50 protein-coding genes and 3 tRNA genes (1 of these 53 cut by a window edge) are annotated in these 51,037 nt (G+C 42.5%); 40 read left to right on the plus strand and 13 right to left on the minus strand.

The genetic code is table 11. The features are described from left to right. Nucleotides 1-465: the 5' portion of a glutathione peroxidase gene (locus tag N483_RS16635; protein ID WP_023399895.1), read on the minus strand. It extends 69 nt beyond the left edge of the window; only the first 465 of its 534 coding nucleotides appear in the window; its start codon is at nucleotides 463-465; its stop codon lies off the left edge, out of view. 345 nt (nucleotides 466-810) lie between these two features. On the opposite strand from N483_RS16635, the gene N483_RS16640 reads away from it, so the two are divergent. Together N483_RS16640 and N483_RS16645 are read left to right on the plus strand one after the other, a co-directional pair. Continuing rightward, a complete protein-coding gene (locus N483_RS16640) occupies nucleotides 811-2,763 on the plus strand; it encodes an ATP-binding protein (RefSeq protein ID WP_023399896.1) in 1,953 nt (650 codons plus the stop codon). Nucleotides 2,764-2,819: 56 nt separating this feature from the next. Next, entirely contained in the window at nucleotides 2,820-3,953 is a 1,134-nt protein-coding gene (locus N483_RS16645; RefSeq protein ID WP_023399897.1) for a response regulator, read from the plus strand. 18 nt (nucleotides 3,954-3,971) lie between these two features. Here N483_RS16645 and queG read toward each other — a convergent pair whose 3' ends face one another. Then, nucleotides 3,972-5,141, minus strand: a complete 1,170-nt coding sequence (gene queG, locus N483_RS16650; RefSeq protein WP_052027387.1) for a tRNA epoxyqueuosine(34) reductase QueG — start codon at nucleotides 5,139-5,141, stop codon at nucleotides 3,972-3,974. Here queG and N483_RS16655 point away from each other — a divergent pair. From N483_RS16655 to N483_RS16705, 11 genes are all read left to right on the plus strand, one after another. Further along, nucleotides 5,121-6,599 carry a bifunctional ADP-dependent NAD(P)H-hydrate dehydratase/NAD(P)H-hydrate epimerase gene (locus tag N483_RS16655; protein WP_023399899.1) on the plus strand — a complete coding sequence of 493 codons (1,479 nt, stop codon included), beginning with the start codon at nucleotides 5,121-5,123 and terminating at the stop codon, nucleotides 6,597-6,599. The genes queG and N483_RS16655 overlap by 21 nt on opposite strands. Beyond that, nucleotides 6,596-7,072: a tRNA (adenosine(37)-N6)-threonylcarbamoyltransferase complex ATPase subunit type 1 TsaE gene (tsaE, locus tag N483_RS16660; RefSeq protein WP_023399900.1), complete on the plus strand. Its 477-nt coding sequence runs from the start codon at nucleotides 6,596-6,598 to the stop codon at nucleotides 7,070-7,072. The genes N483_RS16655 and tsaE overlap by 4 nt, the downstream gene beginning before the upstream one ends. Next, entirely contained in the window at nucleotides 7,065-8,405 is a 1,341-nt protein-coding gene (locus N483_RS16665) for an N-acetylmuramoyl-L-alanine amidase (protein ID WP_023399901.1), read from the plus strand. Before tsaE ends, N483_RS16665 begins: the two co-directional genes overlap by 8 nt. Before the next feature lie 2 nt (nucleotides 8,406-8,407). Next, entirely contained in the window at nucleotides 8,408-10,324 is a 1,917-nt protein-coding gene (gene mutL, locus N483_RS16670) for a DNA mismatch repair endonuclease MutL (protein WP_023399902.1), read from the plus strand. Between the two features lie 28 nt (nucleotides 10,325-10,352). Beyond that, nucleotides 10,353-11,243 (plus strand): tRNA (adenosine(37)-N6)-dimethylallyltransferase MiaA, encoded by an 891-nt coding sequence (gene miaA, locus N483_RS16675; protein WP_023399903.1) that lies wholly within the window; start codon nucleotides 10,353-10,355, stop codon nucleotides 11,241-11,243. A gap of 77 nt (nucleotides 11,244-11,320) precedes the next feature. Then, nucleotides 11,321-11,584: an RNA chaperone Hfq gene (gene hfq / locus N483_RS16680; protein WP_023399904.1), complete on the plus strand. Its 264-nt coding sequence runs from the start codon at nucleotides 11,321-11,323 to the stop codon at nucleotides 11,582-11,584. Between the two features lie 21 nt (nucleotides 11,585-11,605). Then, on the plus strand, nucleotides 11,606-12,895 hold the full coding sequence (gene hflX, locus N483_RS16685; protein WP_023399905.1) for a ribosome rescue GTPase HflX: 1,290 nt from the start codon (nucleotides 11,606-11,608) through the stop codon (nucleotides 12,893-12,895). A gap of 91 nt (nucleotides 12,896-12,986) precedes the next feature. Further along, nucleotides 12,987-14,150 carry an FtsH protease activity modulator HflK gene (gene hflK, locus N483_RS16690; RefSeq protein WP_023399906.1) on the plus strand — a complete coding sequence of 388 codons (1,164 nt, stop codon included), beginning with the start codon at nucleotides 12,987-12,989 and terminating at the stop codon, nucleotides 14,148-14,150. A gap of 5 nt (nucleotides 14,151-14,155) precedes the next feature. Beyond that, nucleotides 14,156-15,034: a protease modulator HflC gene (gene hflC / locus N483_RS16695; protein WP_023399907.1), complete on the plus strand. Its 879-nt coding sequence runs from the start codon at nucleotides 14,156-14,158 to the stop codon at nucleotides 15,032-15,034. A 185-nt stretch (nucleotides 15,035-15,219) separates the two neighbouring features. Beyond that, nucleotides 15,220-16,536, plus strand: a complete 1,317-nt coding sequence (locus tag N483_RS16700; RefSeq protein WP_023399908.1) for an adenylosuccinate synthase — start codon at nucleotides 15,220-15,222, stop codon at nucleotides 16,534-16,536. A 116-nt stretch (nucleotides 16,537-16,652) separates the two neighbouring features. Then, complete coding sequence (locus tag N483_RS16705; protein ID WP_023399909.1) at nucleotides 16,653-17,276, plus strand: tetratricopeptide repeat protein; 624 nt, start codon at nucleotides 16,653-16,655, stop codon at nucleotides 17,274-17,276. Between the two features lies 1 nt (nucleotide 17,277). Here N483_RS16705 and N483_RS16710 read toward each other — a convergent pair whose 3' ends face one another. After that, entirely contained in the window at nucleotides 17,278-19,134 is a 1,857-nt protein-coding gene (locus tag N483_RS16710) for a cation:proton antiporter (protein WP_023399910.1), read from the minus strand. A gap of 269 nt (nucleotides 19,135-19,403) precedes the next feature. Between N483_RS16710 and N483_RS16715 the strand changes: the two genes are divergently transcribed. Continuing rightward, nucleotides 19,404-20,651 (plus strand): glutamate-5-semialdehyde dehydrogenase, encoded by a 1,248-nt coding sequence (locus N483_RS16715; protein WP_023399911.1) that lies wholly within the window; start codon nucleotides 19,404-19,406, stop codon nucleotides 20,649-20,651. Between the two features lie 5 nt (nucleotides 20,652-20,656). Here the strand turns inward: N483_RS16715 and N483_RS16720 are convergent. Beyond that, nucleotides 20,657-20,732: transfer RNA gene (locus N483_RS16720), tRNA-Ala, on the minus strand. Nucleotides 20,733-20,763: 31 nt separating this feature from the next. Then, a tRNA-Ala gene (locus tag N483_RS16725) sits at nucleotides 20,764-20,839 on the minus strand. Nucleotides 20,840-20,948: 109 nt separating this feature from the next. Here N483_RS16725 and N483_RS16730 point away from each other — a divergent pair. Both N483_RS16730 and N483_RS16735 read left to right on the plus strand, forming a co-directional pair. Then, nucleotides 20,949-21,350: a hypothetical protein gene (locus N483_RS16730; RefSeq protein ID WP_052027392.1), complete on the plus strand. Its 402-nt coding sequence runs from the start codon at nucleotides 20,949-20,951 to the stop codon at nucleotides 21,348-21,350. Then, nucleotides 21,347-21,850 (plus strand): prolyl-tRNA synthetase associated domain-containing protein, encoded by a 504-nt coding sequence (locus N483_RS16735; RefSeq protein WP_023399913.1) that lies wholly within the window; start codon nucleotides 21,347-21,349, stop codon nucleotides 21,848-21,850. Before N483_RS16730 ends, N483_RS16735 begins: the two co-directional genes overlap by 4 nt. Here the strand turns inward: N483_RS16735 and N483_RS16740 are convergent. Beyond that, nucleotides 21,814-22,965: an MFS transporter gene (locus tag N483_RS16740; protein ID WP_036976439.1), complete on the minus strand. Its 1,152-nt coding sequence runs from the start codon at nucleotides 22,963-22,965 to the stop codon at nucleotides 21,814-21,816. The two genes, N483_RS16735 and N483_RS16740, sit on opposite strands and share 37 nt — an antisense overlap. Nucleotides 22,966-23,219: 254 nt before the next feature. On the opposite strand from N483_RS16740, the gene N483_RS16745 reads away from it, so the two are divergent. The 4 genes from N483_RS16745 to N483_RS16760 all read left to right on the plus strand — a co-directional run bounded on the left by N483_RS16745 (nucleotide 23,220) and on the right by N483_RS16760 (nucleotide 26,310). Beyond that, nucleotides 23,220-23,762, plus strand: a complete 543-nt coding sequence (locus tag N483_RS16745; RefSeq protein ID WP_023399915.1) for a DUF2058 domain-containing protein — start codon at nucleotides 23,220-23,222, stop codon at nucleotides 23,760-23,762. A gap of 157 nt (nucleotides 23,763-23,919) precedes the next feature. Next, entirely contained in the window at nucleotides 23,920-24,207 is a 288-nt protein-coding gene (locus tag N483_RS16750) for a c-type cytochrome (protein WP_417714874.1), read from the plus strand. A 151-nt stretch (nucleotides 24,208-24,358) separates the two neighbouring features. After that, entirely contained in the window at nucleotides 24,359-25,126 is a 768-nt protein-coding gene (locus N483_RS16755) for a class II aldolase/adducin family protein (RefSeq protein ID WP_023399917.1), read from the plus strand. A gap of 8 nt (nucleotides 25,127-25,134) precedes the next feature. After that, nucleotides 25,135-26,310, plus strand: coding sequence for a mandelate racemase/muconate lactonizing enzyme family protein (locus tag N483_RS16760; RefSeq protein WP_023399918.1), 1,176 nt, complete (start codon nucleotides 25,135-25,137; stop codon nucleotides 26,308-26,310). Between the two features lie 66 nt (nucleotides 26,311-26,376). Here the strand turns inward: N483_RS16760 and suhB are convergent, their stop codons facing one another. Beyond that, nucleotides 26,377-27,180, minus strand: a complete 804-nt coding sequence (suhB, locus tag N483_RS16765; RefSeq protein ID WP_023399919.1) for an inositol-1-monophosphatase — start codon at nucleotides 27,178-27,180, stop codon at nucleotides 26,377-26,379. A 182-nt stretch (nucleotides 27,181-27,362) separates the two neighbouring features. On the opposite strand from suhB, the gene trmJ reads away from it, so the two are divergent. From trmJ to N483_RS16845, 16 genes are all read left to right on the plus strand, one after another. After that, nucleotides 27,363-28,085, plus strand: a complete 723-nt coding sequence (trmJ, locus tag N483_RS16770) for a tRNA (cytosine(32)/uridine(32)-2'-O)-methyltransferase TrmJ (protein WP_023399920.1) — start codon at nucleotides 27,363-27,365, stop codon at nucleotides 28,083-28,085. Nucleotides 28,086-28,317: 232 nt separating this feature from the next. Next, nucleotides 28,318-28,809 carry a Fe-S cluster assembly transcriptional regulator IscR gene (gene iscR / locus N483_RS16775; protein WP_023399921.1) on the plus strand — a complete coding sequence of 164 codons (492 nt, stop codon included), beginning with the start codon at nucleotides 28,318-28,320 and terminating at the stop codon, nucleotides 28,807-28,809. A gap of 22 nt (nucleotides 28,810-28,831) precedes the next feature. Then, nucleotides 28,832-30,046, plus strand: a complete 1,215-nt coding sequence (locus N483_RS16780; RefSeq protein WP_023399922.1) for an IscS subfamily cysteine desulfurase — start codon at nucleotides 28,832-28,834, stop codon at nucleotides 30,044-30,046. 59 nt (nucleotides 30,047-30,105) lie between these two features. After that, the gene (gene iscU, locus N483_RS16785; protein ID WP_023399923.1) at nucleotides 30,106-30,489 is read left to right on the plus strand and encodes a Fe-S cluster assembly scaffold IscU; all 384 of its coding nucleotides are present in this window, start codon (nucleotides 30,106-30,108) and stop codon (nucleotides 30,487-30,489) included. Nucleotides 30,490-30,499: 10 nt separating this feature from the next. Beyond that, a complete protein-coding gene (gene iscA, locus N483_RS16790; RefSeq protein ID WP_023399924.1) occupies nucleotides 30,500-30,823 on the plus strand; it encodes an iron-sulfur cluster assembly protein IscA in 324 nt (107 codons plus the stop codon). Between the two features lie 63 nt (nucleotides 30,824-30,886). After that, nucleotides 30,887-31,411 (plus strand): co-chaperone HscB, encoded by a 525-nt coding sequence (gene hscB / locus N483_RS16795; protein WP_023399925.1) that lies wholly within the window; start codon nucleotides 30,887-30,889, stop codon nucleotides 31,409-31,411. A 32-nt stretch (nucleotides 31,412-31,443) separates the two neighbouring features. After that, nucleotides 31,444-33,306: a Fe-S protein assembly chaperone HscA gene (gene hscA / locus N483_RS16800; protein WP_023399926.1), complete on the plus strand. Its 1,863-nt coding sequence runs from the start codon at nucleotides 31,444-31,446 to the stop codon at nucleotides 33,304-33,306. Nucleotide 33,307: 1 nt separating this feature from the next. Then, entirely contained in the window at nucleotides 33,308-33,646 is a 339-nt protein-coding gene (gene fdx, locus N483_RS16805) for an ISC system 2Fe-2S type ferredoxin (protein WP_023399927.1), read from the plus strand. 66 nt (nucleotides 33,647-33,712) lie between these two features. Then, nucleotides 33,713-35,146 carry an NAD-dependent succinate-semialdehyde dehydrogenase gene (locus N483_RS16810; protein WP_023399928.1) on the plus strand — a complete coding sequence of 478 codons (1,434 nt, stop codon included), beginning with the start codon at nucleotides 33,713-33,715 and terminating at the stop codon, nucleotides 35,144-35,146. Between the two features lie 136 nt (nucleotides 35,147-35,282). Continuing rightward, a complete protein-coding gene (locus N483_RS16815) occupies nucleotides 35,283-36,170 on the plus strand; it encodes a nucleotidyltransferase family protein (protein ID WP_023399929.1) in 888 nt (295 codons plus the stop codon). A gap of 43 nt (nucleotides 36,171-36,213) precedes the next feature. Then, entirely contained in the window at nucleotides 36,214-37,281 is a 1,068-nt protein-coding gene (locus N483_RS16820) for a phosphotransferase enzyme family protein (RefSeq protein ID WP_036976512.1), read from the plus strand. A gap of 371 nt (nucleotides 37,282-37,652) precedes the next feature. After that, nucleotides 37,653-39,026 (plus strand): Gfo/Idh/MocA family protein, encoded by a 1,374-nt coding sequence (locus tag N483_RS16825; RefSeq protein WP_023399931.1) that lies wholly within the window; start codon nucleotides 37,653-37,655, stop codon nucleotides 39,024-39,026. A 68-nt stretch (nucleotides 39,027-39,094) separates the two neighbouring features. Further along, nucleotides 39,095-39,595 carry a YybH family protein gene (locus N483_RS16830; protein ID WP_023399932.1) on the plus strand — a complete coding sequence of 167 codons (501 nt, stop codon included), beginning with the start codon at nucleotides 39,095-39,097 and terminating at the stop codon, nucleotides 39,593-39,595. Between the two features lie 77 nt (nucleotides 39,596-39,672). After that, entirely contained in the window at nucleotides 39,673-39,927 is a 255-nt protein-coding gene (locus N483_RS16835; protein WP_023399933.1) for a YkoF family thiamine/hydroxymethylpyrimidine-binding protein, read from the plus strand. Next, nucleotides 39,927-40,547, plus strand: a complete 621-nt coding sequence (gene pnuC / locus N483_RS16840) for a nicotinamide riboside transporter PnuC (protein ID WP_023399934.1) — start codon at nucleotides 39,927-39,929, stop codon at nucleotides 40,545-40,547. Before N483_RS16835 ends, pnuC begins: the two co-directional genes overlap by 1 nt. Continuing rightward, complete coding sequence (locus N483_RS16845; protein ID WP_023399935.1) at nucleotides 40,534-41,349, plus strand: phosphotransferase; 816 nt, start codon at nucleotides 40,534-40,536, stop codon at nucleotides 41,347-41,349. The genes pnuC and N483_RS16845 overlap by 14 nt, the downstream gene beginning before the upstream one ends. A gap of 28 nt (nucleotides 41,350-41,377) precedes the next feature. On the opposite strand, the gene N483_RS16850 is transcribed toward N483_RS16845, so the two are convergent. Beyond that, a complete protein-coding gene (locus N483_RS16850) occupies nucleotides 41,378-41,560 on the minus strand; it encodes a helix-turn-helix domain-containing protein (protein ID WP_023399936.1) in 183 nt (60 codons plus the stop codon). A gap of 210 nt (nucleotides 41,561-41,770) precedes the next feature. On the opposite strand from N483_RS16850, the gene N483_RS16855 reads away from it, so the two are divergent. After that, a tRNA-Arg gene (locus N483_RS16855) sits at nucleotides 41,771-41,845 on the plus strand. A 32-nt stretch (nucleotides 41,846-41,877) separates the two neighbouring features. Here the strand turns inward: N483_RS16855 and N483_RS16860 are convergent. The 3 genes from N483_RS16860 to recQ form a co-directional block, all read right to left on the minus strand. Next, the gene (locus tag N483_RS16860) at nucleotides 41,878-43,572 is read right to left on the minus strand and encodes a BamA/TamA family outer membrane protein (protein WP_023399937.1); all 1,695 of its coding nucleotides are present in this window, start codon (nucleotides 43,570-43,572) and stop codon (nucleotides 41,878-41,880) included. Between the two features lie 70 nt (nucleotides 43,573-43,642). After that, nucleotides 43,643-43,942 carry a DUF3630 family protein gene (locus N483_RS16865; RefSeq protein ID WP_023399938.1) on the minus strand — a complete coding sequence of 100 codons (300 nt, stop codon included), beginning with the start codon at nucleotides 43,940-43,942 and terminating at the stop codon, nucleotides 43,643-43,645. 12 nt (nucleotides 43,943-43,954) lie between these two features. Next, nucleotides 43,955-45,778: a DNA helicase RecQ gene (gene recQ / locus N483_RS16870; RefSeq protein ID WP_023399939.1), complete on the minus strand. Its 1,824-nt coding sequence runs from the start codon at nucleotides 45,776-45,778 to the stop codon at nucleotides 43,955-43,957. 257 nt (nucleotides 45,779-46,035) lie between these two features. Between recQ and rarD the strand changes: the two genes are divergently transcribed. Next, a complete protein-coding gene (rarD, locus tag N483_RS16875) occupies nucleotides 46,036-46,938 on the plus strand; it encodes an EamA family transporter RarD (protein ID WP_023399940.1) in 903 nt (300 codons plus the stop codon). Nucleotides 46,939-46,982: 44 nt separating this feature from the next. On the opposite strand, the gene N483_RS16880 is transcribed toward rarD, so the two are convergent. After that, nucleotides 46,983-48,218, minus strand: a complete 1,236-nt coding sequence (locus N483_RS16880; protein ID WP_023399941.1) for a response regulator — start codon at nucleotides 48,216-48,218, stop codon at nucleotides 46,983-46,985. A gap of 178 nt (nucleotides 48,219-48,396) precedes the next feature. Then, nucleotides 48,397-48,771 (minus strand): DUF413 domain-containing protein, encoded by a 375-nt coding sequence (gene maoP / locus N483_RS16885; RefSeq protein ID WP_023399942.1) that lies wholly within the window; start codon nucleotides 48,769-48,771, stop codon nucleotides 48,397-48,399. Between the two features lie 84 nt (nucleotides 48,772-48,855). On the opposite strand from maoP, the gene N483_RS16890 reads away from it, so the two are divergent. Both N483_RS16890 and N483_RS16895 read left to right on the plus strand, forming a co-directional pair. Then, nucleotides 48,856-49,704 (plus strand): LysR family transcriptional regulator, encoded by an 849-nt coding sequence (locus tag N483_RS16890; protein WP_023399943.1) that lies wholly within the window; start codon nucleotides 48,856-48,858, stop codon nucleotides 49,702-49,704. Nucleotides 49,705-49,869: 165 nt separating this feature from the next. Then, nucleotides 49,870-50,808, plus strand: a complete 939-nt coding sequence (locus N483_RS16895) for a porin (protein WP_023399944.1) — start codon at nucleotides 49,870-49,872, stop codon at nucleotides 50,806-50,808. Nucleotides 50,809-51,037: the final 229 nt, after the last annotated feature.

Below are 51,037 nucleotides of genomic sequence, written 5' to 3' on the forward strand. Positions count from 1 at the left end.
CTGTATTGTTTTTCTATCTGCAGATACAAGATATTTATAAAAATTCCATTTTGGAGAGCCTGCTTGTTCACCTAAATGTTTAAAAACGGGGTTGGCATCACTGCCTCGAACAGGGCTTGTTGCAAGCATGGTAAAGGTAACGCCGTAGTTTACAAAGCATACCTTAGCCGTGTCTGCTTCATCGTTTTCTTCTTGGAAAAAATCATCAGATGGGAAGCCCAGCACTACAAGACCCTTATCTTTGTACTGTTGATGTAACGCTTCAAGATCTTTAAATTGCCCGGTGAAGCCACAATTACTAGCGGTATTTACAATGAGTAACGGCTTATTTTTAAACTGGCATAAATTGACAGTGTCTTTTGAGCGCAGTTTTCTCAGTTCGACAGCGGTAAAGTCATCGCATTGAGCAAATGCAAGTGGGCTGCTTAGAGCGAATATAAGGCTTAAAATTGTCTTTTTTAACATGGTAAATTCCGTTGTTTATTGTTTTTACGTGTGTCGAAAGAAATAGTTCATCTTGTGTTAGCAATTTAGCGATAGCTAAATAAGAATACAGTTCACTGTACCAACAATTTTGGTGCAATCTAATGGAGCTACACGCCTTTTTACACAATAGAGATTATCACAAATTTGATAAAGAGTGATTGCCCCAAAATCTGCGACAATAAATTGATAGCGCCTGATTGATGTCGACATACAGCTCTTGTACACGATAGTTTTTTTAGCGTAAAAGTCCCTTCTTTTTGATTCGTGCAATGATTGTTATAAATTGAACTACACTAAGCTGTACCATGGAAAAAGGGTATAACTATGACAAATAAAGTATTGATCATAGACAGCAATAGTGTTTTAGCTATGCGTATTAAAGTGCTGTTCGAGTTACTGGGCAGTGAAGTGGAACACATACATTACGAAACACTGGATAATCAAACTTGTTTCGCTCACTTTGATGTTATTGCTATTGCTCACGGGATCCCGCCTGAGTATTTTGAAATTTTAGATGTGCTGAGTCAGCATGAGAAAATCATCTTGTTGGCCCCAAAACCAGAAAACTCTGAACACCTGAGTGCCTTTAGCCAGTTAAACCGTGTACTGTCAAATGCAATTGTGATTTACCCATTTTTTGGCAATAAAGAAATTACAGGTTTGCTAGAACGGGTAATGGAAATTGGTGAGCAGGCACAATTGCTGCTGCCAAAAGTGTTATTGGTTGACCATATTCCTTCACGGCTCAAGCAATTGTCGGTGAGCCTCACTGGCGCGCAATTGGATGTGAAAACTGCGAGTAATGCACATGAAGCGGGGTTGTTAGCGAAAGAGCATAGCTTTGATTTGCTTATCTGTGATTTTAACTTGCAAGAAGAAACGGGACTGGATGTTTTTGAACAAGTTAGAAGTTACCATATTAATTGTCGTTGTTTATTAATGACATCAAGAGAGAGTCAAGTTGATACATTAAAAGCAATCCGACAGGGAGTGGAAGATGTTCTGACAAAGCCCGTTGATGAGAATGCGCTATTGCAATCGTTACATAAACTCTGGCAAACAGAGCTGTTGAGGCGGCACAATCAAGAGCTGGTTGAGCGTTTGCAAGACACAGTCGATGCATTGATCGAGCGTGATAGCTTACTGCGGGTCATTTATAAACACACTCCAGATCCGATTATGCTGTTTAACTTAAAAGGGTTTGTAATTGAAGCGAATGATGCCTGTTTAAATCTGTTTGGCCTCAATGCAGAGCAGCTTGAATCCCACTCTATTTTTAATTTATTTGAGCGTCAGTCTGTAGAGGCTTTAAAAAACCGGATTGAAGCCGGTTTGATGGCAAGGCATTTTGACTGTGACTTGGTTCTGCCTAGGCCCGATGGGCTCTCAATTCCTTTAATGGGTACGTTTATTGAAATTGACCATCACGGAGAAATAGGGCTGGCGGCGATTTTCAAAAACGTCGCGCATCTGAAGCGTAAACAGCAGTTACTAGAAGAAGCCAAAGAAGTGTTAGAGGCGGAAGTTCAAGCAAGAACCGCACAACTTCAATCTGCAAAAGAGGCAGCTGAACGCGCGAATATCAGTAAATCAGAGTTTTTAGCAAATATGTCCCATGAATTGCGCACTCCAATGCATTCTATTTTGAGCTTCGCGCGCTTTGGTCTTGATAAGCTGGCCGCGAATGAAGCGCCAATTGAAAAGCTCACCAAGTATTTATCAAGGATCGAAACCAGTGGTGAAAGGTTGCTTCTACTGCTCAATAATTTACTCGACTTGTCGAAATTAGATGCTGGGCGCTTCCCTTTTAATCCTAGTGTTCATAATTTCACCGCCATTCTCGCGGAGGGAGTGGAGGATGTATCCGGATTAGCGATGAAAAAGTGCATTTCTATTAATTTGCATGCACAAGAAAGTGGGATCGAGATTTTATGCGATAGAGACCAAATGGTACAAGTGGTTAGAAACCTATTGGGTAATGCGCTTAAATTCAGTCCGGAAAACAGTCAGGTGCAGGTTTATCTTTCCAGCACTGTGGATACTTTAAACCTGACGATTTGTGATCAAGGAGTTGGTATTCCTAAAGATGAGTTGGAACACATATTTGATAAATTTGCACAAAGCAGCAAAACCAATAGCGGAGCAGGGGGAACAGGCTTAGGCCTTGCTATTTGCAAAGAGTTTGTTCTGTTACATAAAGGGTGTATTTATGCGCGAAATGGCGATAGTGGTGGCGCTGAGTTCGTCATTGAATTGCCCTACAATCAAGGTAACTAGCGACAAGTTAAATCCCCGACTATAACTATATGGAAAGAGCACAAGGAATTTAAATCATGGCACTACAACGAATTTTAGCAGTGGACGATGAACCATTTAACCTCGAAATCATTGAAGAAATTTTAGAAGATCTAGACTTTGAAATCATGACTGCAACCAGCGGGCAAGAGTGTCTGGAAGTTGTTGAGTCCTTTGACCCCCAAGTGATTCTACTGGATGTTAGCATGCCCCAAATGAGTGGCTATGAAGTGTGCAGAGAAATCAAGGCCAACCCCAAATTACAGCATATTATAGTTATGTTTGTATCGGCGCGAGGGTCTGTTGAAGAGCGTATGGAGGGGTACTCTGTTGGCGCCGAAGACTATATTGTAAAACCGTTTGGTCACAGTGAACTAAAAGCAAAACTGTTGCATTTAGGGCAGATGTTATTAGAAAAAGATATTCTAGAGCAGCAAATAGAAGATGCGACAACCACTGCATTTAGCGCGATGGCGACAAGTAGTGAAATGGGCCAAATTGTCAATTTTGTTGAGCAAGTGGGTAATATTCAAGATGTGTCCGAGCTTGCAAATGCGCTGATCAGCTGTCTCGCCAATTTTGGTTTGAGCTGCAATATTGAAATGCGGGTCAGTGGTGAAAGGCAGCACTTTGCTTCTACCGGCTTGTGTTCACCAATTGTGATGGAGCTGTTTGAAATTTTACATTCAAAGGGGCGACTGCATGAGTTTACAAATAGAATACTGGTTAACTACGAGCTGCTAAGCGTACTCATCCTCAATATGCCGTCCGAAGATCCAGATAAACACGGCCGCATTCGTGATCATATATGTTTTATCGTGAGTGTGACAGAGCAACAGTTGTTATCGATTTTGACCAAAGACACTTTGATAAATCAACAGCGAGAGCTAAACGGGGCAATTAAAACCATCCATAGCAAATTTTCCGGTTTGCTATCTATGCTCAACAACAACCGTTCGCAAAACGAAGCAATATTTAAACGCCTTCAAGAGTTGTTTGAATCACGCATTCCTTCAATGGGGTTAGATGAAGATCAAGAGGTGTTTATTTTTACGCATATTGATGAAGCAATTCAGAGTTCTGTAGCGAGAGAGGAGGCAATCGCTCAAGTGAAGGAAGCGTTTGCTGAAATAGAACATGACCTGTGTACACTCACGCGAGATGAACCTTAACGATAGAATTGAAGCTTACTAAGCATCTCTTGGTAAGCCTTTTTCTACAATCCGTATTAGTCGAGCTTTTTTCCGCTCGTCGTGTTGCTTTTTGTGTTGCTGTGCCAGTGCCCATTGAATGTGCTCTTGCACTAATTCACTAACAAGGTGTCGTTTGTTGTTAAGTGCTTCGACAATCTGCTCGTCATAGTTTGCGTTGCCAAGTCCTACAGCAAGGTTGCGTAGCCATCGCTCGTGACCTATACGTCGAATAGGGCTTCCTTCTGTATTTTTTAAAAATGTACTCTCATCCCACGCAAATAGTTCAAGCAGGTCTCTGTCTTTTAGGGTTTTTCGAGGATGAAAATCAGCTTCTTCGGTTAGCTGGCCGAAGCGATTCCAAGGGCAGACGAGTTGGCAGTCATCGCAGCCATAGATGCGATTGCCCAATAAGGGGCGGAATTCTTCCGGGATCGCACCTTGTAATTCAATGGTGAGGTATGAAATGCAGCGTCTTGCATCGACGACATAGGGTTCAACAATTGCGCCTGTTGGGCACAAACTGATACAGGCGTTGCACTTGCCACACCCTTCCTCAACCTTGTTGTTGTCCGGAGGCAGTGGTAAGTCGACAAAAAGCTCGCCAAGAAAAAACCAAGAACCAGCTTGTTTATGAATGAGTAAACTGTTTTTTCCTCGCCAGCCAAGGCCCGCCTTTTCGGCAATTTGTCGTTCTAACACGGGCGCTGAGTCAACAAATGGACGAAACCCATATTGGCCTACTTCTTGTTCGATCCTTTGACCTAATTTTTTTAACCGGTTTCGCAGCACTTTGTGATAATCACGACCCAAGGCATAGCGGCTTATATAGGCTGTTGTATTATTTTTAAGTGCTCGAGCAAAGCTAGCATCCGGCGGAAGGTAGTTCATTTTTACTGATACGATGCTTTTGGTACCAGGGACCAACTCTGCGGGTCGTGCTCGTTTCATACCGTGTGCAGCCATATACTCCATTTCACCGTGATAGCCTAAATCAAGCCATCGCTGGAGTTGTTTTTCATGTTCACTCAGGTCTATATCGGTGATCCCGACCTCTGCAAATCCTAATTCTTTTCCCCAGCACTTAATTTTTTCGGCAAGTTCAGTATAGTTAATAGTAGGTATGGCTTTATTCACGGACTGTCTATTTTGCAAGGTCAATACACGCATAATTTACCACAAATTGCTTATTGCGCCCAAGAAGTAAAGCTGCATGAAGAACAAGCAGCATTAAATTCGGGTACAACGCTCAGTGAGCTGATGCAGCGAGCTGGTCACGCTTTATTTGAACTTGTACGCAATAAAGCGGTTAAAAATATTTTGATTTTCACCGGTAAAGGGAACAATGCTGGTGACGGGTTTATGCTTGCCAAGCGTTGCTTGCATGCGCAAATTAATGTCACTGTGTGCGCACTGTTTGAACCCTCCTTGCTCAAAGGAGACGCGGGGGAAGCCTATCAACTGTTTTGTCGAAGCGGAGGGCATGTCGTTGCACTGCGCTCATGTATAGGCCGAGACTTTGATGCAATCGTTGATGCCGTATTTGGGACCGGATTTAGAGGGGAGCTACCCGATCCAGTCAAAGAGGCGTTTAACCATTTCAAATCCAGTAAAGCTTGGAAACTGGCTGTCGATATTCCCAGTGGTGTAAATGGCTCGACTGCAGAAGTAGCGCCGGACAGCTTTGATGCGGATTCAACGTTGACTTTTATTGCATTAAAGCAGGGGATGCTCACGGGAAGCGCTGCAAGTTTATGTGGTGAATTACTGTTGGCGGATTTAGGTATAGCTCAAGCATTCGGCGAGTTATCTCATACTAACTGCTGTTACCCGGGGGGGAAGTACCTACACTCTCTAAAGCCAGTACGAAGCGCAGATAGTTATAAAAATCAGTGTGGTCACGTTTTATTGGTCGGCGGAGGAAAAGGGATGGCCGGAGCAATTCGGTTGGCTGCTGAAGCGTGTCTGCGTACCGGTGCTGGATTGGTGAGTGTGGCAACTCACCCTGACAATCAAGCTGCTGTGCTGAATGGGCGATATGAATTAATGGTCCATGGCGTTTCTTTACCTAAAGAGTTAGATACCTTACTTGATAAAGCGGATGTGGTTGTAATTGGTCCAGGACTTGGCCAAGATGCTTGGGCAAAAAAAATGTATGCTGCGGTTAAAAACTTCACGGGGTTGGTGGTTTGTGATGCGGATGGCTTGAACTTACTTGCGCAGTCTCACCTTCCATGGCATCGTGCAATATTAACTCCCCATTTTGGGGAAGCTCGGCGTTTGCTAGGTAATACCACGCTAAATATGTCAAAACGCTTTGACATGGCGGAACAATTGAGCAAGGAATATGCAGCTTGTATTGTTCTCAAAGGGCCTGGAAGTTTAATTGTTGATGGCAAACGAATAAATATTAACCGCTCAGGGTGTTCTGCAATGGCCAGTGCTGGGATGGGTGATGTATTATCTGGTATAATCGCGGGTTTATTAGCACAGGGCCTCAGTCGTTATGAAGCGGCGACGCTTGGTGTGTATATTCATGGCCTTGCAGCAGAGCAAGCCGCTCGCGATGGGCATCTTGGCATGCTTGCGAGTGATTTATTTGACCATATTAGAGGTATTATGGGATGAGCCAAAACAGTACTTTAACGCTTTCTCTTAGTGATGAAGAAGCAACCGTCGATCTTGGGCGCAGGCTTGCCTCTTCGATTATTGAGGGCGCCGTATTTTATATGCACGGTGATTTAGGTGCTGGTAAAACCACGATGACTCGGGGCATTGTGCAAGGGTTAGGGCATGCAGGTAACGTGAAGAGCCCAACTTATACACTGGTGGAACCGTACGAGTTACCTTCAAAATCGGTTTACCATTTTGATTTATATCGACTTGGTGATCCTGAAGAGCTTGAGTTTATGGGGATCCGAGATTACTTTGCTGCAAATGCTGTGTGCATTGTAGAGTGGCCAGAAAAGGGCGAAGGATTTATTCCTAACCCAGACATTGATATTTATCTAGCTTATGAGGGTGATGCAAGAACGGTTACGCTCAAAGCGCATAGTGAACGTGGAATACAAGTATTATTAGCTATCAGTAGTTATGCGTAGCGTACATATCAAATATATTCATTTTATAACTATGTGTGTGCTGCTGATGTTCGCAGCACAAACAGTTGCTAAAAATACCATTAAAAATGTGCGCATTAGCCCATCAGCAGAAAGTACTCGGGTGGTATTCGATCTCACTAAAAAGCCCGATTTTAGTTACTTTGTGCTGCAAAAGCCTTTGCGTTTAGTGGTCGATTTTGAAAATACTAAACGCCTACCCAGATTACCAGCGATCCCCAAAAGCCATCGTGTTATCAATAAAATGCGCTACAGTACACCTAAAAAGCGTACTAGCACTCGGGTCGTTTTCGAATTGAATCGACCTACAAAGCCCGTTATTTTTGCACTGGCTCCGACAGGTAAAAGTTCTGATCGCTTGGTGGTTGATCTCTATGGTCAAAAAAAGCCAGTTGCAACCAAGTCTGCTAGTAAGAAGCGCAATGTAAAGCGTGACCGCGATATTATTATCGCCATAGATGCGGGACATGGCGGTCAAGATCCCGGGTCTATAGGACCAACGGGTACGTACGAGAAGCACATTACACTGCAAATAGCTAAAAGACTTGAACGTTTGATTAATAAGCAGCCGGGAATGAAAGCACAGCTTACACGTTCAGGTGATTATTTTCTTAAGTTAAACACCCGTACCGCAAAGGCGAGAAAAAAGCGTGCAGACTTTTTTGTTTCAATTCATGCTGATGCGTTTTCTAGCCCACGGCCCAGAGGCGCCTCAGTATGGACCTTATCGCTGCGCCGCGCTAACTCTGAAATTGGTAAATGGTTAGAGAACAGAGAAAAGCAATCACAATTATTAGGTGGTGCTGCCGGGGTGCTCAAGGACACTGAAAATGAAAAATATCTAGCAAAAACCCTGTTAGATATGTCTATGGATCATTCCATGAAAACAGGTTTTCAAGTTGCGGAGCAAGTCGTGGGGGAGCTGCAAAAAGTTGCTAAATTACATAAAAAAAGACCACAAGCAGCAAATTTTGGTGTACTGAAATCGCCAGATATTCCCTCCATTCTTGTCGAGACCGGGTTCATTTCTAATCCGCAAGAAGAGAAACAGCTGAAAACTGCGTATCATCAACAGCGATTGGCCAATGCTGTTTTTGTTGCGATTAAGCGGTATTATCAAAAGAATCCGCCTGATGACTCTTTATTCGCACGGTTAAAAGAAAAGAAACCGTTACATCACAAGGTTAGGAGAGGCGAGTCACTAAGTGTGTTGGCTGCCAGATATGGTACAACGGTGTCAGCTTTAAAGCGGGCTAATAGATTGAAAAATAATATTTTACATATCGGTCAAGTGTTGACGATTCCAAAGGCGTAAAAATGGCAATTGAAATCTTACCAGCGCGGTTAGCTAACCAAATCGCAGCTGGTGAAGTGGTCGAGCGACCAGCTTCTGTTGTAAAAGAACTGGTAGAAAACAGCATTGACGCTGGGGCTAACCGGATTCAAATAGAGATTGAACGCGGCGGACACAAGCTGATCCGTATTCGAGACAATGGGTCTGGAATTAATAAAGATGAGTTAGCTTTGGCCCTATCTCGGCATGCCACCAGTAAACTTAAGAACTTAGATGACCTTGAAGCAATTGCGTCATTGGGTTTTAGAGGGGAGGCATTGGCCTCAATAAGCTCGGTTTCGAGGTTAACGCTTAGCTCGAAACCGGCGTCTCAAGATACTGCGTGGCAAGCTTGCGCAGAGGGGCGTGATATGGCGGTACAAGTTCAGCCGACGGCACACCCTGATGGAACCACAATCGAAGTCAAAGATTTATTTTTTAATACGCCAGCACGAAGAAAGTTTCTACGCACTGAAAAAACTGAGTTTAGCCATATTGATGAACTTGTGAAAAGGATAGCGCTAAGTCGGTTTGATGTTGCAATCACGTTGACCCACAATCAAAAAGTAGTGCGACAATATCGTGCAAAACAAGATTCTCGCAGCATTGAGCGAGTGGCGCAGGTTGCAGGTAAAGTATTTCAACGCGAGGCCAGTTTCATAGAATCTGGGTATGAAGGTTTAGAGTTGTATGGCTGGGTGCTACCTATTGGCAGTAATACCCAACCACAGTATACCTATGTAAACGGTCGAATGATGCGTGACAAGTTGATCTTGCATGCGATTAGACAGGCTTTCGAAGAGGCGACAGGGAGTCAAGAGACTCCTGGATTTGTGATTTATTTAGAGTTGGACCCTAGGCAAGTGGACGTGAACGTTCACCCCGCCAAACACGAGGTCAGATTTCATCAAGCGCGGCTGGTTCATGACTTTATTGTGCAGGCAATCAAACAAGTTGTTGAACCCAGCTCAGTGCAATTACCATATGCCGAACACGTGACCCAGATTGAACCTGAGTTGGAAATGGATAGACCAGATACTTCGCAAAGCCAAGGGGGGTTGCATCAATCATACAGGACTCCGCTTCGCCAAGAGCGTGCTCAAGTAGCAGAACCTAGTTTATTTAGTGACCGACAATCTAATTCTGATTATCATAGCAGCACTCCTCCCTCAGGTAGAATTAACCAACCCAGTAGTTCAGCTTCTAGAATAAGCAGCGGTTCAGTGTCAGGTCATAAAAAGCAGGTTAATGTAAATCAGCTTTATCAAGCGTTCACAGCCGAGGCCCCAGAACGTCCTGTAAAACATTCGCCATCAGAACATAATACTTCTCAAAAAGAATCTGACACCGTTCAGGAGGTTGAGCAAACTCAGTGGATGGCATTGCCTGAAGGCGCAATTTTATTACAAAGTGACGAAGGGTTAATGCTCTCCCATGGCAGAGAGGGGCTCTGCGCTATGTGGCTGGAGCAAATAGAAACTGATGGCACGTTATTGGGCAAAGCATTGCTACTCCCAGTGCGTGTTAGTCACACTAAAGAAGAGTCGCAAGTATTAGAAAAAGTAAATTCTTGGCTGACGTTGTTAGGTTTCGAGCTGGTTTTTCAAGATGCGCATGTGATGGTTAAAAAGTTGCCTGTCAGTTTATACAGTTTAGATGTAGCCCAGTGTGTATCGCAATTGGTTGAAACCTGCTGTGAGCAGGCAAGTCAGGTAAACGAATTACATTTTTGGTTAGAGTGGTTGCTGAAAAATACCCCTTCAGGGTACTTCCGCTCACAGCATTTTGCTTTGGTTCGTGAAAAAATGCTAAAAAAACAGAAAAGCAGAGCAGCAATTACGGCAAAAGCCGTTAAAATAGACCCCAATTATATTTTAGATTTGTTACCAAAAGGGTATTAGTTTGCAGAATAAACCCGTTATTACGCTGATGGGGCCGACGGCTGCTGGTAAAACAGCCTTGGCCATTGAACTATGTAAGCATTTAGATACTGAGATTATCAGTGTTGATTCAGCGCTAGTATACAAAGGTATGGATGTTGGTACCGCTAAACCTGAACCCAGTGAGTTAGCACAAGCCCCTCATCACCTAATCGACTTGATCGACCCCATAGAAAGCTACTCGGTGGCAGATTTTCGTCGTGATGCGATTGCCCTGATTGATAAACTACACGCACAGGGCAAAATCCCGGTGTTGGTTGGCGGTACAATGATGTATTTCAAAGGGCTTATTGAGGGGTTATCGCCATTGCCAGAAGCCTCCGCACAGATTCGCTCTGAATTAGAGCGTGATGCTGCAGAGCAAGGGTGGCCGGCACTTCACGCTGAGCTGGCTAAAATTGACCCTGAGGCAGCTGAGAAAATAAGCGAAAATGATTCTCAGCGTATTAATCGGGCCTTAGAAGTGTATCGTATAACAGGCAAGCCCATGTCGTTATTGCAAAAGCAAAAACAACCAGAGCTACCTTATACTTTTTACCAATTTGCGATTGCACCTAGCGATCGTAAAGTATTACATGAAAGAATCGAGAAAAGATTTAAAATAATGCTTGATCAAGGGTTTAAAAACGAAGTTTTGACCCTATATAATCGAGATGATTTACATCCTGATTTGCCTTCAATCCGCTGTGTTGGATATCGGCAAATGTGGGAGCATTTAAGCGGTGAATGCGATTACGATGAAATGGTATTCAAAGGTATCGCCGCTACCAGACAACTTGCAAAGCGACAGTTGACCTGGCTTCGTAGTTGGCCAAATGTAACTTGGCTAGAGACCGGAGAGCAAGAAAACTTGCAACGAATTTTAAGTTCGCTAAGCTAATAGTAGTTGAACCGATAATTTGTTTTGTTTTATTCAACTAACTCAACATAATAACACCTAGAACGAAGGATAAGAAAATGGCAAAAGGCCAATCGTTACAAGACCCGTTTTTGAATGTCTTGCGTCGTGAGCGCATTCCAGTTTCAATTTTTTTAGTTAACGGCATCAAATTACAAGGCAAAATCCAGTCTTTTGACCAATTTGTAATTTTACTTGAAAATACAGTGAACCAGATGGTTTACAAACATGCTATCTCAACAGTTGTTCCTGCTAGAGCTGTCAATTTCCAAAATACACAAGGAAATGAAGGCGCAGAACAAAGTGAAGATGGAAATTTTTAATAGATATTAGGAGCATATTGCTTGTTTGACCGTTATGAAGCCGGCGAACAGGCAGTCTTAGTGCACATAGAGTTTCCTAATGAAGGAGATCGTGAAGATCTGCAAGAATTGGAAATGCTAGTATCTTCTGCTGGTGTTAGTAGCGTGGCGGTTGTGCAAGGCAGCCGTCAGGCACCTCACCCCAAGCTATTTGTCGGTACGGGTAAAGCAGAAGAAATTGCCGAGATTGTCAGAACTTATAAAGCAGACGTCATTATATTTAATCACCAACTAAGTCCTTCTCAAGAAAGAAATTTAGAGCATATTTGTCGATGCCGTGTGCTAGATAGAACAACGCTTATCTTGGATATATTTGCTCAGCGAGCAAGAACGCACGAAGGTAAGTTGCAAGTTGAGTTGGCTCAGCTGAGGCATATTTCTACACGCTTGATTAGAGGGTGGACGCACTTAGAGAGGCAAAAGGGCGGGATAGGCCTGCGGGGCCCAGGTGAAACACAATTAGAAACGGACCGTCGACTACTCAGAGAACGTATAAAGAGTATTCGTAAAAGGCTGGATAAAGTCGCCGTTGTTCGAGAACAAGGACGCAGAGCGAGAAGCCGCAATGAAATACCGACAGTGTCACTAGTTGGTTATACGAATGCTGGCAAGTCCACGCTTTTCAACCGAATTACAAATTCCGATGTGTATGCAGCTGACCAACTGTTTGCAACGCTTGACCCGACGCTGCGTAAACTTGAAATTGATGATGTAGGCGCTGTAATACTGGCCGATACGGTTGGGTTTATCAGGCATTTACCTCATGATTTAGTCGCCGCATTTAAAGCGACACTGACAGAGACACGTGAAGCCGATTTGCAGCTTCATGTGGTAGATGTTGCAGATCAAAGAAGAAAAGAAAATATAGAACAGGTACAATCGGTCCTGGAAGAGATTGAGGCAGATGAAATTCCTCAACTGCTGGTCTACAACAAAATTGATTTAGTTGAGGAAATTCAACCTAAAATCGATAGAGACGAAAATGGTGTGCCGATTAGAGTATGGCTTTCAGCGCAAGCGAATGAAGGCATAGAGTTGCTCTCGCAAGCGATATCTGAATTGCTTGCGAAAAAGATGTTTTGTCATCAGCTCTTGGTGCCGCCTGCTTTTGGCAAGTTACGTGGAGCGTTGTTTAATCTCAATGCTGTTCATAGCGAGAGCTACGATGAGCTCGGCAACTGGTTACTTGATGTGAGGTTACCTCAAGCCGACTGGGAGCGACTGAAAAAAGAACAAGGGCCGGAAATAGAACGGTTTATTGCTCAAAATTGAAAAAAATACTAATTCGGCCTAATTCTCTATAAGAATGCGGCAATTTTTGTTAGATTTAATTTAATTCATTTTATAACAATGGAGTATAGCTATGGCCTGGAACGAACCGGGTAATAATGGCAATGATAACGACCCGTGGAAAAATCGCGGTGGACGAGATCAAGGGCCACCTGATCTGGACGAAGTATTCCGCAAGTTTAACAACAAGTTTGGCGGGATATTTGGCGGTAAGCCAGGTAACAATAAGAGTGGACTTGGCGGTGCTGGAATTACCTTCATTTTCATTATCGCTTTAATTGTATGGGCACTAAGTGGTATTTATACGGTTAAAGAAGCTGAGCGTGGTATCGTGCTGCAATTTGGTAAATTTGACCGCATTGCTGAGCCGGGTTTACGCTGGAAAATGACGTTTATCGAGCGCGTAATTCCAATTGATATCGAAGCGGTTCGCTCACTATCAGCATCTGGTTTTATGCTGACAGAAGACGAAAACGTAGTGAGTGTTGAGTTTGAAGTGCAGTATCGTGTTGTTGATCCAACATTATATCGCTTCAGTGTAACGGATGCAGACCACAGTTTGCAGCAAGCGCTTGATAGTGCACTTCGCTATGTAGTAGGCCACTCTCGCATGGACCAAGTACTAACTACAGGCCGTGAGCAGGTGCGTCAACGTACGTGGGATGAGCTTAACAAAATTATTGAACCGTATAACCTTGGTTTGATTGTGACGGATGTCAACTTCAAAGACTCTCGTCCTCCTGCTGAAGTTAAAGATGCATTCGATGACGCTATTGCTGCACAAGAGGATGAAGAACGTTTCATTCGTGAGGCAGAAGCATACGCGAGAGAAATTGAGCCTCGTGCACGTGGTCAAGTGACTCGTATGACTCAAGAGGCAGAAGGTTATAAAGAGCGTATCATTTTAGAAGCTCAAGGTGAGGTGGCTCGCTTTGAAAAGTTACTACCTGAATACGCAGCAGCGAAACAAGTAACACGTGAACGTTTATACATTGAGGCGATGGAAGAAATTCTAGGTCGTAGCTCTAAAGTTATCGTTGATGTGAAAGGCGGCAATAACATGATGTATTTGCCACTTGATAAGATCATGCAGCAATCTCAATCATCTGCGCCTGTGACTCTGCCTAGCCGAAACGACATTAACCAGTTGCGTCAAACACTGGGTCAGTCTCGTAACAGCAGCGTAAACAGCAGTAATGATAGATTCTCACAAGATCGTTTTAACAGCGGGAGATAATATTGATGAGAAATTTTGGTTTTGTCTTTTTAATACTTCTCGCCCTGTTGGGGTTCTCTTCTGTCTTTGTTGTAACTGAAGGGCAGCGTGCGATTGTGCTGCTATTTAGTAAAGTACAAAAAGATAGTGCAGATAACGCGGTTGTTTATGAGCCTGGTTTACATCTTAAAGTGCCTTTCTTTAGCCAAGTACGTCACCTAGATGCACGTATTCAAACGCTTGACGGAGCACCGGATAGGTTCGTTACAAGTGAGAAGAAAGACCTTATCGTTGATTCTTATGTCAAATGGCGTGTCAGTGATTTCTCTAACTTCTACCTGCGAGCTCGCGGTGACAAGCAATATGCAGAAACGCTACTAAAACAGAAAGTAAACAATGGCTTAAGAACAAACTTTGGTTCTCGTACAATTAAAGAAATTGTCTCGGGAGAGCGCAGTGAGTTGATGGCGGAAGCGCTGGTTCAGGCATCTGATAGTGCACAAGAACTAGGTATTGAAGTACTGGATGTGCGCGTTAAGCAAATTAACTTACCGAATGAAGTCAGCAATTCAATTTTCCAACGTATGCGTGCTGAGCGTACGGCGGTTGCTAAAGAGCACCGTTCAGAAGGTCAAGAGAAAGCAGAAACCATTCGTGCAGAAGTGGACCGTCGTGTAACTGTTATGCTAGCTGATGCTGAGCGTAATGCGCGAACAGTTCGAGGTGAAGGTGATGCTGAAGCCGCAAACATTTATGCTCAAGCGTACAATAAAGATCCTGAGTTCTTTGGCTTTATTCGTTCGTTAGAAGCGTATAAGAAAACTTTCACGAGCAAAAGCGATGTTATGGTACTTTCGCCTGATAGTGAGTTTTTTGACTACATGAAGCAGAAGGACGCCAAGTAGCCTTTGCTGTCGTAAAGTCATTAATTTGAAATAAAAAGCCCGCAATGTGTCGGGCTTTTTTGTATTTATTTCAAACGCTTTTATTTAATATCAAAATGTCTGAAGAAAAATCATTCGAAACAGGGTGATTTTACCCTACCTTTTCTGGTAAAATCTGCGCCTAATTTTTTCTAAGTGATATTGCAATGGGTAAAAACGTCGTTGTATTAGGCACCCAATGGGGTGACGAAGGTAAAGGTAAGGTTGTAGACCTACTTACAGATAAGGCTTCTTTAGTTGTACGCTATCAAGGTGGACACAACGCGGGCCATACTTTGGTTATTAATGGTGAGAAAACAGTACTACATTTGATCCCATCTGGTATTTTACGTGACAACGTAAAGTGTGTGATCGGTAACGGTGTTGTATTAGCACCTGATGCACTAATGAAAGAAGTAAACATGCTTGAAGAGCGTGGCGTACCTGTTCGCGAACGCCTACTAATCAGTGAAGCATGTCCGCTAATTCTTCCTTACCATGTTGCACTAGACCAAGCTCGTGAGCTTGCACGTGGCAACAAAGCAATCGGTACAACCGGTCGTGGTATTGGTCCAGCGTACGAAGACAAAGTTGCACGTCGCGGCCTTCGTGTTGGCGACCTATTCAATCCAGAGCAATTCGCTGCAAAACTTAAAGAAGTTATTGAGTACCACAACTTCTCACTTGAGCACTACTACAAAGTTGAGCCTGTTGATTTCCAGAAGACTTACGATGACGCAATGGAAATTGCTGAAATCCTGAAAGCAATGGTTGTTGATGTAACAGAGCTACTTGATCAAACTCGTGAGAAAGGTGACAACATCTTGTTTGAAGGTGCGCAGGGCACACTTCTAGACATCGACCACGGTACATACCCTTATGTTACTTCGTCAAATACCACAGCAGGTGGTGTAGCCACGGGTGCTGGTTTTGGTCCGTTAAACCTAGATTACGTGCTAGGTATTGTTAAAGCTTACACAACACGTGTTGGTTCAGGTCCTTTCCCAACTGAGCTTTACGACGGTGTAGACAAGCAGGACCCAGTTGGTAAGCACTTAGGTGAAAAAGGTCATGAATTTGGCGCGACGACAGGCCGTTTACGTCGTACAGGTTGGTTTGACGCGGTTGCTATGCGTCGTGCGGTACAAATCAACAGTATCACTGGTTTCTGCTTAACTAAACTAGATGTTTTAGATGGTGTAGAGACAATCAAAATTTGTACTGGTTACCAACTAGAAGATGGCACAGTTACAAACGTAACACCTCTTGCGGCAGAAGGTTACGAGAAGGTAACGCCTGTTTATGAAGAGATGCCAGGTTGGAGCGAGAACACATTCGGCGCAACTTCAGTTGAGCAGCTTCCTGAAGCAGCTATTAACTACATCAAACGCTTAGAAGAAATTACCGGTGTGCCAATTGATATCATTTCAACAGGCCCAGACCGTGTAGAAACAATGATTGTTCGCAACCCATTCGGCGAATAATGAAAAGTAAAAAAAGCTGCTTCGGCAGCTTTTTTTATATCCAATTATGTCCTATAAAATAATTTGGTATGGTTTTTGTATTCATATTTGTAGACATCAAATAATTGCCAAATATTATGATTAGAACACTTCGACTTCCTCTTATAACGCTTGGGTTCATACTTGCAGGACACTGTGCTGCCAATGAACAAATAGAGGCAGTGCCTTTATACACTCAGGATGAGTTGATCACCTTAATCAATAATAATGCCCATTTACAGCGTGTGAAAGACGATGATTGCCAGTTAGTGCAGGATATAGAAGCGCGAGCGGAAATTATGGGCCTGCCTTCTTATCAGTTTTTGTATGGCGATATGTTGGCATATGCAGTCTGCGTTGAGCGCGATGTGGAGTTGGGTCTGTATTATATGAAGCAAGCGGCACAGCAAGGCCTAGCCGCGGCGCTCGAGCAACTCGGCAGATACTATGACATAGGTCAGTTGGTACAGGCTGACAAAGCGATGGCAATTGTATATTTACGCGAAGCAGCTGCGCTTGGGAACTTAAATGCCCAATTGCGTCTTGTTGGGTTATTCAATCAGGGGTTTGGAAGCCCCCGAGACTATGAAGATGCTTATCGATGGTTGTTTCATGCTGTAGTTGCAGATAAGCAGGTGCACAAAAAAATTGAAAGTTCACTGACGAGCTTGGCTAAAAAAATGCCCGAGAGTGTTATCAAACGGGCTAGATTACCAAATTAACTTAGCTACTTAACTTCTCTCCAATAGAGGATTCTTTGCTTGCAGGGTCTTTCAAAATAGACATTTTAGGTGGCTGCAAAGCCAAAATTTTGTCACCCTGTTGTGGGAGCTTCTCCTCTTCGGAGGTAAAAGGCCTCACGGATAAAGGATCGTCCTCTTTTTTCTGTTCAGAAATGATGAACAAGGGAATTGCTTCTTTATTAATTTCTAAGTATTGCTCCCAACTGAATTCCTCTGACAGTCTAGTTGCACTTACTTTACCGCCTTTTGCCATTAAACTACTTAGTTTGGCGTAATTACCTGTGTCTCCAAATAAGATTTGCCGAGATAAAAACGTTGCACTGTCTTTATTTGCTTTGGCGTGGTTTGTCGATGATTTTAACGAATAGACACTCTGCTCATCGAGTAAATGAGAAAAGTACTGTACGCCTAATGCATTGTGGTGGCGATTTGGCGATAAAGCGAGCACCGAATGAAGGCTGGTTAGGGGCAGGTAGCGCTCCGCATGTTCCGATTGCGGGTTACCATAATAACAAGGCAGGCCGTCCATTCTCGCCATTTTGCAGTTCTCCCATGCTGGATCAGATAGGTAAACGTCTATATTTTGCTCTTTTAGTCCACAGGCAATTGCGCGTGCTACATGGTTGGCACCAATGATCAACAGGGTATTTGGACTGGGTTGTCGTACACCCAGCAGCCGTGCCAAAGGTGTTGCAGTTAAACTTTGAAGTATGACTGTGACAATGATGACAGTGAAAATGAGCGGTACAATCTTAGCCGCATCTGGGTGCCCGGATTGTGCCATACTGAGCGCAAATACAGATCCTACCGCAGCGGCAACAATACCGCGTGGGGCAATCCATGCGAGCATTAAGCGAGATTTGAGCGGAATGTCACTGTTAAAAGTCGAAACGGCAATACTGAGGGGTCTGGCGACAAATAACACGATGGCTAAAAACCAAAAAATTCCACTATCTAGCATCATTAGCTCTTCTAGCTTCAAACGTGCAGCAAGTAAAATAAATAGGCTAGAAATCAATATCATCGACAAGTCTTCTTTGAACTCTAGCACAGCATCTATTTCTAAATCATCCTGATTGGCAAGCCAAATACCAAAAATCGTCACGGCTAGTAAGCCTGACTCGTGACTTAAATGGTTTGACAGTGTAAAGCTCATCAAGACCAGAGCTAATATTCCAAACTTGTGCAGCTCAAATGGCAGCCACTCTTTGCGGATAATATAGCTGGTAAACCAGCCAGAAACGATACCCACACTTAATCCGACGCCGAGTGTTGATAGCAGTGCCATTAATGTGTGGCTGAATACACCGTCTTGGTCGACTAAACTGACAGCCTCAAACACCAATACAGCGAATAAAGCGCCGATTGGGTCAATAACAATGCCTTCCCAACGTAAAATTCGATCTATATCTTTGGTTGGACGCATGGCATTAAGCATTGGCGCTATAACTGTGGGTCCGGTTACAACCAGTACTGCGCCCAAAACGGCCGCGACGGGCCAATCCAGCTCCAATACATAAATGGCACAGGCCGTAATTATAACGAAGGTGGTTAACATGCCAATTGAGCAGAGGTTACGAACTACTTTTCCAATTCCCTTTAGCTCTCGAAAGTGAAGCGTCAAAGATCCTTCAAAAAGAATGATGGCAACAGACAGGGATACGACGGGAAAAAGGAGATCACCTAATAGTTTATCGGGGTCTAACACACCAGAAACAGGGCCAAGCAATAGCCCTGTCAAAAGTAAAAATAAAATAGCGGGTACTTTGGCAACCCATGCCAGCCATTGGGCAAATACAGAACATATGGCAATTGCGGCGATGTAAATAGCCGACATAAACTCTCCAGCTTAGTTAGCTTATTGAATATTAGTATAGTGTTAGCCTCGTTATATCATAGTAAATAAGTCAAAAAAGAGAATAAGCTGTTAAAAGTGCGCTCTTTTTTCCGATTCTTTTGACAAATTTTCTGGTAGGGGGACGAGCAATTTAAGTGTGCAATTTAAACAATATTCACTTTACCCAGCTCTTTTAAAATGCGTATTATCAAGGTCTGAGTGACAGGCTTTGTGTGAAGACACATAAAGCAAGGGATGAGAGGAAGGCAATGACATTAATAACTAATTTGGCGAAGAACGCCGCAAAGGCTGCAAAAAAGCTGGCGATTCTCGATACTGAACAGAAAAACGCCATACTGATCGAGATGGCTAGCGCGCTTAGAGCAAACGAGCAGGGTATTTTAGAGGCGAACGCGCTAGACCTTGGCGCGGCACGGGACAATCAGCTTTCTCAGGCAATGGTAGACCGTTTAACTTTAAACTCGCAACGTATAAACGATATGGCTGTAGGGTTAGAGGAAGTGGCGGCGCTTCCAGATCCAGTTGGTGAGACGCGAACTCTTGGCAAGCAACCGAGTGGCATTGAAGTGCAAAAAATGCGCGTACCTTTGGGTGTTATTTGCATGATTTACGAAGCTAGGCCAAATGTGACCGCTGATGCAGGTGCCCTGTGTTTCAAGTCTGGCAATGGTGTAATCTTGCGCGGTGGAAAGGAGGCGCTAAATAGCTCCTTGGCGATAGCGCATGTTATGCATAGTGTGCTTGATACACATGGTTTACCTACTGAGCTGATCACTGTCGTTCCGGATCCTGATAGAGCACTTATGCTAGAGCTAATGCAGCAAAAGGACTATATCGATCTAATAATCCCAAGAGGGGGGGAAGGCTTGATAGAGTTTGTGACTAAGCACAGTACTGTTCCAGTTATTCAGCACTTTAAGGGGGTCTGCCACTTGTATGTAGACAAAGATGCAGATTTAGATATGGCAATCGAATTGCTTTTAAATGGCAAAACACAGAGGACTGGTGTATGCAATGCACTCGAAGGGCTAATAGTACACAGTGCAATAGCGCAAACCTTTTTGCCACGGGTGAGAGAAGTGTTGAGCGAGGCAGGTGTTCAGGTTCATGCTTGTCAGTCTGCGGCTGCTTATTTTAGCTGTGCAAACGTACTGGATGATAGCGAATTTGGCGAAGAGTATTTGGGACTAGAAATCGCAATTCGCATAGTTGATGATTTCTCTGGGGCACTGGTACATATAGACCAATTTGGCAGTCACCACACTGAAGTTATCTGTACTAAATCTGAGCAAGCTGCTAAACAGTTTCAGACATGCGTGGATGCATCTGTTGTCATGGTAAATGCGTCATCTAGATTTAGTGATGGTGGTCAACTAGGTTTAGGCGCTGAAATCGGTATTGCAACTACTAAATTGCATGCATATGGTCCAATGGGATTGGAGTCGTTAACAACCGAAAAATATTTGGTTAATGGAACGGGAAATATAAGAAGTTAGTAAAGTGGTGGAGCTAAGCAGGATCGAACTGCTGACCTCCTGCGTGCAAGGCAGGCGCTCTCCCAGCTGAGCTATAGCCCCACTTTAAATTGGGAATATCACAAAAGAGAATTGGTGGAGCTAAGCAGGATCGAACTGCTGACCTCCTGCGTGCAAGGCAGGCGCTCTCCCAGCTGAGCTATAGCCCCAACATGTCTTTTGGACGAGGCGAAATTTAAAGACTTTTGCTTCCCGCGTCAAGTTTTTTTATTAAAAAACTCAAAAATACGAGCAGCTTTGGTACACTGGGGCAAATTTATGGATAGGAAAATTATGAGTCGTCTATTTTTACTGCTCTTGTCAACTATGTTGGTTGCATGTAGTTCCGCCCCAAAACCAGATTTTGAAATAGAAAAACAAACCTTACATAAGCGCGTCAACGCTGAAGGTCAGCCTGAATTCGCGTTTGTAGTGACTGTAAAGTCATCACCTCGAATGGATCTTGCTAAGAATAAGCCCATATCAAAAAAGGAGCTAAAAAGGTTTGCAGAATACCAGCGAGTTGAAGAGTCGTCTGAATTGAAGTTAGCACTTGAGGATACTGCTGTGACACTATTACAGCAAGCTTTGAAAGCCGACAACTATTGTCAGAGCGGTTATAACATTGACAATGTTTATTGGCGTCAACGCAGTGTGCAATTGCGAGGGCACTGTTTGTGACTACATCTCGCTATGAGGCGTTAGAGCGACACCTAGCTCAATTAAATATTCGCTATACAAGTTATCAACATATGCCATTGGAAAATTGCAGCGTAGCCCAAGAAATAGGCCTTGAGCGAGATGGGACTGGGTTAAAGAACCTATTTTTACGCGACAACTATGGTAAAAGGCACTTTTTAGTGATCACGCTCGCTGAAAAGCAGCTTGATCTAAAAAGTTTGTCAAAGCAGCAGGGGCTTTCTCGACTTGGGTTTTGTTCCAGTGAGCGTTTGGAGAAATACCTGCAAGTAAAGCCTGGTTGTGTCTCTGCTCTTGCGACCTTCAATGACTCAGAAAATCATGTTGAATTGTGGTTAGATAGTGAATTGGAAGATGCTAAGCAATGGCAGTGCCACCCTTTTGAAAATGACAAAACCTGGGTATTACAGCTGGCTGATTTAAAGGTATTTTGGCAAAGTAGTGGTCACACTCCACACTGGGTTTCACTGCCAGTGCGTTGATTTTGCATTACTAAGTACCCGCCAAATATACACACGAATAATAAACTAAGTAAGAAGATTGCCAACCCATATATTTGATATATAAAGCCGGGTACGAAAGTACCTAGTGCTCCGCCACAATAATAAAATGATACGTAAGCGCCATTGGTGATGCTTGCATTGGCCGTACTGAGCTCGTTAGCTAGGGGAGCTGCGCTGGCGTGTATCATAAACATACAAGCGCAAAAGAGTGTAAACATGGCGACAAAGAGGCTGAGAGAGTTCCATTGCATGGCCAATAAAGTCATGCTGTATATTGCAAATAACGTCGTTAAAATCTGCCAATTATTGTGGGTTAATTTTGATAGCAAAGGGGTAACCATAGAGATCAATGCGCCGACTAAATAGCCACTGTATACCCAAGCTATCAGCTTAGGGTCTTTGATTTGATACTCGTTACTCAATATAAAAGGTAGGTAATTTAGCAACGCTGAAAAGCAGTAAAACATGCAAAACACCGCCCCATAAAGGCGCAGCAACTTGGCCGATTTTAAAGGTTTTAAATAAGCTTTTGGAGAAGTGAGCGGCGGTTGGGTTGTTGTTTTTTTGTACGCTGGTTTGATCACCAAAGCAAGCATCAATAGCAAAAAAGCATTAAATAGGTAAAAGCTTTCAAACCCCCACCATGTTGCAAAATTTGCTGCCAAAGCTCTTCCTAAATACCCCCCAGCAATGGTGCTACCTACATACCAGGTCATGTTTTTACGCAGGCATTGGCCTTGCCAGGTTTGCCCTATATAGCCTGTCATTGAAGTCAGCGCCGCCGGTAGTAATAGCCCCTCGATAAATCGCATAGTTAAAAACAGCTCGAACTGCCCAGTGAGACCAATCACGGTACAACACAGTGCCAGCGCAATCATAGTATTACGAAGCACAATGAGTTTACAAAACCTAGTTAAAACCAGCCCATAAAAAATGGGTGCCACAGCCAAAGGTAGCATGGTGACTGTCATTAAAAGGCCCGCTTTCGCTGGTGTGATGGCAAAGTATTCTGCAAATTGAGCCAGCATAGGTTGTGGCGCATAAAGCACAAAAAATATAACCACAGAGCAGAGCAGTAAATGAAATATTGGCATGTAATTTCTTAGCGATGAATGTACTTTATTATTATCTACAATTGACGGATCTTTTTCTCTAAAAAGAAGTAAAAACTTGTTATACATCATAAATTACTTCAGTGGCTTTGCTAGATTAGTGCACATGGCTCAAAAATGAATTCGTGTTTGTTAGAAGCTGTATGTACTTTTCCCTAGCTATTAAAGAAATTGTTTAGAGATTTGCTAATTTTTTTATTAAAATGGCGGCAAGTTTAGATTGATGGAGTGGCATTATGGGTTCTTTACAGGATCAGCTGTTAAAAGCCGGTTTGACAACTGAGCACAAAATGAAAGTTGCCAAGACGGAAAAACGCAAGCAGCAAAAGAAGAAAAAGAAAAAAGGCGCAACAAGCGATAAAACAGATCTGCAAAAACATATTGAGCAAACTAAGCTTGCTCAACAGCAAAAAGCAGAAGCGCAAAATAAAGCGAAGCAAGACGAATTAAAAGAACGTGAACAAGTCGCACGTGTTAAACAAATCCTAGAACACCATAACCAAGCCGAGATCAGGGGCGATCGTACATTTAACTTCACTTATGAAAGTAAGATAAAAGAGTTAGATGTAAACGAACAGACACAACAGGCTTTATCAAAGGGGCGTTTAGCAATTTGTGTATTGGAAGGACAATTCTATGTATTAGAAGATGATCCAGCTAGAAAAATTGCTGAGGTCGATGAAAAGTATATCGTTTTCCATGTCGAAGATAATAATGACAAACAGGATGACGATGACCCATACGCTGGGTATGAAGTACCAGACGACCTGACTTGGTAATGTATTAGGTTCATTTCTCTTCGTTGACTTGGTTCATATTCTAAAACTGAATTAAGTAATTGTGTAGAGCGGCTTTGAGTCGTCTACACTGGTTAAATAACCGTCAAAAAAGAGAAATGATATGATGAAGATAAAGCAATTTGTGTTTGCATCGAGCATGGCTGTCACCGCAATGCTCTGTGGTAATGTAGCTGCTGCAGATGGTAAAGCACTGTACTCTGCAAAGTTATGCCAAACGTGCCATGGAGCGGAAGGGAAGTCACCTATAATGCCTTTGTACCCAAAAGTTAATGGGCAAAGTAAAGAGTATCTTTTAGCACAAATGAAAGATATTAAAACAGGCAAACGTAGCAATGGTATGTCTGCGGCGATGAAAGCCATGGTGGCCAATGTATCTGATGCAGAACTAGAAGCGATTGCTGCCTATCTTTCTACAGTAAACTAAGTTTTGACTGCCGGAAAAAGCCACCTTTCATGGTGGCTTTTTTAGTACCGAATTAATTTGCACAGGGGGAGCTCTGTGTATTGAACTATTTTTTTATGTGTTTTAGACTTCTATACATCTAAAAACACCATGGTGAGTGTAAGGAGCAGAGATGTTTGATCTACCTGAGTTAAACCTAAAGGGTAAAGTGAGCGATGAAGAGTGGAAGTTACGCGTTGATCTTGCAGCTTGTTATCGTTTGGTTGAGCATTTTCGTTGGGGTGACTTAATTTATACCCATATGTCAGCTAGGTTGCCAGGGACCAATCATTATCTAGTTAACGCATTTGGTCTGAGCTTTGACGAGGTAACCGCATCCAATTTAGTCAAAGTAGATCTGCAAGGAAATATTCTCGACGATACACCCTACGAGATAAACCCAGCTGGTTTTACAATTCACAGTGCGATCCACGAAGTACGTGAAGATGCCCACTGCGTTATTCATTTACATACCAAAGAAACGATTGCCGTTGCAAGCCTTGAAGGTGGACTGCAACCTCTGAGTCAACACAGTATGTTTTCTCTTCCTTCTCTGTCTTATCACGGTTATGAAGGACTTGCTGTAAATGATGACGAAAGGGCGCGTTTGCAAGCAGATCTGGGCAATACCAATCATATGCTTTTGGTAAACCATGGTGGTCTGACGTTGGGGCCAACTGTTGGAGATGCATTTATGCGCTTTTATGATTTGCAAAGAGCGTGTGAAATTCAAGTGGCGATATTAGCCACTGGGCAACCTGCAATTGCAGTACCTCAACCAATCCAAGATAACATTTATAATCAAGCTAAAGTTGTGCACAGCGGGAGTACCGGTGGTCAGTTAGCTTGGCCTGCAATGCTCAGAAAAGCATATCGCTTAGATCCTGGCTTTGCCAAATAGGAGTCGAAATGAAAGTAAATCGCGTCGAAGTATTTGATATACACTGTCCAGACAGACCAGCTTGGACACCTGTCTTCATCAGAATTCATACTGATGAAGGGATCTCGGGAGTAGGTGAGGCTGGGCTTGCTTATGACTTGGGGCACAGTGCTGCGGCAAGTATGATCAAAGAAATGGCTGAGGCATTTTTGATTGGTCATGACCCATTCCAAACTGAGCTATTATGGTCTCGTATGTTGCGAGAGAGCTTCTGGGGATTAGGCGGTGGTCCTGTTGTATATGCTGCAATGAGTGCCATTGATACTGCGCTTTGGGATATTAAAGGCAAGGCGCTAAACTTACCTGTCTACCAGTTGTTAGGTGGTAAAGTAAATCCAGAGTTACGTACTTATGCATCACAATTGCAATTTGACTGGGATAGCGAGTTTAAGGCATTGGTACAGCCTCATGAATATGCTGAAGCGGCTCATAAAGCGCTAGCAGAAGGCTATGACGCGGTGAAGGTCGATCCAATTATGTATGACAAAGATGGCAATACATATTATGACCGCACAAAGCTCATCTCTCGCGGCGAAATGAAGCTATATCGAGCGCGTATGCAAGCAATCCGCGAAGCGGTAGGCGACGAAGTTGATATTATTTTTGAATGTCACAGTTTACCGGGTGCGACATCGGCAATTCAAATTGCAGAGATTGCAGAAGAATTTGACTGCATGTATTACGAAGAGCCTGTGAACTACTTAAACCATTCCTTACACGCCAAAGTTGCCAATAAAACAGCTGTACCTATCGCAGGAGGCGAACGCCTTTATAATCGCTGGGATGTAAGACCTTATTTTGAAGATCAAAGTATTGATGTATTGCAGCCAGACATTGGTTTATGTGGTGGTTTTACTGAAACTAAAAAAGTTTGTGACTACGCAGATATCTTTGATATCCGTATTCAAGCACACGTTTGTGGCGGTCCAGTCGCAACAGCGGCTTCATTGCATTTAGAAACGGCTATTCCTAACTTCTTAATTCATGAGCATCATACATATGCTATTAAAAAGTGGAATAGAGAGCTTTGCCTTCAGGATCCACAGCCTGAAAAAGGGGTATTTAAGGTATCGGAAGAGCCAGGTATTGGGATTGAGCTGAACGATGAAGTGGTGATGCGTTCGCAGCGTGTGGAAATTAAGTAACACACGTGATATCCAATAAAAAACCAGGCTTAGCCTGGTTTTTTTGTATTCAAAGAATGCGTTTACTTATTTAAGTAGAGACTCAGTCAGTACTGGACGGATCTCTTTAACAATCGCTTGGCACAATTTAGGTGCGCCACAGACGATGTTGCCGCTGTTGTTGTAGTTTGCACCACCTGCAAAGTCCATAAGCATACCGCCAGCTTCTTTTACTAACAGTTCACCTGCCGCTGTATCCCAAGGCTTAAGACCAATTTCATAGAAACCGTCAATACGGCCAGCAGCAACGTATGCCATGTCTAGTGCAGCAGATCCTGCACGACGAATATCAGCTGTATGAATGAATAGTGCTTTAAAAGCTTCGGTGTACGCATCCAAGTGGTGCTTTTGCTTGAATGGGAAACCAGTTGCTAGCACGCTACCTGCAAGCTCGTTGCTCTTAGTTACACGGATACGTTTATTGTTTAATTGGGCGCCTTGGCCACGAGATGCGGTGAATAACTCGCTACGAATTGGATCGTAAACAACAGCCTGTTCAACGCGGCCTTTTACTTTAAGTGCAATTGAAATTGCGAAGTGAGGGATGCCTTTGATGAAGTTAGTTGTGCCATCAAGAGGATCAATAACCCAAAGGTAATCTTTGTCTTTGCCATCAGTGTGGCCAAGTTCTTCTCCAACAATTGCGTGATCTGGGTAAGATTTTAGAATTGTGTCACGGATCACACGTTCAGCTTCTGTGTCAACACTTGTCACGAAGTCGTTAGTACCCTTCTGAGTCGCTTCAACTTGAGACAGATCTTCTGTTGCACGTAAGATCACTTTACCCGCGTTACGCGCAGCGCGTACCGCAATGTTTAACATTGGATGCATAGCATTACCTTTGAATTGTAAAAGAACTAAATTTTTTGAGCCGGCGTATTCTAGCGATTTTCTCGATAAAGTAAATAACTTTGCATGAAAAAGATTGGTGTTTTTTTGTTCAGTTGGTTTGGTGGTTTGATCCTGTCAACCTATGGTAAACTACGCCATTATTTTTGTCTGAGATAAATAGCATGGCATTACAAGATATTAGAATCGTACTTGTGAACACTTCACATTCGGGAAATATTGGTTCAGTTGCACGCGCAATGAAAACCATGGGCTTTTCAAAATTATATTTAGTCGATCCTGCTTGCGAGGTAGACAGTCACGCAAGTGCGCTGGCAGCTGGTGCGACAGATGTCCTTGGTGATGCAGTAACCGTAGACAAACTAGAAGATGCCATCGCAGATTGTAGTTTGGTGATTGGTACAAGCGCACGCTCTCGCACTTTGTCTTGGCCTATGGTTGATCCAAGAGAATGTGCACAAAAACTCGTGACAGAGTCTAACGATGGTCCAGTTGCACTTGTGTTTGGAAGAGAAAACAGTGGCTTAACAAACGAAGAGCTACAGCTTTGTAACTACCATGTTTGTATTCCTGCAAATCCTGAATACAGCTCTTTGAATTTAGCAATGGCTGTACAAACACTTACCTACGAAACGCGCATGACGTTTTTGGACACACAAGAAGCTAAGCCAGAAGTTGATGACACAAAGTATCCTACGTCTGAGCAAATGGCCTTATTCTATGAGCACCTTGAATCAACCTTGAATGACACTGGTTTTATTGTAAAGCAGCACCCCGGCATGGTGATGACAAAACTCAAGCGTTTGTTCAATCGCGCAAGACCAGAAGATCAAGAGCTTAACATCCTGCGTGGCATTCTCAGCTCAGTTAACAAATCAACGAAGTAGTCAAGATTGGAAAGAATCTAAAGATTAGATACTTTCATCACAGTAATACTTGACTAAATTACTCGGGTAATTACAATGTCGATAATACCTGATTAAATTAGTCAGGTATTAGCTAAATGAGACTGAGTAAGTAGTAACTTATTTTATAAGCAATAGGTGTCGTTAATACTTGACTATCTTAGTCAGGTAATTACAATTTGCGGCATTTGATAAATGTAACCTAGAGGCGCGTATGAAACTGACTTCAAAAGGCAGGTATGCAGTAACTGCAATGCTAGATGTAGCGCTACACGCAAACATTGGACCTGTGCCTCTGGCTGATATTTCTGAACGTCAGGAAATATCTCTATCATATTTAGAACAATTATTTGCACGCCTTCGTAAAAATGGGCTGGTTAGCTCTGTGCGGGGTCCTGGTGGAGGTTATCTCCTTGGGCGTGATGCACACACGATCTCTGTTGGAGATGTAATCAACGCGGTGGATGAGTCGGTTGATGCAACAAGGTGTCACGGCGAAGGTGGTGGTTGCCAAAGTGGTATGCGCTGCTTGACCCACACCTTGTGGTCGGATTTAAGCGTGCGAATAGAAGAATTTTTAAACAGTATTTCCCTTGCCGAGCTAGTCGCTAACTCTGATGTGCAATCAGTTGCATCACGTCAAGATAAAAGCGTTAGCGATGCGATGAAGCAATTAGATAATATTCAAGTGAGTTGCCAACTATAATTGGCGTCAAGCGGAGAAAGAAATGAAATTACCGATATATTTAGATTATGCTGCGACCACGCCGGTTGATCAGCGCGTTGCTGACGAGATGATGCAATGCCTGACAATGGATGGTAACTTTGGTAATCCTGCGTCCCGTTCACACCGTTTTGGTTGGCAGGCCGAAGAACTAATTGACCAAGCACGTAATGATATCGCTGATTTGATTAACGCAGACCCGCGTGAAATCGTATTTACTTCTGGCGCAACTGAATCAAATAACTTGGCAATTAAAGGTGCTGCGAACTTTTATCAAAAGAAAGGTAAGCACATCATTACAGTTAAAACTGAGCATAAAGCGGTCATTGATACATGTCGTGAACTAGAGCGTCAAGGCTTTGAGGTCACTTATATGGATGTAGAAGAAAACGGCCTATTAGATCTTAAAAAGCTAGAAAGTGAAATCCGCGAAGACACTATTTTAATCAGCGTTATGCATGTAAATAACGAGCTGGGTGTTATTCAAGACATTGCGACAATCGGTGAGATGTGCCGCGAGCGCAAAATCATGTTCCATGTAGATGGTGCACAAAGCGCAGGTAAAGTTGCAATCGACATGAAACAGTTAAAAGTTGATTTCATGTCTTTTTCTGGCCACAAAGTTTATGGCCCTAAAGGCATTGGTGCGTTATATGTGCGTCGTAAACCTCGTGCTCGCCTTGAAGCGCAAATGCACGGTGGTGGTCATGAGCGTGGTATGCGTTCAGGTACTTTAGCAACACACCAAATTGTGGGCATGGGTTCTGCCTTCCGTATCGCTAAGGATGATTTTGACAAAGATCATGCACACATTAGCGCACTACGCCAGCGTCTAATTGACGGCATTATGGATATGGAAGAAGTGTATTTCAATGGCACTGTAGACCAATCTGTACCGGGTATTGTTAATATCAGCTTCAACTATGTTGAAGGTGAATCTCTTCTGATGGCTGTGAAAGATATTGCCGTTTCGTCTGGTTCTGCTTGTACATCAGCAAGCCTTGAACCGTCTTATGTACTTCGTGCACTAGGCCGCAATGACGAATTGGCACATAGCTCAATTCGATTCAGTATCGGTCGTTTTACAACAGAAGAGGAAATTGATTACACCATCAAGCTTATCAAAGACTCAATCGGTCGTTTGAGAGAGATGTCTCCTCTTTGGGAAATGTTTAAAGACGGTATTGATTTAGATTCAGTTGAATGGGCACACCATTAAACAAGACAGCTTGTATTGACACTGTAGCAAGTATATAAGCGGTTAGTGAGGAAAGAGTTATGGCATATAGTGATAAAGTAATTGACCACGTGGAAAACCCACGTAATGTAGGCACGTTAGACAAAAACGATCCAAATGTAGCAACTGGTATGGTTGGTGCACCGGCTTGTGGCGACGTAATGAAACTGCAAATTAAAGTGTCTGACGAAGGTGTTATTGAAGACGCAAAGTTTAAGACATACGGCTGTGGTAGTGCGATTGCTTCATCTTCTTTGGTAACAGAGTGGGTGAAAGGTAAGACTCTTGACCAAGCTGCAGAAATTAAAAACACAGACATTACTGCTGAGCTTGAACTACCGCCTGTAAAGATCCACTGTTCAATCCTTGCTGAAGACGCAATTCAAGCAGCGATTGCAGACTACAAAAACAAGCAGGCGAAGTAAGAGATAAATTATGGCAGTGACATTAACTGAAGCAGCTGCAAATCGTGTGCAGACTTTCCTTGCGAACCGAGGAAAAGGTCTTGGCTTGCGAGTGGGAATTAAAACCACTGGCTGCTCAGGTCTTGCGTATGTACTCGAGTTCGTTGATGAGCTTGCAGAAGGCGATGAAGTGTTCGAAGAAATGGGCGTAAAAATCATCGTTGATGCAAAAAGCTTGGTTTATATTGACGGTACCGAGCTAGACTACACCAAAGAAGGTCTTAATGAAGGGTTTAAGTTTATCAACCCAAATCAAAAAGACGAATGCGGTTGTGGTGAAAGCTTTACCGTTTAACCATCTATAACAGATAGTGAGCTAAAGCCCTGCCTTGGTAGGGCTTTGCTGTATTAGGTCCGTATGCGATATTTTGAATTATTTAATTTACCAGTAAGTTATGACGTAGATTTATCAGTATTAAATCAGCGTTATTTAGAACTACAGCGTGCCGTTCATCCCGATAAGTTTGCGGGGAAAAGTGAGCGTGAAAAGCTAATTGCTGTGCAAAAAACGTCTGAGATAAATGACGCTTTAGCGGTTTTGAAACACCCTGTGAAGCGTGCTGAGTATATGTTAAGTGAGCAAGGTGTCGATATCAGAGCGGAGCAGCAAACACTGCAAGACCCAGCATTTTTAATGCAGCAAATGGAGCTAAGAGAGGCACTGGAGGACATTCAGCATAGCAGCGATCCAGAAGATGAAATCGATGCGTTTGAAGCCCAAATTAAAGTGCTGGACCAACAGTACAGCGCGAAACTAGCTGAGCAGCTTATTGATCAAGATCTCGCGGTGTTAGAAGTTGCTGCCGACAATATTCGCAAGTTAAAATTCATATATAAATTACGTGAAGAGCTGTCTCGTATTGAAGATAGCCTTTTCGATTAATCTAGCGTCACCACTTAAGTTAAAAGAGCATTATGGCATTATTGCAAATTGCTGAGCCGGGGCAGAGCGCGGCACCTCACGAACACAAACTGGCAATAGGTATCGACTTAGGTACAACTAATTCTTTGGTGGCCACAGTACAAAGTGGTGAAGCCAGAACGCTTGCGGATATTAATGGCGACGCTATGCTGCCGTCTGTCGTAAGATACCATGCTGAGAATGTCACTGTAGGTCAACAAGCGCAATTGGCTGCGGTTGAAGATCCAACTAATACGCTTATTTCAGTGAAGCGTTTTCTTGGCAAATCTGTTGCGGAAGTTACCACGCGCTACCAAAGCCTACCTTATGAGTTTGTTGAACATCAGGGCGCACTGGCAATCAACACGGTTGCAGGCCCAATCAACCCAATCCAAGCATCAGCAGAAATTTTAAAGTCCCTTTATCAGCGAGCGACAGAGAGCTTTGCGGGAGAGGATATAGTAGGGAGTGTTATCACTGTACCTGCTTACTTTGATGATGCACAAAGGCAAAGTACCAAAGATGCTGCTGAAATAGCTGGTTTAAAAGTTCTAAGATTACTCAATGAGCCAACAGCAGCAGCGGTTGCATATGGCTTAGACTCAGGCCAAGAAGGTGTAATTGCCGTTTATGATTTAGGTGGTGGTACGTTTGATATTTCAATACTGCGTTTGAATCAAGGTGTTTTTGAGGTATTGGCAACGGGTGGTGACTCAAGTTTAGGTGGAGACGACTTTGATGCTGTGCTGGTTGAGCACTTTAAGTCAGAGTTAGGGCTGAGTGAGCTAACGCCACAAGAGCTACGTTTATTGATCCAAAAAGCAAAAGCCTGTAAAGAAGCCTTAAGTAGCTATTTAACAGTCAACGTGAAACTCGAACTGCGCTCAACTGAGCATTTGGTATCAGTGACGCAAGAACAGTTCGCTGAGCTAGTTGCACCACTTGTTAAACAAACGCTCAGAGCATGCCGTAGAGCGCTAAAAGATGCAGGTATCAGCAAAGAAGAAGTACTTGAAGCCGTGATGGTTGGTGGGTCAACCCGTATGCCAGTGATCCGTGAAGCGGTTGGTGAGTTTTTTGAAAAAGAGCCATTGACCTCCATTGATCCTGATCGAGTTGTAGCTATTGGCGCTGCCATTCAGGCCGATATTTTAGCTGGTAACAAGCCTGACTCGGATATGCTGTTATTGGACGTTTTACCTCTGTCTTTAGGTCTAGAGACTATGGGTGGTTTGGTAGAAAAAATCATTCCACGTAATACAACCATCCCAGTTGCTCGTGCGCAGGAGTTCACCACCTTCAAAGATGGTCAAACTGCGATGTCATTACATGTACTGCAAGGTGAACGAGAATTAGTGGATGATTGTCGCTCGCTGGCTAAATTCAGTCTCAAAGGCATTCCTGCCATGGCGGCAGGTGCTGCACATATTCGCGTTACGTTCAAAGTTGATGCGGATGGTTTGTTGAGCGTGTCTGCGAGTGAAAAGTCGACTGGCGTTCAAGCCGAGATCCAAGTAAAGCCGTCATTCGGTTTGAGCGATGATCAGGTTGCACAAATGCTAAAAGACTCGATGAGTTTTGCTAAAGAAGACATGCAAGCACGTATGCTCAAAGAGCAGCAGGTTGAGGCGCTGAGAGTACTTGAAGCCCTTGAAGCTTCATTGGCAACAGAGTCTGCGTTATTAAACGAAGAAGAGTTAAATAGCCTAAGAGAGGCGATGGCGATGTTAGATGAAAAACGCCAAAATGCATCGGATCCAGATGCGATAAAGCATGCAATTGAAGTGGTTGATGAAGCAAGTAGTGAATTTGCATCTCGCCGCATGGATGTATCAATCAAACAGGCACTGCAAGGTCAGTCTGTAGACGAGGTTTAATATGCCACAAATTATCTTTTTACCCCATGAAGAGCTTTGTCCTGAGGGCGCGGCGATCGACGCAAAATCTGGTGATACAGTGCTAGATGTCGCGTTAAAAAATGGGATCAGTATCCCTCATGCATGTGAAAAGTCATGTGCTTGTACGACATGTCATGTTGTTATCCGCGAAGGGTTTGACTCGCTGGAAGAAAGTGATGAGCTTGAAGATGACATGTTAGACAAGGCTTGGGGTTTGGAACCTGAATCACGTCTGGGTTGTCAGGCTGTAATTAACGATGAAGATTTGGTTGTAGAAATTCCAAAATATAATTTAAACATTGTTAATGAAGAGCACTAATTCATAAATTTTATCGAAAAGGCTGTAGCTTATCACTACAGCCTTTTTTATTTGGAGTGAAAAATTATGTACTTAAACGGTCAGACTATTTGTTCAATCATTAACGGATTAAATCACCAAAGTGACAAGTTATTGGCCGTACATAACCCGGCTGATGGTTCTTTACTTGCACAGGTGACACAAACGGGTTTAGTTGAAGCTGACCAAGCACTAGAGAGTGCCCATGCCTGTTTTCTCGAGCTGAAAAGCACCACCGCACAGGCACGCAGTAATACGCTTTATCGTTGGTATCAACTAATAATGGAAAAGCGCGCTCACTTAGCTGAAATAATCACCTTAGAGCAAGGTAAGCCTCTAAAAGAATCACTGGCTGAAGTTACTTATGCTGCGGGCTATGTGAGGTGGTATGCGCAACAAGCCGAACGCGCATATGGCACAGTTATCCCCGCCCACTCGCAAAATCACCAGCTATTGACAGTGAAACAGGGCGTCGGTGTGGTACTTGGTGTAACGCCATGGAACTTCCCGTTGGCTATGATAACGCGTAAAGTCGCGCCAGCTTATGCGGCAGGGTGTAGCTTTATTTTAAAGCCCTCTGAATTAACGCCGATTAGTGCGATAGAAATTGCGAAGTTGGCACTTGAAGCTGGTATGGAAAGCGGAGCTTTTCAAGTGTTAGTAAGCGCACAGCCCGAGCAGTTGGTAAAACATCTAACGAGCAAGAAAGAAATTAGAAAACTGACTTTTACCGGTTCTACCCAAGTTGGCAAGTTGCTGTATGCACAATGCATCGACACGATGAAACATGTTTCATTGGAGTTGGGAGGTAATGCGCCATTTATTGTATTCGAGAGTGCCGATGTAGATGCTGCCGTTGACGGGTTAATCGCAGCCAAGTTTAGAAATGCTGGGCAAACCTGTATTGCCGCAAACCGTATCTTTGTGCACCAAGCAATACGGACAAAATTTCTAGAGAAACTAATAAACCGTGTAGGTGCATTAGTAGTAGGTTCTGGGTTGGATGAGCACTATGATATTGGTCCACTGATCACAGAGCTAGCCAAAGATAAGGCTACACAATTAATCGAAGACGCGCTTAGTAAAGGGGCTTATGCAACTTATTCAACTAAAGCGCTAGATGGCTCTAGTATGTCTCCAGTAATACTAGAAAAAGTGACCTCTGAGATGGCGATTTATCATAGTGAAATTTTTGCGCCAGTAGTTTGCATTATAGAGTTTGAATCTGAAATTGATGTGATAGACAAGGCGAATGAAGTTGATGCCGGGTTGGCTGCTTATTTCTATTCTCAAGATATCAAACAAATCGCACGTGTATCGCAAAACCTAGATTTTGCGATGCTAGGCATTAATGAAGGGGGAATATCCAATCCAGCAGCCCCTTTTGGAGGCATGAAAGAATCTGGGTTAGGCAAAGAAGGGGGAGCAGAAGGACTTGAGGAGTATCTGGAAACTAAATATATTTGCCAGCGTACTTTATAAAGACAATGCCAGAGATAAGAACTCAAACATGACGACAAAAATTATTATTGGAACAATGCAATTTTTGCAATTGCTTTAAATTTGTAAAAAAGCTAGGTAGACTGCGCTGTAGTTTTCAATTTTATATAAAAATATAATGACAAGCGCAGACTTACCAACCTTGGTTGTACTTGCTGGCGGGTTAGGTACTCGCTTTGGTGGCAATAAGCAAATAGCAGAGTTACCAAAATTGGGTAAAACAATCATGGAGCTGAGCATTGCAGATGCCTATAGCGCTGGTGTACGGCACGTCGTGTTGGTGATTAATGACTTGGTCAGATCTACCATTGAGTCAGTGATATTACCTAGACTGCCTAGCGAGTTAAAAGTTGAGCTGGTAGAGCAGTCAATTGAGTGTGTGCCAGAGCGGTTTAAAGATATTGCCGAAAAACGTTCAAAGCCTTGGGGAACAGGTCATGCGTTGTTGTGTGCCCGTTCAAATATCGCAGGTAATGCCATTGTAATTACTGCGGACGACTACTATGGACCTAGTGCATATCGGCAGCTAGTTTCGCATTTTTGTAATAAAGATCATAATACTAGCGAAATGGCGATAGTAGCCTATCCTTTAACCCAAACCATGTCAGAGCTTGGTGGAGTAAATAGGGGCATATGTGCCTTGTCAGAAAACTACCTTACGCAAGTGCATGAGTACTTAAATATACGTCGGGTCGACGATGGCTATAGAGGGTGTTTTAATAACAGAGACGTACATGTCGCAGCAAACAGCCTCGTTTCGATGACATGCTGGGGAGTAACTCAGCAACTTTTTGATAATCTTGAAATGTTATTCGAGCATTTTCTAGAATCTCATGACAGCGATGTCAAAAAAGAGTATTATCTACCCGATTGTATTCAGCATATGATTAATTTTGACCAAGCTGCCGTCCGAGTATTTGAAGCTCACGACAGGTGGTTTGGTGTTACTTATAAAGAAGAAATAGATAGTGTCGCAGGAAAAATATATGAACTACGTCACGGATGAATTAACCGCAAGTGTAATTAATAAGCCAGTTTATAGGGTAAGTATGGAATACCTTTCAATCGCTGAGCATTTGGCTGTGCAGTACGGCCTGTGTGAGGAAGAAATCTCAATGAAACCTATTGGCAGCGGGCATATTAATACCACCATGCTTTTAAAGGACAGCAAACGTGTATTGGTAGTTCAAAAATTAAATACAACTGTATTTCCTGAACCTAATCAGCTGGTTGAAAATGCTCGTTTAATTGAACAGCACCTGGCGTCTAAATTAGATTCAGGCTCTTACGAATTAGGTATCATAAAACACGTGCCTACCCGTGCTGGCAAGTTCTTGGTTGAATACCAAGGAGAGGTGTGGCGCGCGCTTGAATTTATTGGCAAGAGCTATAGTGAAGATGTCGTAGATTGTGCGATTAAAGCGCAAACTGCTGCAGGTGCGTTTGGATGCTTTGCTAACGCATTAAATGACTTTGATGCAAAACAGTTGTTTCCGGTGATCCCTGATTTTCATAATTTAGCAATGAGAATCGATAAATTAAAAAGTGTGATTGAAGCGGATCCTGTTGGTCGTGTTGATACGTGTTTAGACGTTATCGAGTTTTGCCAATCGCAATACCGTCTCGCGAATGAAGTAACAGCAATGGAAGCACTGCTACCATTGCGTGTTTGCCACAATGATACCAAGATAAACAACATGTTGTTTGATGCCTCTACCAATAAAGCCAAAGCTGTTATAGATCTTGATACCTGTATGTCTGGGTATTGGCTGTATGATTTTGGTGATATGGTTCGTACCTTTTGTTCTCCTGAACCAGAAGATTCTACGAATTTAAGTAATGTTGTGGTTCGCGTTGAAATCTTTGAAGCGATCGTAAAGGGGTATATCGCAGAAGTATCAGAAAAGTTAACTGATATTGAAAGAAAGAGCTTAATACTTGGCGCGAAAGTGATGCCACTCATGATAGGTATTCGATTCTTGACCGACTACTTGGATGGTGACAATTATTTTGCAACGCACCATGAAACCCATAACTTGGAGCGAGCACGCAATCAATTCGCGCTTTATCAAGATATTCTGAAAAAAGAAACGCAATTAAGTGCTTTGATAAACTAGATTGTTTTGCGCCAATTAACGAATAAAAGCCTGATGAATCACCATCAGGTTTTTTTTTGGGCTGAGCTAGTTACAAATAGCGTCAGATCCGTGCTCACTTTTTACCTCAGAATAGTTGAGCTTGGAGAAAACCAACATGACAGCGCTTATTTAGTTGGTGAGTGACGAATAGGCTAAGCATCAGACACTTTTATCAGCGGATTAGTCGCATCTGTTTTGATTCTCTGCGCTGCATACGATAGCGTTGTCATAACAACAAGTATAAGTTGAGGGGCCTGAAAATAAGAAAACTTTTTCAGATTTCCCAGCCGTACTGGAAAGCATAAAAATGAAATTAAGAATTAGAATAAAGTGGTAATCTAGGATCCTTCATGACACAAATAAATAGAAGACATTTTTTAAAAGCAGCAGGCGTAGCTGCAGCTGCTGGTGTAGTTGCTGGTTGTGCACAATCGAATAGCAACAGCGCACTATCTTCCAGTCCAAAAGGTAAGTCTGTTATCGGGCTTGTGGTGCCTAAAATGGATGTAGTCCGAGTTGCATTTATTGGTGTGGGCCAGCGAGGATATGGACATGTGAAGCGCATGAGTCATATTGAAGGCGCTGAGATTGTCGCTATTTGCGATACTCATAATGAAGTTTTGGAACGTTCTGCAAAATTTCTCACTGACAAAGGGCTACAAAAACCAGCACTGTATGGGACAGGAGAGCTTGCATATAAAGAAATGCTTGAACGTGAAGATATTGATATTGTGATTATTTCTACCCCCTGGAAGTGGCATGCACCGATGGCCATTGACACCATGGAGAGCGGAAAGCATGCATTCGTAGAAGTGCCGCTTGCATTGACAGTAGAAGAAATGTGGCAGATTGTCGACACAGCTGAGTGTACGCAGAAAAACTGCATGATGATGGAAAATGTGAACTATGGTCGCGATGAACTGATGGTGCTGAATATGGTCCGTCAAGGACTGTTTGGTGAGCTTTTACATGGTGAAGCTGCGTATATTCATGAGCTGCGCTGGCAAATGAAAGAGCTAGAGCATAAAACGGGTTCTTGGCGGACAGAATGGCACACCAGACGAGACGGTAATCTATATCCCACCCATGGTCTTGGACCGGTATCTCAGTATATGAATATCAACCGAGGGGATAGATTTGACTACCTCACTTCTATGAGTTCTCCAGCACTTGGACGAGCCGCTTATGCGCAAAGGGAATTTCCAAAAACGCACCAGCGTAATCAATGGAACTATATTTGTGGCGATATGAATACCACCATGATCAAAACGGTAAATGGCCGTTCAATTGTGGTTCAACATGATACTACTACACCGAGACCATATTCACGTCACAACCTGATCCAAGGGACCAATGGTGTTTTTGCAGGGTTCCCCAACCGAATTGCGTTGGAGCAAGGAGGCAGAGGCTCATTTCATGATTGGGATGAGAATATGGATTACTGGTACGGCAAATACGATCATCCACTATGGGTGAAGATGGGAGAGGAAGCTGAGCGTAATGGTGGGCATGGCGGTATGGACTTTTTGATGTTCTGGCGCATGATTTACTGTTTAAGAAATGGTGAGCCATTAGATCAAGATGTTTATGATGGGGCTGCCTGGTCAGTTATATCTCCATTGTCAGCTCAGTCAGTTGCCAATCGCAGCGAGTCAGTATCAATTCCAGACTTTACCCGAGGTCATTGGCAAACAGCTAAACCGCTAGGGATTGTCGGAGCCTAGAAAAGAAAAGCGCCAAAGGGCGCTTTTTTATGTTTAAATATGGTCAAACGACTTATTAAGGGTAAACAATGTATAAGTTTATTGCCAGTTTGATGTTCACATTCATATTAGTAGGTTGTACTAGTACAAAAACAAAAAGTAGTGAACCTAGCTTAAATGAAGTAGTGGAAAACTATATCAAGGTTTATCAAGCACGCTCTGATTTTGCGCGGTTTCTAGCATTTTATGCAGATGACGTTGTGCTTGAAGATATGCTGTATGGATATAAAACAACAAGTAAGCAGCAGTTAGCTGATTTCTTTAACTGGGATGCGGAACAAGTACATGTACTGGACTCAAATAAGACCTTTTCGGTTGAACAAATAATAATATCCCAAGAGCAAGGTACTGCTATTATACGCGGCACTTTTAATCTTTTTTCCTACGATGGTCAGCAACTAGGACCATGGCGATTTACAACCGTATTAAAGTTCAACGGTGCTGGTTTAATTTATTATCATCAAGATTGGATCAACTACTTTCCGAGAAGTTTTGTGTTAGAGGCGCCAAACTTAAACACTGACGAGTAAGTTATTTTACCTAAATATTGCATTTACCTGTAAACTGCATTGCAACTATTTTGAAATTTGAGAATTAGGAACATCTTATGCAGCTTTCTGTAGAGATTAGTAAGTACCCACTTCATTCTGACTATATCCCTTTTATAAAGTCTTTTATTGAAAGGCTGAATGAGCATGAAGGGTTAACTGTGATCACCAATACCATGTCGACTCAAGTGTTTGGTGAGTTTGATCTCGTCATGTCAGTAATTCAATCTCAAATGAAAGCGTCATTTGAACAATACGGAAAGTGCGTATTTGTTTGTAAGTTTATTTCTGGTGATTTATCTCCTGAGGCATAATGGAATTAATAACTAAGACTCTTGCTGGCTTTACCGCTATGTCTAGCTGGGAGTATTTGGCTGTAGCACTCTCGATACTTTATCTATTGTTGGCAATCAGAGAAAATATTTGGTGTTGGCCAGCCGCTTTTTTAAGCACATTTATATACACCATTATGTATTGGAATGGTGCGCTTTTGATGGAGTCCTTGCTGCACTTTTATTATTTGGTTATGGCGTTTGTCGGGTGGTGGATGTGGCGTTCAGGACAAAAAAATACTGAATCAAAGATAGTATCCTGGTCATTTACCAAGCATATGAAAATCATTTTAATAACGGGCTGTGTCGCCGTATTTATGGGCTATATGACAGATAATTACACCCATGCCGATCTGCCTTATCTGGATAGCTTTACAACTTGTTTTGCGGTTGTGACTACTTATTTAGTGGCAAAAAAGGTACTTGAAAACTGGCTCTACTGGGTAGTGATCGATGCGGCATCTATGTATCTGTACTATTTAAAAGGTTATTACCCAACACTTGCGTTATATATCTTTTATACATTCATGGCGTGTTGGGGTTACATGAAGTGGTACGAAGAGCATAGTAACAGAGCAGGCAAAACACTTGCGCAGCTTTGATATAAGCTGCGCATTGCAAGTGCTACAAAGGCTATTTCCCGGTAGTTTAATTGAACAGGTTTCTAAGTTAGATAAAGGGCTAAGTAACCATAACTTCTATTTTGAGCTGGACGCCCAACCCTGTTTGTTGAAAGCGTTTAACGGTGTAGTGCCTGAAACCGCATTGAATGCGCAAAATACACTGGCGCAGCAGCAAATTTCTCAAGCTATTTTATGCCTAGATAAAGTAGATAACGTCGCTGTGCTAGAGTTTTTAACCGCCGTTGAAGCCCCTATCTGTCTAGAAGAGCAAATTCCAAAGTTATTATCTGGTATACATAGTTTGTCTGTTGAAAAGTCGTCACTGCTCAATTTAAAGGTTGCGATCTTGGAGGCTGCTTCCTTTTTACAGCATACTGGGCTTGGCGAGTACTTAATTGGTGAATTATCGGTGTTGCCACCCGATATTTGTTTTTGCCACAATGATTTGGTGCAAGGTAACGTGTTAAATACACCTAGCGGTGCACGAATTATTGATTTTGAATATGCGCAATACAACGACTGCTTTTTTGATTTAGCAGCGATCTGCTGCTCCTACCAACTAAACAAAAAACAAAGGCAGGCTTTGTTAGAGCGTTACTTTTTTTATCGACGCAGTCTAAAGCCGGATCACGCAATACGTAAGTTAGATATGTTTCGAGGTATTTATTTGCTGGTTAGTATTGCTTGGTATAAACAAAAAAATATCAATACTGAAATGGAGATATTAGATAAGCAGTTTAAATCTTGGTGTCGACAGCGCAACTTGGTTTATGCCTCGTAAATGTGAGGTTTTACGAGGCGTGATACTTTTAAATTCCGCCTAGTCTTTTGGCTAACTCTTTATATTTTTCAACATCATCCTTGTCGAATATAGGCTCTCCATTTTCATCATGTTCCTTCGCAACTAACAAGTTTTCTCTCGCTAGCCGCCTTACACGCTCCACTTTTACACTTAAAAATTCAGCAACTTGCTCAGTGGTCATAGGGGTCATAATACAAATCCTCAAGATGATGTTGGTAGCTTGGCTACTAAAATCCAAACACATTTATTATTTTTGAACTTTAATCATAGCTAAATATATGACTTTTAGTCTAGTTAGTGATGTTTTTTCGCATCTTAGTTTAATAAATAGTCATACAAACGTCACTAGGCTGGCATTTCATTTAAGATGTGATTATTATGGGGCTGCTTAAATTGCTGTGCTCTCGTGGTGAAATGGATATCACGTGGCTCTCCGGAAGCTAAGTTACAGGTTCGATCCCTGTCGAGAGCGCCAGTTAAGCCCTACGAACATGCTTTCCTGTTAAGTTAAAATCTGTTTTTCACAGTAAAATGCCATTGTAGTGTGTCCACACCGCTAGGTTTATCAATTGGTGCAGCCAAGTCTAAATGCAGTACCAAGCCTGAGTTGGCTCTACTTGGTGCCATGCGAATACCAAACCCGACATTTTTATAAAACTTATGGTTTACGTTGAAAAGGGTTTTACCATCTACGCGGCCTATATCAAAATACGCGGCTCCACCTACTTTAAATAAATGTAGTAAGTCATATTCCCAGTAGTATCGCTTTTCTAAGTTTAACACGATACGTCTATCGCCTTGTAAGTACCTCGCAGGAAAGCCTCTTAGCCCGGTTTCTCCACCCAATGTCAGTTGCCTGTCTTCGGTCAAGTGCTTGCCATGGGCTATATTGAGCTGAGAATACCAAGATTGATAATCTCCAGTCGCTAAGTGATACTCCAGGTTTAATTGTGTAATGAGGTTTTCACTTTCACCTTTTTCTAAGTTCCAATACCCATTGAATGCAAAGTTGACCCGAAACAAACTTCTTTCAGAAGTATAATGAGCCTTGCTGATGGTCGTATTAAATATCCATCTTGAATCATCATTGCTAATAGAATCGTTAGAGTAACCCAGTTGCGAGTTGATATTCCAACCTAAGTTCAGGTCTTCTGTTCTGTAGATGGAGTCAAAATTTTTGACTTTGATAAAATTCGTTTCTAACCATTGCACTTGCACGTATGGGTAGCTGAGTTTTCGTTGTTGCGCAATGGGCAAAGTTGTTTCTTTTACTTCACGAAATGATTCCGTCTGATCTCTATATCCGGCGATGACTCTGCGAGTCCAGTTTGCTTGTTGAGCTGTTGCTATGCCGTAATAAAGCTGGGTAACTTCAGTATCTTGTTCAAACTCCGAGACGGTTTCCCCATTTTCATACAGGGGCTCAATGCGTTTATTGGCAAAGTTTAGGAAGCCGTAGCTAACGGGAGTACGCGTCGAGAAAAAAGGATAATCTACGCCGATGTAGTGGCGTTCTCCGTCGTCATTATCTGAATATTCAATTCGGCCTTGATATCGAGAAGATAAGATATTAGGGTCGTCGTATACAAATAAATAGCCGCTTCTGTCTGCATCTTCAATATGTGTGAGGGAGAGGCGCTTGCCATATCCAAATAGGTTACTTTCGCGAAACCCTATGCGGCTTGAGTTCTCCCCCCCGCTACGGCTAAAGCTGAGGTCGGGCAAGAGAGTCCAAAGATCACGGGTGACGACGGTGACCGTAATATCACCGTGGCAATTTTCTTCGGCGAATATTCGAGCATCGTACAAATAGGATTGCTGTCGTAATAAACGCTCTGATTCAATTAATAATTGCGGATCGTAGGCTGAGTTTTCGGTAAATAATAAGACACTTTTAATAACTTCTGGTTTCGTTGTTATGTGTGCCTCATTAGCGAATCTAAACAGCGCATTATCTTCTTCAGGCAAAGATGTATCAAATACATTGAGCTGGTGTAATTCAATAGAGCTTATCTTCCCACCGTTTTTTTTGGGCAAGGTATGTTCTGTACTTAATTCTTGGCTGTAATTGTTATGAGTATCGTAAGAAGCATTCGAGCAACTAACAGGAGTTGCCGTTTGCTCATTTGCATGAGTAGGTGTTGCAACACCAATAATTGATGTGGCCAAAAAAACAAAGAAGCAAAACCTAGATATCACCATGTGTATGCCTAACGCTACTATTATTATTAGTATGGCTTATGTTAGGCATACATGCTTCGGCAAGTCTATATTATTGTTGTAAATTTAATCTAAGGTAAGTATGCAGGCTTGGGATCAGCTGTGTAGCTTCAACCCCTTCAGGTGAGATCCAAATGCTCTCGCTATAGTATTCGAAATTAAGACAAAATGATTGATGTTGGTAATTAAAGCGCCACTGGTGGCGATCTGCACCTTCGTTAAATTCGAGTGTGGTAAGGGCATCCATCGTGAGAAATATACTTCCCCACAATTGAAATTCATCGCTATCTGGAAATACGCTGGGTATGACTTGTAAGGTACTTTTGTCGCTCAGTAATTTTATATTGGTCATAGATTCCTCGACTTACTCTGCGGCTAAATAATTACGGATCAGCTGCATAAAGGGAGCACCATACTTAGTTAATTTTGTAAAACCGACACCTGATACTTTAAGAAAAGCACTGTCTTCGGTTGGCATTTGCTGTGCCATTTCTGCCAGCGTTTTGTCATTGAATACCACATAAGGTGGCACATCATCTTGATCTGCGAGCTCCTTACGTAAACTGCGCAGCTTAGCAAATAGCTTCCTATCATAATTAAATTGTGCAAGTTTATCTTGGTATACGTGGCTTGCTTGTAATCTAGGTTCAGCTAAATTTAACGTATATTCACCTTTAAGTACTGCACGGGCTGCCTCAGTCAGTTTTAAAGTAGCCCCTTGAGTAATATCTTGAGCCAACAAGCCGTGATGAATAAGCTGTCTAAGCACACTCAACCAGTATTCATTGCTTTGATCTTTACCTATACCGTAGGTACTTAAATTATGATGTTGGTTATCGCGTATGCGTGCAGTGTTTGCACCACGCAGTAGATCGACAATATACCCCAGCCCAAAACGTTGCTCGGCACGATATACACAAGACAGCGCTTTTTGTGCAACGATAGTCGCATCGAAGTGTTTAGGAGGGTTCAAACAAATATCGCAGTTGCCACAAGGTTCTCGCTGATACTCGCTAAAATAATTGAGTAAAATTTGTCTGCGGCAGGTCTGTGCTTCCGCAAAGTTCGCCATTGCATTAAACCTTTGTTGCTCCACCTTACGTCTTTGCTCATCAGGGATATCTTCGAAAAAGCGTCTCACTCTACCTATATCCGCTGGGTCAAAGTACATAATAGCTTCCGCTGCCAGTCCATCACGTCCGGCACGACCTGTTTCCTGGTAATAGGACTCTATACTTTTGGGAATGTCATAATGTAATACAAACCTGACGTTGGGCTTATTGATCCCCATACCAAATGCAACTGTTGCGACAACAATTTGAACGTCATCACGCGCGAACGCATTTTGCACAAACTGGCGCTGTTCATTGTCCATACCTGCGTGGTAAGCAGCTGCATTAAACCCACCTTCAGAGAGCTTTTCGGCTATCTCATCAACACGCCGGCGGCTTGAGCAGTAAATAATACCGCTTTGGCCTTTTTGTGTTTTTAAATATCGCATGAGCTGCGAAAGCGGTTTGAATTTCTCTTCAATGGTATAGCGAATATTTGGGCGATCGAAGCTGCCAGTGTGAACGAATGGATCATTCAAGTTGAGTTGCGAAATAATGTCATTGCGCGTGGCCATATCAGCGGTTGCTGTAAGCGCAATGGTAGGAACATGAGGAAATAATTGTTTTAGTTCGCTCAGCCTACAATAGTGCGGCCTAAAGTCATGACCCCAATGTGAGACACAGTGGGCTTCATCAATTGCAAATAATGATAAAGGCAAACTTTGAAGGCGATCGATAAATTCTCTTTGTAACACCTTTTCAGGAGCAACATAGAGCATTTTAATTTCGCCGTTGTGTAAACGCTGATAGATTTGTTGCTGTTGTTGCCACTCTACACTGTTATTAACAAACTCAGCTGCAATTCCTTGAGCTTGTAATTGCGCGACTTGATCCTGCATTAAAGAAATAAGTGGCGAAACTACGATTGTGACACCTTGTAACATCAGTGCCGGAACCTGGTAGCATAAAGACTTCCCGCCTCCTGTGGGCAGTAACACTAAGCTATCACGGCCAGCAAGGCATGCTTCTATCGCGTCCTGTTGTCCCGCGCGAAAAGTGGTGTAACCAAAAAATTCTTTTAGTACAGATTGGGGAGTCAATGATTGTTGAGTTGCAAGAGTGTCCATTGCGCGCATTTTAGAGGGTTTTGATGTAATTGTCTTCCTTTAATGATTATTCTTAATGCGAGTTGAGGGAGTTTTAGTCAATGTTGGCTATTAGCCATTAATGACAATGATATTGTACAGGGGGAATATCGGTGGCAGCAGTTCGATACACTATTGTAAACATCGCAATGCTGACGCGTTATTGCAATGGCACAGTAAAATGGAGATGCAGTATTATATCTGTATAATGCTCGCCTTCTTCGCATCTGGGTGAATAGGGGAGTGAAATGGCAGGGGATACTAACGCGAGGCAAGGCTATATATATGCCATCCTTGCTTTCATTATGTGGGGCTTGGCACCAATTTATTTCAAGTCTATAGAACAAGTTGAAGCGCTCGAAATTTTGGTACATCGAGTCGTTTGGTCTGTTGTGTTTGTTGTTGCTGTGATTGCGTTGCGCAACAATTGGCGTAAAGTATACGCTATCTTGGTGAACCCTAAACTTTTATTGATGTTAGTGGTCACGGCATTGCTACTAGGTTTCAATTGGGGTCTATTTATCTGGGCCGTAAACAATGGATATATGCTTGATGCGAGCCTAGGTTATTACATTAACCCGTTACTTAACGTTCTTTTGGGTATGTTATTTTTATCTGAAACGCTTCGAACAGGCCAAAAAATAGCAGTGTTACTGGCTTCTACTGGGGTCGTGATCCAATTAATTAGTTTTGGGTCTTTTCCATATATTGCGCTATCGCTCGCTTGTTCCTTTGCAATTTATGGACTGCTGAGAAAGAAAATGGCTGTTGAGTCTTTACCGGGCCTACTGATCGAATCGGTTATTTTGTTGCCATTGGCAGGTGCCTATTGGCTAATGATGGCGCCGAGTTCAACCAGTAATATGCTTTTGAATGACATCGACTTAAATATGTTGTTAATTGCAGCTGGTGTCGTGACCACACTACCATTACTGAGTTTTACAGCAGCAGCGAAAAGGCTTCCTTATTCAACATTGGGCTTTTTCCAGTATATTGGGCCAAGCTTAATGTTCATGTTGGCAGTAACCTTTTACGGAGAGTCATTTGATATTGAAAGGGCGGTCACTTTTGTCTTTATATGGGGTGCTTTAATTTTATTTAGTATCGACTCTTGGAAAGCGAGTCAATCAAAATTAGTTAATGCCAATTGATCTCGTTCAAGTGCAGATAACATAGCCTTCTGCCTTATATAAGGTCAGAAGGCGATTTGATTGCGACCAGATTCCTTTGCTTTATAGAGATTTTCGTCAGCGATTTTAATTAGTGGGTCTATGCTTTCGACCCCCTTGTCTGCAACACCAATAGAAACTGTAAATGGGATGTGGTACGGCGTCAGTGAACTACTGTTTTTCTCCAAATAGAGTCTAAAGTGCTCTAATTGTTGCGCGTTTTTTTCTCTATCTTGAGATCGAAATAGGACTGCAAATTCTTCCCCACCTAACCTTGCATACAGATCATGTTCAAAAAACTTTTCGAAACACTCTCCAATTGACTGGAGCACTTTATCACCAGCATCGTGGCCATGTTGGTCGTTGATTTTTTTAAAAAAGTCGATATCGATCATGGCGAGCATACAGCCATGATTTTGCCTGCTATTCATCGTGAGCTGTTTGCTCGCATGCTCAAAGAAATATCGTCGATTAGGTAGTTGTGTTAAATAGTCGGTATTCGCTTGACGTCTAATCGTGGCGATATTTTCCAACATATCTACGTTTTGGCTTAGACGACAATAAAACTCTTCTGGGTTAAACGGTTTACGCAAGTAATCGTTGGCACCACTTTTCAAAAACCTAGCGGATAAATAGGCATTGTCTGTACCAGAGATACCAATAATGGCCTTATCATCGTTACTATACAATCGCCTAATCTCTGCACAGAGCTCCTCTCCACGCATGTTAGGCATTTCGTTGTCAGTAATGATGACATCAATGTCTGGGTTTTCGTTTAGCGTAGCCAAGGCTTTTATACCATCCTCAGCGACGTATACTTGATATTTATGGCGTTGCAACAATGAACTAATATGTCGCCTTGTAGCTGCCGAGTCGTCGACAACTAGTACTTTAACCTGCTCATTACGTGGCAGACGCTGTAACTGTCTTTTTAAATATTGATAAGCTTGCTTGTTTTCTTTGGTGATGTAGTCAATAACAGGGTATTTATCCACAGTATCTCGTGTGCTGGATTCGAGGTTGCCTGTCATAACTATTGTTGGAATATTGGCTTTAACCGTATATGGGATCGCCTCCCCATTCGAGGCGTCAGGCAAAACAAAATCTACAACAGCACAAAAATAATTGTGCTCGTTTATCAGTCGCTTTGCGCTCTCTAAAGTGGTTGCAACGTCAACATCATAGCCGACGGAGCTGGCAATATGTTTCTGAACTTTTGCGATAGTTGGAGTGTCTTCTATTATCAGCACCTTTCTCAACACATGCTCAACCTTAACAGCTTTTCTTTACTTCAGTTTTAACTGAAAGCATGAAAAAAGCAATGATGATTATAAGATTCACTAGGGCAATTCTCTGTTTAATATCTCTATTGATAACGTCAACCCGCCTACAGGCGTGGGTTTGATCTAAAAGAGGCTGATTGACGTTAAATCTAAAGTATTATTCTAAACTGGCTTCGACTTCAGGTTGTTCGGCTACACTATGGCTTTTTGTGAACGGCTTTTGGCTGCTCAAAGTGTGGATTTTATGTTTCCGAGTAGTCAAATCTAAGTACTTTGACCATATTTTCTCCATCTGATTGGAGGGGCTTTTATGTTGGATGAAGGTGTCTACAAATTGCTGTTGAAGAGAGTTGGTTGGCGGGTACTTTTGTTTGTATAAACTCAACAGAAGCTGTCCATGCTGCTGCAATAGCTCCGATTCAAGTAACGTAAAGTGTCCACTTCGAGAGAATCCTCGGGGGAAGTTTGCATCATCATAAAAAGGCTTAGATGCAGCAAAAGCTTCTTTTAGTTCGGCTATAGTCATATCCATGATGGTTTCCTCACATTGTTTGGAAAAGTATGAACTAACGCAGCTGCTTTTTTAAACGAATATTTTTTATTAAAAGGTAGGGTGATGGACAAAGAACTATTAAAAACTTTTGTCGAAGTTTCAAAAACCCGTCATTTTGGACGCGCTGCAGAAAACTTATACATTACTCAGTCTGCTGTGAGTTTTAGGATTCGGCAATTGGAACAAAACCTCGGAGTAAGTTTATTCACCCGACAGCGAAACAATATCCAACTAACCGCAGCAGGAGAACGATTACTCCCTCATGCCAAAATGCTGTTGACCGCAATGCAGAGAGCGCGGTTAGATGTGGCCTTGGCTAACAATCGGCAACAGCAACTTTCGTTGGCGGGAACGCCAAATATTTGGGATGCATATTTACATTTTGGTATTAATCAAGTTATTTCATCAATACCAGAGGTATCACTAGTTGCCGAAGTAAAAGCTCATCAAGAGAGTGTCAGACTTTTGTTAGAGCGCACACTGGATATTGCTGTACTTTTTGACCCACCAAAAGTTGATGAATTAATCGTTAGACAAGTTAAAAATTTGTCTATAATTCCAGTCAGTACTTTTAATTATACAAATAGAGATGACTTTTTTGGCAAACAGTATGTTTATGTAGATTGGGGAACTTCTTTTTCGCTATGGCATGCAAAGCAATGCGAAGGAGCTGGACCGCCTTATTTTCGTACTAATACTGGGCGTATTGCCTTGGAGCTTATTTTACAATGTGGTGGTTCAGCTTACTTACCTAAAATGTTAGCTGCGGATCTAATAGAAGAGCAAAAGCTGTTTCTTGTTGAGGCCGTTTCGCAAAGTTTTCGGGAAGTGTTTGTTGCTTATCATAAAGGGAATGAGCAGTTGGAGCATATAGAAACAGTCGTAAATCTATTAGCCTCTATTGCAGAGTAATTTAATCATGTTGTTTTAATTATAATTACCTATTTATGACACAAAGCTGAAATTTCAGTTTCAATTAAATGTCATTTTTATTTTGTGTGTAATATTTCTGTCACTTATAGCTGGCAGACTGCGCCTGTCTAAAAAATTACGTGTTGCGATATTGAGGAAATACACATGAAACTAACCAAATCAGCATTATTACTCTCGATTCTTAGTGGTCTATCTTTGAATGCTCATGCCGATGTTGATGTATATGGTAAAGCAAACCTTTCTGTACAATCTTCTGACGAAGGTGACGGTTCATTTACTGAAGTAAAAAGCAATGCTTCACGTTTTGGTTTTAAAGGTTCTGAAAAACTAAATTCAGGACTTGAGGTTATATACAAGTTAGAATTTCAAGTAGACGTTTCTGATGCAGATTCGAAAGGTGACGATGACAATATCACTGCTCGTAATCAGTATGTAGGTCTGAAAGGTAAATTCGGTGAAGTGGTGATTGGCCGCAATGACACTGCATTTAAACAGTCTCAAGGCAAAATGGACCTATTCAACGATTTAGAAGCTGATATTAAAAATATCTGGAAAGGTGAAAACCGCTTAGGAGATTCTCTTTCGTTTAAATCAGCTAGCTATAATGGTTTTAAAGTTCTAGGTACTTTTATCGCTGAAGATGCAACAGACGGTGAAAACGGATATTCAGGTGCAGTTACATACGGTGACGCTAAACTTAAAAAGTCTAAGTTCTATTTAGCACTTGCTGGTGACAGTGAAGTAAAAGGCTATGACGCATTACGTTTGTCTGGCCAATACAAAGCAACAGATGACCTGAAGTTAGGTGCGATGTACCAAAAGCAAGAAAAAGTAGATGGAACAGGTACTGCAGATGGTTTCTTATTAAACGCAGCTTATAGCTTTGGTGCAAATACACTTAAAGTGCAATATCAAATGATTGACTTTGATGCCGCAGCGTCAAAAGACGTAGATGGTATCAGCATTGGTATTGACCACAAGCTTGCAAAAGCAGCAAAACTTTACGCTTTCTATTCTTCTGTTGATGAAGATGCTGGCACTGAAGAAGATTACCTAGGATTAGGTATTGAATATAAATTCTAATTAAAAAGTACATTAGAATAAGCAAGAATTAAGGAAGCCTGCTTTTTGATATAAAAAGCAGGCTTTTTTGTGCTGATCGCACGGGTTGTCTTATTTTTGAACGATTAGGCTGTGTTTCGTATTTTTTTACAAAAAACGCTTGCACCAATCTTAAATCTCCCTATAATGCGCACCCACTGACACGGCGGGACGCAAACAAAAACGCAATCCAAAGTGAAGGTCAAAGTTA

It is taken from the genome of Pseudoalteromonas luteoviolacea NCIMB 1944 (genome assembly GCF_001625565.1).
GTDB classification, from domain to species: Bacteria; Pseudomonadota; Gammaproteobacteria; order Enterobacterales; family Alteromonadaceae; genus Pseudoalteromonas; species Pseudoalteromonas luteoviolacea_F.

Excerpts from the sequence above, each read along its gene's own strand:
- N483_RS16640 (WP_023399896.1), top strand. The coding sequence starts at position 811 with ATGACAAATAAAGTATTGATCATAGACAGCAATAGTGTTTTAGCTATG.
- N483_RS16645 (WP_023399897.1), top strand. The coding sequence starts at position 2,820 with ATGGCACTACAACGAATTTTAGCAGTGGACGATGAACCATTTAACCTC.
- queG (WP_052027387.1), bottom strand. The coding sequence starts at position 5,141 with ATGCGTGTATTGACCTTGCAAAATAGACAGTCCGTGAATAAAGCCATA.
- tsaE (WP_023399900.1), top strand. The coding sequence starts at position 6,596 with ATGAGCCAAAACAGTACTTTAACGCTTTCTCTTAGTGATGAAGAAGCA.
- N483_RS16665 (WP_023399901.1), top strand. The coding sequence starts at position 7,065 with ATGCGTAGCGTACATATCAAATATATTCATTTTATAACTATGTGTGTG.
- mutL (WP_023399902.1), top strand. The coding sequence starts at position 8,408 with ATGGCAATTGAAATCTTACCAGCGCGGTTAGCTAACCAAATCGCAGCT.
- miaA (WP_023399903.1), top strand. The coding sequence starts at position 10,353 with ATGGGGCCGACGGCTGCTGGTAAAACAGCCTTGGCCATTGAACTATGT.
- hfq (WP_023399904.1), top strand. The coding sequence starts at position 11,321 with ATGGCAAAAGGCCAATCGTTACAAGACCCGTTTTTGAATGTCTTGCGT.
- hflK (WP_023399906.1), top strand. The coding sequence starts at position 12,987 with ATGGCCTGGAACGAACCGGGTAATAATGGCAATGATAACGACCCGTGG.
- hflC (WP_023399907.1), top strand. The coding sequence starts at position 14,156 with ATGAGAAATTTTGGTTTTGTCTTTTTAATACTTCTCGCCCTGTTGGGG.
- N483_RS16700 (WP_023399908.1), top strand. The coding sequence starts at position 15,220 with ATGGGTAAAAACGTCGTTGTATTAGGCACCCAATGGGGTGACGAAGGT.
- N483_RS16705 (WP_023399909.1), top strand. The coding sequence starts at position 16,653 with ATGATTAGAACACTTCGACTTCCTCTTATAACGCTTGGGTTCATACTT.
- N483_RS16710 (WP_023399910.1), bottom strand. The coding sequence starts at position 19,134 with ATGTCGGCTATTTACATCGCCGCAATTGCCATATGTTCTGTATTTGCC.
- N483_RS16715 (WP_023399911.1), top strand. The coding sequence starts at position 19,404 with ATGACATTAATAACTAATTTGGCGAAGAACGCCGCAAAGGCTGCAAAA.
- N483_RS16730 (WP_052027392.1), top strand. The coding sequence starts at position 20,949 with ATGGATAGGAAAATTATGAGTCGTCTATTTTTACTGCTCTTGTCAACT.
- N483_RS16740 (WP_036976439.1), bottom strand. The coding sequence starts at position 22,965 with ATGCCAATATTTCATTTACTGCTCTGCTCTGTGGTTATATTTTTTGTG.
- N483_RS16745 (WP_023399915.1), top strand. The coding sequence starts at position 23,220 with ATGGGTTCTTTACAGGATCAGCTGTTAAAAGCCGGTTTGACAACTGAG.
- N483_RS16750 (WP_417714874.1), top strand. The coding sequence starts at position 23,920 with ATGGCTGTCACCGCAATGCTCTGTGGTAATGTAGCTGCTGCAGATGGT.
- N483_RS16755 (WP_023399917.1), top strand. The coding sequence starts at position 24,359 with ATGTTTGATCTACCTGAGTTAAACCTAAAGGGTAAAGTGAGCGATGAA.
- N483_RS16760 (WP_023399918.1), top strand. The coding sequence starts at position 25,135 with ATGAAAGTAAATCGCGTCGAAGTATTTGATATACACTGTCCAGACAGA.
- suhB (WP_023399919.1), bottom strand. The coding sequence starts at position 27,180 with ATGCATCCAATGTTAAACATTGCGGTACGCGCTGCGCGTAACGCGGGT.
- trmJ (WP_023399920.1), top strand. The coding sequence starts at position 27,363 with ATGGCATTACAAGATATTAGAATCGTACTTGTGAACACTTCACATTCG.
- iscR (WP_023399921.1), top strand. The coding sequence starts at position 28,318 with ATGAAACTGACTTCAAAAGGCAGGTATGCAGTAACTGCAATGCTAGAT.
- N483_RS16780 (WP_023399922.1), top strand. The coding sequence starts at position 28,832 with ATGAAATTACCGATATATTTAGATTATGCTGCGACCACGCCGGTTGAT.
- iscU (WP_023399923.1), top strand. The coding sequence starts at position 30,106 with ATGGCATATAGTGATAAAGTAATTGACCACGTGGAAAACCCACGTAAT.
- iscA (WP_023399924.1), top strand. The coding sequence starts at position 30,500 with ATGGCAGTGACATTAACTGAAGCAGCTGCAAATCGTGTGCAGACTTTC.
- hscB (WP_023399925.1), top strand. The coding sequence starts at position 30,887 with ATGCGATATTTTGAATTATTTAATTTACCAGTAAGTTATGACGTAGAT.
- hscA (WP_023399926.1), top strand. The coding sequence starts at position 31,444 with ATGGCATTATTGCAAATTGCTGAGCCGGGGCAGAGCGCGGCACCTCAC.
- fdx (WP_023399927.1), top strand. The coding sequence starts at position 33,308 with ATGCCACAAATTATCTTTTTACCCCATGAAGAGCTTTGTCCTGAGGGC.
- N483_RS16810 (WP_023399928.1), top strand. The coding sequence starts at position 33,713 with ATGTACTTAAACGGTCAGACTATTTGTTCAATCATTAACGGATTAAAT.
- N483_RS16815 (WP_023399929.1), top strand. The coding sequence starts at position 35,283 with ATGACAAGCGCAGACTTACCAACCTTGGTTGTACTTGCTGGCGGGTTA.
- N483_RS16820 (WP_036976512.1), top strand. The coding sequence starts at position 36,214 with ATGGAATACCTTTCAATCGCTGAGCATTTGGCTGTGCAGTACGGCCTG.
- N483_RS16825 (WP_023399931.1), top strand. The coding sequence starts at position 37,653 with ATGACACAAATAAATAGAAGACATTTTTTAAAAGCAGCAGGCGTAGCT.
- N483_RS16830 (WP_023399932.1), top strand. The coding sequence starts at position 39,095 with ATGTATAAGTTTATTGCCAGTTTGATGTTCACATTCATATTAGTAGGT.
- N483_RS16835 (WP_023399933.1), top strand. The coding sequence starts at position 39,673 with ATGCAGCTTTCTGTAGAGATTAGTAAGTACCCACTTCATTCTGACTAT.
- pnuC (WP_023399934.1), top strand. The coding sequence starts at position 39,927 with ATGGAATTAATAACTAAGACTCTTGCTGGCTTTACCGCTATGTCTAGC.
- N483_RS16850 (WP_023399936.1), bottom strand. The coding sequence starts at position 41,560 with ATGACCCCTATGACCACTGAGCAAGTTGCTGAATTTTTAAGTGTAAAA.
- N483_RS16860 (WP_023399937.1), bottom strand. The coding sequence starts at position 43,572 with ATGGTGATATCTAGGTTTTGCTTCTTTGTTTTTTTGGCCACATCAATT.
- N483_RS16865 (WP_023399938.1), bottom strand. The coding sequence starts at position 43,942 with ATGACCAATATAAAATTACTGAGCGACAAAAGTACCTTACAAGTCATA.
- recQ (WP_023399939.1), bottom strand. The coding sequence starts at position 45,778 with ATGCGCGCAATGGACACTCTTGCAACTCAACAATCATTGACTCCCCAA.
- rarD (WP_023399940.1), top strand. The coding sequence starts at position 46,036 with ATGGCAGGGGATACTAACGCGAGGCAAGGCTATATATATGCCATCCTT.
- maoP (WP_023399942.1), bottom strand. The coding sequence starts at position 48,771 with ATGGATATGACTATAGCCGAACTAAAAGAAGCTTTTGCTGCATCTAAG.
- N483_RS16890 (WP_023399943.1), top strand. The coding sequence starts at position 48,856 with ATGGACAAAGAACTATTAAAAACTTTTGTCGAAGTTTCAAAAACCCGT.
- N483_RS16895 (WP_023399944.1), top strand. The coding sequence starts at position 49,870 with ATGAAACTAACCAAATCAGCATTATTACTCTCGATTCTTAGTGGTCTA.